Annotated in this window: 51 protein-coding genes (1 of these 51 running past the window's edge); 29 read left to right on the top strand and 22 right to left on the bottom strand. The window is 37.7% G+C overall.

The window, feature by feature from the left end:
* Window positions 1-434 precede the first annotated feature (434 nt).
* The gene (gene hetR / locus PN450_RS14630; RefSeq protein WP_148763494.1) at window positions 435-1334 is read left to right on the top strand and encodes a heterocyst differentiation master regulator HetR; all 900 of its coding nucleotides are present in this window, start codon (window positions 435-437) and stop codon (window positions 1332-1334) included.
* A 96-nt stretch (window positions 1335-1430) separates the two neighbouring features.
* Here hetR and PN450_RS14635 read toward each other — a convergent pair whose 3' ends face one another.
* Entirely contained in the window at window positions 1431-1982 is a 552-nt protein-coding gene (locus tag PN450_RS14635) for a hypothetical protein (RefSeq protein ID WP_271836762.1), read from the bottom strand.
* A 561-nt stretch (window positions 1983-2543) separates the two neighbouring features.
* On the opposite strand from PN450_RS14635, the gene rpsD reads away from it, so the two are divergent.
* Window positions 2544-3152 carry a 30S ribosomal protein S4 gene (rpsD, locus tag PN450_RS14640; protein ID WP_027401392.1) on the top strand — a complete coding sequence of 203 codons (609 nt, stop codon included), beginning with the start codon at window positions 2544-2546 and terminating at the stop codon, window positions 3150-3152.
* 60 nt (window positions 3153-3212) lie between these two features.
* Here rpsD and moaA read toward each other — a convergent pair whose 3' ends face one another.
* The 5 genes from moaA to rpe all read right to left on the bottom strand — a co-directional run bounded on the left by moaA (window position 3213) and on the right by rpe (window position 6863).
* Window positions 3213-4199, bottom strand: a complete 987-nt coding sequence (gene moaA, locus PN450_RS14645; protein WP_271836782.1) for a GTP 3',8-cyclase MoaA — start codon at window positions 4197-4199, stop codon at window positions 3213-3215.
* A gap of 78 nt (window positions 4200-4277) precedes the next feature.
* Window positions 4278-4754, bottom strand: a complete 477-nt coding sequence (locus PN450_RS14650; RefSeq protein WP_168695036.1) for a Uma2 family endonuclease — start codon at window positions 4752-4754, stop codon at window positions 4278-4280.
* 30 nt (window positions 4755-4784) lie between these two features.
* The gene (locus PN450_RS14655; RefSeq protein WP_210422194.1) at window positions 4785-5060 is read right to left on the bottom strand and encodes a hypothetical protein; all 276 of its coding nucleotides are present in this window, start codon (window positions 5058-5060) and stop codon (window positions 4785-4787) included.
* A gap of 176 nt (window positions 5061-5236) precedes the next feature.
* Entirely contained in the window at window positions 5237-5596 is a 360-nt protein-coding gene (locus PN450_RS14660; protein WP_148763500.1) for a hypothetical protein, read from the bottom strand.
* A 559-nt stretch (window positions 5597-6155) separates the two neighbouring features.
* The gene (rpe, locus tag PN450_RS14665) at window positions 6156-6863 is read right to left on the bottom strand and encodes a ribulose-phosphate 3-epimerase (RefSeq protein ID WP_015078151.1); all 708 of its coding nucleotides are present in this window, start codon (window positions 6861-6863) and stop codon (window positions 6156-6158) included.
* Between the two features lie 117 nt (window positions 6864-6980).
* Between rpe and PN450_RS14670 the strand changes: the two genes are divergently transcribed.
* Entirely contained in the window at window positions 6981-8573 is a 1593-nt protein-coding gene (locus tag PN450_RS14670; protein WP_271836763.1) for a S8 family serine peptidase, read from the top strand.
* A 251-nt stretch (window positions 8574-8824) separates the two neighbouring features.
* Here the strand turns inward: PN450_RS14670 and PN450_RS14675 are convergent, their stop codons facing one another.
* The 3 genes from PN450_RS14675 to PN450_RS14685 are packed head-to-tail and all read right to left on the bottom strand — an operon-like array spanning window position 8825 to window position 10739.
* The gene (locus PN450_RS14675) at window positions 8825-9097 is read right to left on the bottom strand and encodes a hypothetical protein (protein WP_015078149.1); all 273 of its coding nucleotides are present in this window, start codon (window positions 9095-9097) and stop codon (window positions 8825-8827) included.
* 46 nt (window positions 9098-9143) lie between these two features.
* Entirely contained in the window at window positions 9144-10190 is a 1047-nt protein-coding gene (locus PN450_RS14680) for an ABC transporter permease (protein ID WP_015078148.1), read from the bottom strand.
* A 30-nt stretch (window positions 10191-10220) separates the two neighbouring features.
* Window positions 10221-10739: an adenine phosphoribosyltransferase gene (locus PN450_RS14685; RefSeq protein ID WP_148763504.1), complete on the bottom strand. Its 519-nt coding sequence runs from the start codon at window positions 10737-10739 to the stop codon at window positions 10221-10223.
* Window positions 10740-10991: 252 nt separating this feature from the next.
* Here PN450_RS14685 and PN450_RS14690 point away from each other — a divergent pair, with 252 nt between their 5' ends.
* Window positions 10992-11618, top strand: a complete 627-nt coding sequence (locus PN450_RS14690; RefSeq protein WP_148763516.1) for a DUF3038 domain-containing protein — start codon at window positions 10992-10994, stop codon at window positions 11616-11618.
* A 6-nt stretch (window positions 11619-11624) separates the two neighbouring features.
* A complete protein-coding gene (locus PN450_RS14695; RefSeq protein WP_271836764.1) occupies window positions 11625-13031 on the top strand; it encodes a DUF4335 domain-containing protein in 1407 nt (468 codons plus the stop codon).
* 69 nt (window positions 13032-13100) lie between these two features.
* On the opposite strand, the gene PN450_RS14700 is transcribed toward PN450_RS14695, so the two are convergent.
* The 4 genes from PN450_RS14700 to PN450_RS14715 form a co-directional block, all read right to left on the bottom strand.
* Window positions 13101-15368, bottom strand: a complete 2268-nt coding sequence (locus PN450_RS14700) for a transglycosylase domain-containing protein (protein WP_271836765.1) — start codon at window positions 15366-15368, stop codon at window positions 13101-13103.
* A gap of 8 nt (window positions 15369-15376) precedes the next feature.
* Window positions 15377-15838 (bottom strand): signal peptidase II, encoded by a 462-nt coding sequence (gene lspA / locus PN450_RS14705; protein WP_015078141.1) that lies wholly within the window; start codon window positions 15836-15838, stop codon window positions 15377-15379.
* 160 nt (window positions 15839-15998) lie between these two features.
* Window positions 15999-16586, bottom strand: coding sequence for a biotin transporter BioY (locus tag PN450_RS14710; protein ID WP_015078140.1), 588 nt, complete (start codon window positions 16584-16586; stop codon window positions 15999-16001).
* Window positions 16587-16762: 176 nt separating this feature from the next.
* Window positions 16763-17959 carry a 1-deoxy-D-xylulose-5-phosphate reductoisomerase gene (locus PN450_RS14715; protein ID WP_015078139.1) on the bottom strand — a complete coding sequence of 399 codons (1197 nt, stop codon included), beginning with the start codon at window positions 17957-17959 and terminating at the stop codon, window positions 16763-16765.
* A 706-nt stretch (window positions 17960-18665) separates the two neighbouring features.
* Here PN450_RS14715 and PN450_RS14720 point away from each other — a divergent pair.
* The 4 genes from PN450_RS14720 (at window position 18666) to PN450_RS14735 (ending at window position 22022) form a co-directional block, all read left to right on the top strand.
* Window positions 18666-18971: a hypothetical protein gene (locus PN450_RS14720; protein WP_210422196.1), complete on the top strand. Its 306-nt coding sequence runs from the start codon at window positions 18666-18668 to the stop codon at window positions 18969-18971.
* Window positions 18972-19005: 34 nt separating this feature from the next.
* The gene (gene gntT, locus PN450_RS14725) at window positions 19006-20370 is read left to right on the top strand and encodes a guanitoxin biosynthesis MATE family efflux transporter GntT (protein ID WP_015078138.1); all 1365 of its coding nucleotides are present in this window, start codon (window positions 19006-19008) and stop codon (window positions 20368-20370) included.
* Between the two features lie 360 nt (window positions 20371-20730).
* Window positions 20731-21150: an NUDIX hydrolase gene (locus tag PN450_RS14730; RefSeq protein ID WP_015078137.1), complete on the top strand. Its 420-nt coding sequence runs from the start codon at window positions 20731-20733 to the stop codon at window positions 21148-21150.
* A gap of 5 nt (window positions 21151-21155) precedes the next feature.
* Window positions 21156-22022, top strand: a complete 867-nt coding sequence (locus PN450_RS14735) for a BUD32 family EKC/KEOPS complex subunit (RefSeq protein ID WP_148763528.1) — start codon at window positions 21156-21158, stop codon at window positions 22020-22022.
* A gap of 62 nt (window positions 22023-22084) precedes the next feature.
* On the opposite strand, the gene PN450_RS14740 is transcribed toward PN450_RS14735, so the two are convergent.
* The 3 genes from PN450_RS14740 to PN450_RS14750 all read right to left on the bottom strand — a co-directional run bounded on the left by PN450_RS14740 (window position 22085) and on the right by PN450_RS14750 (window position 25529).
* Entirely contained in the window at window positions 22085-23083 is a 999-nt protein-coding gene (locus PN450_RS14740) for an NAD-dependent epimerase/dehydratase family protein (protein WP_148763530.1), read from the bottom strand.
* 22 nt (window positions 23084-23105) lie between these two features.
* On the bottom strand, window positions 23106-24656 hold the full coding sequence (locus PN450_RS14745; protein ID WP_015078132.1) for a PfkB family carbohydrate kinase: 1551 nt from the start codon (window positions 24654-24656) through the stop codon (window positions 23106-23108).
* 225 nt (window positions 24657-24881) lie between these two features.
* Window positions 24882-25529 carry an SIS domain-containing protein gene (locus tag PN450_RS14750; RefSeq protein WP_168635299.1) on the bottom strand — a complete coding sequence of 216 codons (648 nt, stop codon included), beginning with the start codon at window positions 25527-25529 and terminating at the stop codon, window positions 24882-24884.
* A gap of 573 nt (window positions 25530-26102) precedes the next feature.
* Between PN450_RS14750 and PN450_RS14755 the strand changes: the two genes are divergently transcribed.
* From PN450_RS14755 to PN450_RS14815, 13 genes are all read left to right on the top strand, one after another.
* Window positions 26103-26858 carry a sucrose-phosphate phosphatase gene (locus tag PN450_RS14755; protein WP_271836766.1) on the top strand — a complete coding sequence of 252 codons (756 nt, stop codon included), beginning with the start codon at window positions 26103-26105 and terminating at the stop codon, window positions 26856-26858.
* Window positions 26859-26863: 5 nt separating this feature from the next.
* Window positions 26864-27655 carry a hypothetical protein gene (locus tag PN450_RS14760; protein ID WP_015078129.1) on the top strand — a complete coding sequence of 264 codons (792 nt, stop codon included), beginning with the start codon at window positions 26864-26866 and terminating at the stop codon, window positions 27653-27655.
* Between the two features lie 279 nt (window positions 27656-27934).
* The gene (locus PN450_RS14765) at window positions 27935-28654 is read left to right on the top strand and encodes a glycosyltransferase domain-containing protein (protein ID WP_027401732.1); all 720 of its coding nucleotides are present in this window, start codon (window positions 27935-27937) and stop codon (window positions 28652-28654) included.
* A 42-nt stretch (window positions 28655-28696) separates the two neighbouring features.
* Complete coding sequence (locus tag PN450_RS14770; protein WP_271836767.1) at window positions 28697-30160, top strand: glycoside hydrolase family 13 protein; 1464 nt, start codon at window positions 28697-28699, stop codon at window positions 30158-30160.
* Window positions 30161-30167: 7 nt separating this feature from the next.
* Window positions 30168-30911, top strand: coding sequence for an HAD-IIB family hydrolase (locus PN450_RS14775; RefSeq protein WP_015078126.1), 744 nt, complete (start codon window positions 30168-30170; stop codon window positions 30909-30911).
* Window positions 30912-31195: 284 nt separating this feature from the next.
* Window positions 31196-33100 (top strand): transketolase C-terminal domain-containing protein, encoded by a 1905-nt coding sequence (locus tag PN450_RS14780; RefSeq protein WP_271836768.1) that lies wholly within the window; start codon window positions 31196-31198, stop codon window positions 33098-33100.
* Window positions 33101-33194: 94 nt separating this feature from the next.
* A complete protein-coding gene (gene gmhB, locus PN450_RS14785) occupies window positions 33195-33731 on the top strand; it encodes a D-glycero-beta-D-manno-heptose 1,7-bisphosphate 7-phosphatase (RefSeq protein ID WP_015078124.1) in 537 nt (178 codons plus the stop codon).
* A 110-nt stretch (window positions 33732-33841) separates the two neighbouring features.
* Window positions 33842-35134, top strand: coding sequence for a glycosyltransferase family 61 protein (locus PN450_RS14790; RefSeq protein WP_271836769.1), 1293 nt, complete (start codon window positions 33842-33844; stop codon window positions 35132-35134).
* Window positions 35135-35203: 69 nt separating this feature from the next.
* Window positions 35204-36211, top strand: coding sequence for an SDR family oxidoreductase (locus PN450_RS14795; RefSeq protein ID WP_015078122.1), 1008 nt, complete (start codon window positions 35204-35206; stop codon window positions 36209-36211).
* 2 nt (window positions 36212-36213) lie between these two features.
* Complete coding sequence (locus tag PN450_RS14800) at window positions 36214-36636, top strand: secondary thiamine-phosphate synthase enzyme YjbQ (RefSeq protein WP_015078121.1); 423 nt, start codon at window positions 36214-36216, stop codon at window positions 36634-36636.
* A gap of 2 nt (window positions 36637-36638) precedes the next feature.
* A complete protein-coding gene (locus PN450_RS14805; RefSeq protein ID WP_148763543.1) occupies window positions 36639-37760 on the top strand; it encodes a DegT/DnrJ/EryC1/StrS family aminotransferase in 1122 nt (373 codons plus the stop codon).
* Between the two features lie 108 nt (window positions 37761-37868).
* Complete coding sequence (locus PN450_RS14810) at window positions 37869-38705, top strand: sugar phosphate isomerase/epimerase family protein (RefSeq protein ID WP_271836770.1); 837 nt, start codon at window positions 37869-37871, stop codon at window positions 38703-38705.
* A 37-nt stretch (window positions 38706-38742) separates the two neighbouring features.
* Window positions 38743-39498, top strand: a complete 756-nt coding sequence (locus PN450_RS14815; protein WP_015078118.1) for an SDR family NAD(P)-dependent oxidoreductase — start codon at window positions 38743-38745, stop codon at window positions 39496-39498.
* A 134-nt stretch (window positions 39499-39632) separates the two neighbouring features.
* Here the strand turns inward: PN450_RS14815 and PN450_RS14820 are convergent, their stop codons facing one another.
* The 3 genes from PN450_RS14820 to PN450_RS14830 form a co-directional block, all read right to left on the bottom strand.
* Window positions 39633-40475, bottom strand: coding sequence for an HAD-IIB family hydrolase (locus tag PN450_RS14820; RefSeq protein ID WP_148763545.1), 843 nt, complete (start codon window positions 40473-40475; stop codon window positions 39633-39635).
* 186 nt (window positions 40476-40661) lie between these two features.
* The gene (locus PN450_RS14825; protein ID WP_271836771.1) at window positions 40662-40892 is read right to left on the bottom strand and encodes a hypothetical protein; all 231 of its coding nucleotides are present in this window, start codon (window positions 40890-40892) and stop codon (window positions 40662-40664) included.
* A complete protein-coding gene (locus PN450_RS14830) occupies window positions 40893-41066 on the bottom strand; it encodes a hypothetical protein (RefSeq protein WP_271836772.1) in 174 nt (57 codons plus the stop codon).
* Window positions 41067-41376: 310 nt separating this feature from the next.
* On the opposite strand from PN450_RS14830, the gene PN450_RS14835 reads away from it, so the two are divergent.
* Window positions 41377-42699, top strand: coding sequence for a hypothetical protein (locus tag PN450_RS14835; protein WP_271836773.1), 1323 nt, complete (start codon window positions 41377-41379; stop codon window positions 42697-42699).
* A gap of 25 nt (window positions 42700-42724) precedes the next feature.
* Here PN450_RS14835 and PN450_RS14840 read toward each other — a convergent pair whose 3' ends face one another.
* Window positions 42725-43333, bottom strand: coding sequence for a Uma2 family endonuclease (locus tag PN450_RS14840; RefSeq protein WP_271836774.1), 609 nt, complete (start codon window positions 43331-43333; stop codon window positions 42725-42727).
* A gap of 176 nt (window positions 43334-43509) precedes the next feature.
* Between PN450_RS14840 and PN450_RS14845 the strand changes: the two genes are divergently transcribed.
* Both PN450_RS14845 and PN450_RS14850 read left to right on the top strand, forming a co-directional pair.
* Complete coding sequence (locus tag PN450_RS14845) at window positions 43510-45096, top strand: hypothetical protein (RefSeq protein ID WP_271836775.1); 1587 nt, start codon at window positions 43510-43512, stop codon at window positions 45094-45096.
* A gap of 5 nt (window positions 45097-45101) precedes the next feature.
* A complete protein-coding gene (locus PN450_RS14850) occupies window positions 45102-46346 on the top strand; it encodes a glycosyltransferase family 39 protein (RefSeq protein WP_271836776.1) in 1245 nt (414 codons plus the stop codon).
* Between the two features lie 88 nt (window positions 46347-46434).
* On the opposite strand, the gene PN450_RS14855 is transcribed toward PN450_RS14850, so the two are convergent.
* Window positions 46435-47967: an ArnT family glycosyltransferase gene (locus tag PN450_RS14855; protein ID WP_271836777.1), complete on the bottom strand. Its 1533-nt coding sequence runs from the start codon at window positions 47965-47967 to the stop codon at window positions 46435-46437.
* A gap of 41 nt (window positions 47968-48008) precedes the next feature.
* Here PN450_RS14855 and PN450_RS14860 point away from each other — a divergent pair, with 41 nt between their 5' ends.
* The 3 genes from PN450_RS14860 (at window position 48009) to PN450_RS14870 (ending at window position 50669) form a co-directional block, all read left to right on the top strand.
* A complete protein-coding gene (locus PN450_RS14860) occupies window positions 48009-48953 on the top strand; it encodes a glycosyltransferase family 2 protein (protein ID WP_041457486.1) in 945 nt (314 codons plus the stop codon).
* Between the two features lie 83 nt (window positions 48954-49036).
* A complete protein-coding gene (locus tag PN450_RS14865; RefSeq protein ID WP_015078111.1) occupies window positions 49037-49405 on the top strand; it encodes an EamA family transporter in 369 nt (122 codons plus the stop codon).
* 316 nt (window positions 49406-49721) lie between these two features.
* On the top strand, window positions 49722-50669 hold the full coding sequence (locus tag PN450_RS14870) for a polysaccharide deacetylase family protein (RefSeq protein ID WP_271836778.1): 948 nt from the start codon (window positions 49722-49724) through the stop codon (window positions 50667-50669).
* A 524-nt stretch (window positions 50670-51193) separates the two neighbouring features.
* Here PN450_RS14870 and gltB read toward each other — a convergent pair.
* A complete protein-coding gene (gltB, locus tag PN450_RS14875; RefSeq protein ID WP_271836779.1) occupies window positions 51194-55906 on the bottom strand; it encodes a glutamate synthase large subunit in 4713 nt (1570 codons plus the stop codon).
* A 1282-nt stretch (window positions 55907-57188) separates the two neighbouring features.
* On the opposite strand from gltB, the gene PN450_RS14880 reads away from it, so the two are divergent.
* On the top strand, window positions 57189-57671 hold the beginning of the coding sequence (locus tag PN450_RS14880) for a phosphodiester glycosidase family protein (protein WP_148763561.1). It continues 1368 nt past the right edge of the window; the window shows 483 of its 1851 coding nt (coding positions 1-483); it begins with the start codon at window positions 57189-57191; its stop codon lies off the right edge, out of view.

Genomic DNA, 57671 nt, shown 5'->3' on the forward strand with positions numbered 1-57671 from the left:
AGATTTTGATGACATTTTTGGTGATTTACTGTTTCTCAAATGCCTTTTTTCACTTTATCTGTTTGTTTTGATGCTCCCTTTGATTTTCATCTCCGTAATTTCCCTCTGTAACATTTTGGGGTGCGGAATGTGGGTTATAATGGTTTGATAGATACAAAATGCAAATCATCTGCCGTTCCTCCTGCTTACTCTATACCCCTGTATCCCAACACCCTGAGTATCTAAAGTCTTCGAGTCATACCAGGGGAGGGGGTTAGTTAGTCTGACGAGAGAAACTACCAATTTACACCCCCAACATTTATCACCTAAAAATTCCCGAGTCAAACAGTAATTTTAGGTTTAGATTTAAAATATTTGTATCCAACTGGGTGTATAATTCGTAGTTTGATTTGAATATCACACCTGTAAACAAGCCATTTATCCGTCTGTAGAATATGACCAACGACATCGATCTGATCAAGCGTCTTGGACCTAGTGCGATGGATCAGATCATGCTTTATCTTGCCTTTAGTGCCATGCGGACAAGTGGCCACAGGCATGGAGCATTTCTAGATGCAGCCGCAACAGCAGCCAAGTGTGCAATTTACATGACCTATCTAGAGCAGGGGCAAAACCTGAGAATGACTGGGCATTTGCACCACCTTGAGCCGAAACGAGTGAAAATCATTGTTGAAGAAGTAAGACTGGCTTTAACTGAAGGCAAACTTCTCAAAATGCTGGGTTCCCAAGAACCGCGCTATCTGATTCAACTTCCCTATGTCTGGATGGAAAAATATCCTTGGATACCGGGAAGATCCCGCGTCCCCGGTACGAATTTGACCAGTGAAGAGAAAAAACAAATTGAGCAAAAGCTGCCAGACAATCTTCCTGATGCCAAGTTAGTTACCTCATTTGAATTTATGGAGTTAATTGACTTTCTCCATAAGCGATCGCAGGAAGAATTACCTGCTAATCATCAGATGCCATTGAGTGAAGCATTAGCGGAACACATCAAGCGTCGGCTATTGTATTCAGGAACGGTAACACGCATTGATTGTCCCTGGGGAATGCCCTTTTATGCTCTCACTCGTCCGTTCTATGCTCCAGCCGATGATCAAGAGCGCACGTACACAATGGTAGAGGATACGGCTCGGTATTTCCGGATGATGAAATATTGGGCAGAGCGTAAACCAAACACGATGCGGGCTGTGGAAGAACTGGATATTCCGCCGGATTGGATTGAGCCAGCAATGGAGGAACTAGACGAAATCATTCGTTCTTGGGGAGATAAATATCACCAAGAAGGCGGAATACCGATGATCTTACAAATGGTTGTTGGTAATAAAGATGAATAGAAAACAAAATTTTTATGTTGGGTAGGGTGGCATACTTACCAGCCCTACCGTTATGAATCTATTTACTCATGGGAGTTGAGGGGCTAAAGCGAAAGTCTATTGCTGGGAGTTAGAACCCAATGGCTTTGTAGACACCGCGCCGAAACCGCTAGATCCTTCACTGGCATCAATACAAGTTTTTAATGCTTGAGTAGGACTTAAATCAATTTCTCGACGTAAACCAACTACACAATTAGCAAAGGTTACTGGTAACAAACTGCGACCACAGGATGTTAAAGTAGCTGAATTTTCTGAACCCTGATAACTTTTACTAATGCTAACTACACAGGTTGCTAGATCCTGTGGAATACGAGCCTGACGACAGGAAGAAAGGGCCTCCACAGGTGTGATTTGTGTAAGCTTATGAATTTTTGCTACACATGAGGATAACTCTCGTGGTTGGAGTGCAGCGGCACAACTTTGAGATGCCGGTTTAGCTGTGATACCCACGCTCAAAAGTTGAGCAGCACAAACCCGATAGTCATTTTCGTAGGAATCAGTAACAGCCATAGTAGGCAAACTACTGGATAGTAATCCACCTATAGTTATCAATGATGCTGTGAATCCTCTGAAGAAATAATTGGTTTGTTTGTTCCCAAAGTTACTCATTTTTTTTCGCTTTTTAAGATAACCGTTTTCGATTCCACCAAGGTTATGCTACCGTAGAACTTAGTCCCAATCTTCTACCATCCAGGAATGTCGGTGCTTTTCCCCAGAAATCCACCGAAAATTGGTGAATTCAAAGGATTGATTTCTGGTGAATATTAGCGGTAAATAAAAGGCAATTTAGCTTTGACACTCCCCGCTCTAAAGAGACGGGGATTCTTAAGAGATTACGCTCTTAATATCCTTATCACTAAGGTTCCCAGGCTCAACACGTTTGCCCTTTGGGCGTGCTGATATCTCCTCAAGATTTTCTGGGCGTAGACTTTCCCCCAGTCCGGGGGTAGGTTTTTAAATCTTGTACTGATAAGAGCATTCTAGCATTTTTAGCGCAGTATAAATGCTGCAATCAGCTTTCATCCCTTGCCTGAAGTCCGAAAAATGCAACTGCGTTGCTGTTTCTCAAGGGTTTTCAGCATTTTTCTTATAAAATGTCTATGCTTTTGGGAACTATGCCATAATGGTAGGTCTGAATAAAATTTTAGAAGGATTAAATTAAGGAAACTCATGTCCCGATATAGAGGACCCCGCCTCAGAATTGTCCGTCGTTTAGGCGAATTACCAGGCTTAACTCGGAAGAGTGCTAGACGTGCTTATCCCCCCGGACAACATGGTCAAAACCGTAAGAAGCGCTCTGAGTATGCTATCCGTTTAGAGGAAAAGCAAAAACTCCGCATGAACTACGGTTTAACTGAAAAACAAATGCTCCGTTATGTTCGTAAAGCCAGACGAGTTGCTGGTTCTACTGGACAGGTGTTGCTACAATTGTTAGAAATGCGCCTGGATAATACGGTTTTCCGCATGGGTATGGCTCCCACAATTCCAGCCGCCCGTCAATTGGTAAATCACGGTCATGTAACTGTTAATGGCAAACCAGTAAATATTGCCAGCTATCAATGCCGTCCTGGTGAAGAAGTCGCTGTGAGAAACAGAGAAGCTTCTAAGAAGTTGGTGGAAGCTAACTTGCAATATCCCGGTTTAGCTAACCTTCCTAGTCATCTAGAGTTTGATAAAACTAAGTTGTCTGGTAAGGTCAATAGTGTGATTGAACGGGAATGGGTAGCTCTACAAGTTAATGAACTACTTGTGGTGGAATACTACTCACGTCAAGCGTAGTAGTCAGTGGTCAGTGGTCAGTAGTTAGTGGTTATTAAACAACGAACAACTGACTAATGACTAACCGCCAATCTGCGACATGGTACGGGTGTAAGTGCCGACAGTACCAGGGTCGCGTTGCTTAAAGTTTATTTCTGATTTGATATTTAATATTTGTCTGACTTGTGATTGTAAATCGGTGGTGCTAATACCAGCACGTAAGGCGGTTTTTAAATCAATTTGACCTGTTTCGTTTAATAAGCAGGGACGTAGCCAACCATCGGCGCTCAGACGCATCCGGTTACAGCGATCGCAAAAACATTCTGACATTTGGCTAATAAATCCTATTGTGCCTTTAGCCCCAGGAATTTGAAATACATCAGCCGGTCCATTACCACGAATTTGGGATTCTGTCAAGCCCCAACGCTCACGGATGGATTGACGTAAATCTGCGGAAGATACCCAACCGCGATCGCTGAATAAGTCTCCGTTGCCAATGGGCATAAATTCAATAAATCGGACGTGCCATTGTTTATCAATGGTTAAAGCTGCTAAATCTAAAATTTCATGGTCATTAACGCCGGGAATGACGACTACATTTAATTTTAATGGGTCAAATCCCACATTATACGCGGTTTGAATACCTTGCCATACTTGTTGCCAGCGTCCACGTCCATGATTACCGATAATTTCTTCAAATATATGTGAATCTAAAGAATCTAAACTAATATTAATTCTTTTTAAACCTGCATTATAGAGATTTTGGGCAATGGGAGCGAGTAAAAACCCGTTTGTAGTCATTGATAAATCTTCGGTTTGGGGAAGATGAGCAATTTTGGCGACTAAATCAACTATATGGGGACGGAGTAAAGGTTCTCCACCGGTTAAGCGAAAGCGGGTAAATCCGACGGGGATAAATACTTCTTGAATGAGGGTAAGCAGTTCTTCATCAGTTAATAATTGCTGTTTGACAATATAGTCCAGTTCTGCGCCTTCTGGCATACAGTATTGACAACGAAAGTTGCAGCGATCAATTAAACTGATGCGGAGGTAGTCCACTTTGTTTATAGTTGCGCTGGTTGTCATATTTAAGGGTTATCTCTAACTATGTTTTTTTGGTAACTATGCCGATAACTTCTAGTGAAATTATCGTTTAATTTGCTTAGGAAAGTCAGGAACTAACAAAGATTGTGATAGTTCACCTTGTTCATTATAGAATTTTATTTGACCTTGTTCATTACATAACCATACTTCAATGGCTTGAGATTCTAAATATAATTTTTTCTTAAATTCCATTTCCTCAAAGGTATTACCAGTGGATTTAACTTCTATACAAATTTCTGGGGCTATAGAAGCTGATATTTCATCTTGAATTTGATCAAATCTTTGGTCTGAACACCAAACTACATCAGCAACTTTAACGCCATCTGATGTATTAATTGCACATTCTGGCATGACTTCACCAGTTTTCAATAAAGATTCTAATAGACGTTGGATTCTTCCTTGATAAAAAGAGTGTTTAATTTTTACAGGACTCATGATGATTTGCCCCCATTTATTCAATTCAATCTTGAAGGGTAAATCTTGTAATTGTTTATGTTCACAAACTTCTTCCCATCTCATAGTCATTTACCTAGAGTGATCAGAACAATATTATCTTAACGGATTTTTTAAAGGAATAAAACAATCAAAGTCATCATTGAATATACAAGAACCTAAACCGAGTCCTGGCTGTCGTAATCCTTTATTTGGCATAGACTGAGGTTCTTTATTAATCTTTACTTCTACCCATTGCAATAACTGTGTGGCCAGTTGAATTTGCTCCTTTTCATCCAGACTTTTGAGAAGATGTTCAGCAAGCATCGCTCTGTATAGAGGAGGTAAGGTTAATACTGCTCCAAAAATTTCATCGTAAGTAACGTTAGCCATACAGAAAACTCTTTACAGAGTACAGTAATGGCATTTTAGCATAAATGCGCTTAACCCACCCTACGGACTAGGGGTGATAATTAAGCGTGTGTCAATATATCCCCATTAGAGACTCACGCAAATGGTAAGTCTCATAAGGGAGAATATGAACTGAAATCAAGCTTCAAAAATATGCTTTAGACAGCTAACCTCAACTGTTGAGGTTGTTGTTGCAAGATTAAGTTGATGACTTCTGGACTCCATTTCAGGTCTCGACTACTGAAGTCTGCAAACTGCTGACCTTGAATAGTGGGTTCCCATTGCCAATAATGCCTTTGCTGGTACTTCATAACTTCCAGCATTTTATTAACACGCTGAGAAGTCCATTTACCTCTAGTGCTTCCTCCATTAAGATGGTAGGCTATCCCTGCAGGAATGAGATATTCCTTGGGAAGAGTTTGTTTAGTGAGTCTCAAGTCTACCTCGAGTATGAGTTTTAGATTTCCTGAAACTTTAAAATGAGGTAGTTGCGAATATTCGGTATTTTGTGGCATCATGAAATAGACTCCTATTTTTTCTAAGGAATTGGAGTACCTGATCTAAACAATCAGGAGATAAATTTTCGCTTGTAAAAGATGTCAGCAGAGTTTTTGCAAGATTGTGCTGACATTTTTATGTATGGACGTAGAATTTTAATTCTTTAGGAACCATGCTCTAATAATATCACAGGAGCATAGAATTTGCAACAATATCATTACCCAATTATATAATATCTTGTCCCCCTGGAAATGTCAATACCCAAACCTTAAATAGATTGTAGAATGTAAACAAAAGACTTAGAAAAATTCTTGAACGGAAGTAAGGTAAGGAAACTGTAATCTGAGATCCCCGACTTCTGACATCAATTGATAATTTATTAACAAGTTTAAAAAAGAAGCCGGGGATCTGATGTTGATCGTTTTGGTTGTGCGATTGGCGATCGCCACTACCTAACCTTCACTCTGATACCTGATTACCTGATCAGATAATCTAAAACTCTGTCAATTCGTTAAAAATAGATCCCCGACTTCTCAAAGAAGTCGGGGATCTGAGTCTTACTTAATCACAAGTATTAAATTAAACAGCAGCTAATTCTGGACTCGGACGCTTACTGTTACGGATATTGGTAATCGCCTCAGCATAATCAGGAGCATTAAACACAGCCGAACCTGCTACAATAGCATTAGCGCCTGCTTCCAAAACTTGCCAAGTATTATTAGCTTTTAGTCCCCCGTCAACTTCAATCCAAGGATCTAAACCGCGTTCATCGCACATTTGACGCAACTTGCGGATTTTAGGAACTACGCTAGGAATGAAGCTTTGACCACCGAAACCGGGGTTAACGCTCATAATTAGCACTAAATCGCACAATTCTAGGACATATTCAATTAACTCCAAAGGTGTACCCGGATTCAGTACAACTCCAGCTTTCTTACCGAGTTCTCTGATTTGTCCCAAGGTACGGTGCAAGTGCGGAGATGCGTTATGTTCTGCATGGACAGAAATAATATCAGCACCGGCTTTAGCAAAACCTTCTACATACTTTTCTGGTTCCACAATCATCAAGTGGACATCCAGCGGTTTGGTTGTAACTGGACGAATCGCCTCCACAATCAGAGGACCTATTGTAATATTAGGAACAAAACGTCCGTCCATTACATCAACGTGAATCCAATCTGCTCCCGCTTTGTCTACGGCGCGAATATCGTCACCCAGACGACTAAAATCTGCTGATAGGATAGATGGAGCGATAACTATAGGTTTTTGAGATGAATTTTGGGTCATGGCTAGTGGGTTTTAAGCGTCTTCGTCTGTAAGTATCGTAACAAAATATGGAGAAATTATTAAAAATTAATTCAAAACTCAAATTTTTCAGAAAACTTCCCCCTCTTCCCTCAAAATATGTACAAAAATTGGATACTTTTTTGGAGTTTAGGTTTTTCTGGCTTGACTTTACCAGTCTTTGCAGGTGTCAAGGTTGCCAATTTTTTAGGTGCTAACGGCATTGATGCGCTGAAACTACATCAAGCTCCTTATAATTTGACTGGGCGGAAAATTGCTATTGGTCAAGTCGAAATTGGTCGTCCGGGGATGTTTGGCTGGGATAAAGCCGTATCTAAAAATCGGGCTGTATCTCCATTTGCAGTGTTTTCACGCAATGTTCCCGCCAAGTCGAATGTTGGTGTTGATCCTCATGCCTATAATGTTTCTGGTGTCATGGTGAGTCAAGATAAGGCTTTTCCTGGTGTCGCACCAAATGCTCGATTATATTCTTCTGCTGTCGGATCTACAAAAAAAATCGGTCAACCAGAGGAGTGTTTATCAGCACAACATATTGCATTACAAAATGGTGGTGATGTGCGGGCGATTAATTTTAGTTTTGGTGAACCTCTAGAACGTGATCCCCGACCAGAAGCTATGTTAGATGGTAATGCTTTACTAACATTATGTATTGACTGGTCTAGCCGTGTTCATGATGTTGTGTATGCCATTGCTGGCAATCAAGGCAAAGGCGGGATTCCCATTCCTACAGATAATTTTAACGCAATTAATGTGGCTTTTTCCTCAGAACGCGAGGGAATTTTTAATAAAGTTCACGTTTCTAATTTGGCGAGTATTAATCAAGGTATAGAAAATCGTTTAGCTGGGAAAGAATTTAATATTGGGGGGAGAAGTGCAATTAATATAGTTGCTCCTGGGACTAATATTCCTGTAATTAATCCTGATGGTAAGTTAAATAAATCTACAGGTACGAGTTTTGCCGCCCCACAATTTACGGCTACGGTGGCATTATTACAGGAATTTGTGGATAGACAATTACGAACTAAACAACGAAATTGGACTATTGATGCTCGTCGTCATCAAGTCATGAAAGCAATATTACTCAATTCGGCGGACAAAATAAAGGACAGTGGTGATGGTTTACGGTTGGGAATGACGAGGACTTTAATTGATAAACAAAATCAAGATTGGTTAGCAACGGACGCTTATAAAAATCCTAAAATTCCCCTAGATGCTCAAATGGGAGCAGGTCATTTAAATGCCTTTCGAGCCTATCAACAATTGAATGGTGGTGAATGGAAACCTAATGCAACTGTTCCGCCTATTGGTTGGGATTATGGTATTGTTAATGCTAATTCTTCTAGGGAATATGCTTTGCAAAAAGGTTTGAAACAAAATAGTTTTGTGGCTATTACTTTAATTTGGGATCGTTTGGTGGAGTTAAATGATAAAAATAATAATCAGGAATATGATATAGGGGAAACATTTATAGATAAAGGATTAAATAATCTTGATGTTTATTTAGTTAAGGAAAATGGGAAAAATAATGAAGTTGTGGTTTGTGATTCTGTGAGTGAAGTTGATAGTGTGGAACATATTTTTTGTCCAGTTCCTACTAGTGGGAATTATAAAATTCGGGTGCAATTTAAGAAGCAGGTAAATGAATCTACTCAACCTTATGCTTTGGCCTGGTGGACTGTAGGTGAAAAGTGATATACAGCACTTCCCGGTGTTATGAGGTACATATCTAGCGGGCAAGATGCCCGCACTACAAGAGTTTCATGATTCAACTTTGTACCTCATAAGAGCGGAAACCGCTGTAAGTAGTCGGGCAAAATTAATTGAACATTTTAAAAATCCCTAAACCAATTAATTTTGTAGGGGGCCAACCCCCTGTGGTTGCCCCAAATACCGGGGTAGGCACGGGGGCGCTACCCCTACATTAAATCCAAATCTTTTATGCTTTAAATATGCTGTAAAAACTCAACTTCTGGTAATAAAGGATCATTAACAATGCCTACACCAGCAAAACTCCAACGTTTGATTAAACTACCTATTTGGGAACTAGCAAGAGATTCTACAGTCAACCGGCTGGCTAAATCAGCAGCATGAGTATTGAGATAACTCAAAGCCTCGAAATCTTCTTTAAATAATAATAAATATCCTGATGTAGCATCATCAACACGGGCTGTGAGATATTTACCATCTGTTCTTGAACGAATAATATAATAAACCATTTGACAACTAACAACTGACAACTGACAACTGACCACTGACAACTAACTAATTCAAATCTTCTAACTTAATTCGAGGATCTGCTGCTTTTAAAATTAAGTCAGCAATTAAATTACCAATAATCAATAATACTGCACTCATTACTAAACTCGCCATTACCAAATATTGGTCTTTAGCTAAAACAGCTTGTAAAGTTAACTTTCCTAAACCCGGCCAGTTAAAGAAATTCTCCGTAATAAATGCACCACCTAACAAACCTGCTAATTCAAAACCCAATAAAGTAATTAACGGATTAATAGCATTTCGCAAAGCATGAACATAAATCACCCGATTTTCTGGAAGTCCTTTAGCGCGAGCAGTTTGAATATAATCTTGGCGTAAAACATCCAATAATTGACCACGCATAATTCGTTGCAAACCCGCAAAACTGGTAATACTTAAAGCAATTAGTGGTAAAACTGAATGCCAAGCGATATCGAGAATTTTACCTAACCATGTCAGGTCTGCATGATTAATACTGGTCATATTACCCACCGGAAAAAGTGGAGTAGTCAGTTGAGCAAAGAATAGTAGAAATAAAACAGTAATAAAACTGGGAATACCTTGACCAGCATAACTGACTATCTGTAAAACTTGGTCAGTTCGGCGATTTTGTTTCACAGCAGCGAGAATACCTAAAGGAATGGCGATCGCCCATGTGATAATTAAAGAAGCGATCGCTAATAACAACGTGGCTGGAACTCGTTCCCATAGCAGCGATGATACAGAACGTTGATAAACAAAACTTGTACCAAAATCACCCCTTGTCAAAATTTGCTTTAACCAAAATCCAAACTGTTGTGGCCAAGATTTATCTAAACCAAATTGTCGTCTAATTTCTTCAATCCGTTCTGGTGAAATTTTCGGATTTTGCCGCAGGGTATCTACATAATCTCCCGGAGACAACTTCATAATAAAAAATGACAAAGCAGACGCTAAAAAAATTGTCAATAGCGCCTGTAAAAGCCGTTTTATCACATAAATAAAAGTTTCATCCGTAACTCGCCTAATTAGCCAGTCTCGACTTATATCCAAGGAAATTTTTGTATTTGTCATTAGTCATTAGTCAGTTGTCAATTATGTTTTCTAATATTGAACCAGCGAGATAATAGGGACATCAGGTAAATATTTCCGTCCTTGCAAATCCATTAGTTCGATGATAAACCCAAACCCTATCAGTTCACAGTCAATCTTTTGTACCAACTTAGCTGTTGCACTGGCAGTGCCACCAGTAGCAATCAAATCATCCACAATTAAAACTTTGCTACCTGGCACTAAAGCATCTTGATGTACTTCTAATGTATCTGTACCATACTCTAGTTGATATTCAATTGAGTGAACCGCTGCCGGTAATTTCCCTTTTTTCCGAACAGGAATAAAACCAGCACCTAATTTATAAGCAACAGGCGCACCAAAAATGAACCCTCTTGACTCCATACCAATAATATAATCTACTTGAAGTTCAATTTCAGAACATTTTTGTGCTAAAAAATCAATAGTATAACGCAATCCGTCCGGGTCGCTTAATAGAGTAGTGACATCTCGAAATAAAATTCCCGGCTTAGGAAAATCCGGTATATCACGAATCAGAGATTTTAAATCCATATTATTTACGTAAGTAGTTAGTGGTCAATGAAGAAACAAAGGGCAAGAAGCGAAAATTTTCCTAATCTCTGCCAAATCCTACCCTATAATGTCATTGACGATCACCAAGAATTTGAAAATTTAATGTATATGCAAATATTTGGGTAGAAAAACTAAGTAATGTATATAATTGAACTGCCATATCGCGCCAGCAATTAGCGGTGGACGGATAAGTAAATCAGTTTATTGGAAACGTATAAGGTATTTGATAGAATGAACGTCTCTGCTAGTGTCACATCTTTAAACATCCCAAAAGCTCAGGGAATGCCCATGATTTTGGATACTTTACCAGATCCAGCGATCGCTGGTCAGGTATGTCCAGCCAGAACTAGATTACAAATAGATTTGATGTTACTAGCCATTGAAGCCTTAGAAATAGGCGGTTCTGAAGCCATTTTGTCCTTTGCTGAAGAATTAGACCTCCAAGGGATCATCAAAAACCGGGTAAACTTATGGCGGATGCGAGCATCTAACCCCATGCGGAGAGCGCATAGTCGCCGGCCTTTAGATATTTTAGAAGCCAAAGCGTTAGTAGTTATTGCCTGCTACATTTCTCGACGCTTAACAGTTGTGATCCGCCAACTACTAACCATATATCAACAATTGGCTGAGAAGCAGATTCCCCCAGAACAAAATTTAAGATTAGCTAATTACCTAGAAAGGTTTAGAGCGCATTTTAAAAGTCGGATGAATTCCCGTCGTTCCAGTGTCCTAGCATTAACTTCTAATGAAAAATTAGATGAACTAGCTATAGACTTATTAGGAAAATTACTGTTTTGTACAGGTACAGCGGGAATGCAACGGTACTGGATTTCTCTTTTTGACGGTGAGGTAGAATAAATAGAAATGAATATCCAACGTAAATATAGTTTGCCTAATTGTACCCTGCTCCTAGAGGGGTTAAGTGACATGACACAGACTGCTAACTTTCAAGAACTGCGTCCCCAACTATCTATATTAGTGAATGCAGAATGCTATATATCTAGTTATACTCAACCCATTGTTGGTGGCAGGGAATTTTTTGAAAGCTTAGTTAGAGCAGTCAGCGCCTACGCCCAAGAAGTTTTAAGCAATATCCCCAACCCTCAAGTTCAGAATCATAATTCAGAGTTAGTTGAATTACAAAAAATTAACAGCAACAGCCACAGATTAACTGTTCACACCGAAATTGCAGGAGACAACCTGGAGGGAAACACCAGCGAAGGACAACCCATTCAAATTGTCCTGAACACAGTCCAATTATTTGATTTAGTTGAAGCCGTAGATCAGTTTTTTGCTGACAGCCAGACTTTACCAGAATTATCCCTAGAACTACACCCAGTTAATCGCAGTTATAGTGGTTCAAATCAAACCTTACTCAAACAGGCAATCCCGGCTACCATGGGCGTATCCAGTCTAGCTGTAGCTGCACTGGCTTTTAGCTTAATTCCTGCACCTCAAATCAGTCCACCTCAAGTCAACCCAGAGGTTGAGTCCAGCACTTCTATCCCCACGCCCACAGTAGCAGTAACCCCCACAACTACACCCACAACTACACCCACAACATCAGCAACCCCTACCGCAGTTCAAGATTTAGAAACACTTTTAAAGACAGTTCCAGAAATAAAAGATGCATCTCAATTACGGGCATTAAATCGCCAAGTTTATAACCAAATTCATCCAGCTTGGGTAAATCGCTCAGAATTGCCAGAGGATTTAGTCTATCGTTTAGGTGTCGCCGCCGATGGTAGTATCGTTGGTTATAAAGCAGTCAGTCAGAAAGCTAGTGACGCAATAGATAAAACACCACTACCCAAGCTGCTCCATAATCCTGCTAATCGCATCCCGAATGAACCTATTGCTCAATTCAAAGTCGTATTTACCCAAAAAAGGTTTTTAGAAATTAGTCCCTGGCTAGGATACGCCAAAACACCAGAAGTAACTGGCAAAAAAATTACTGACACCAGTAAAATCAAAGATCTAAATCAAAAGCTGTATAGTACAATTCGTCAAAATTGGAGTGTGACTCCCACCTTTGCCAGCAACTTGAAATATCGAGTAGCGGTGAATAAAGAAGGTGTGATTGCTGACTATGAACCACTCAACCAAGTTGCTTTTGACTACTTCCGGGAGACACCTTTACCCCAGATGTTCCAATCAGTTTATGGCTCAAATGTAGCTGCACCCGATAATAAAGAAGCACTAGCTCATTTTCGAGTAGTCTTTACCCCTAAAGGTGAATTAGAAGTCAAACCTTGGAAGGGATATAAGTAATTAAAAATGCAAAATTAAAAATTAAAAAAGAAGAATCCAATTTTTTAATTTTTAATTATTAATTTTTAATTATTTAGTAATTTTCCCCATATAATTACCCCAAAGTTGTGCCGCTTGGGCGCTGCTGCCAGATGTAGGGGAATTATTATCATTTCCTAGCCAAATGCCGGTAACAAGTTGACGACTGGGAATAAAACCAATGAACCAGAGATCAACATTATTATTCGTTGTCCCGGTTTTACCTGCTTCCCCTAAACCAATAGCGGCGCTACGACCTGTACCATTAGTAATTACTCCCCGCATCAAAGTAGTCATTTGATTGGCAACTTCTTTTTTGATAACTCGTTTGTTACCATTTGGATCGGTATCGAAAGAGTAAATTACCCGACAGGTTTGTAGATCTTTAAGATCCTTACAATCACTACTGTCTCGAATTTTACTAATAGCATGAGGAGGATTCCACACTCCACGATTGCTAATTGCTCCAAATGCCCCGGTCATTTCTAAAACATTAACGACACTTTGACCTAATATCAAGCCTGGAACTGCCTCCAGATCAGATTTCACACCCAACCGCTGCGCCATATCTACTACTTTATTCAAGCCAATTTCTTTTGCTACCCGCAAAGCAATGGGGTTTTCTGAAAGTGCCAAGCCAGTTGCTATATCTAAACTACCACCAGCGCCAGACCGGCAGGGTCTATAAGTAAAACCTTGCCAAGTTAAAGGACTACAAGAATAACTTCTATATGGGGAAATCCCTTTTTCCATGGCCGCAGTGTAAGCAAAAATTTTAAACGTAGAACCTGGCTGACGTTGGGCTTGCACAGAGCGATTGAACTGGCTTTTTCTGTAATCAGTCCCTCCTACCATTGCGACAATACCCCCAGTTTTCGAGTTGAGAGTCACCATTCCCCCTTGGGAAAAACCAAAATTCGAGCCGTCTTTGGTGATGGAATTTTTTAACTCTGTTTCCGCTTTGGCTTGGATAGCTGGATCAAGTTGGGTTTCAATGATATAGTTACCTTCTCTTGCTGCTGCCGGACCTAGTCTTAATGTCAGTTCTTGAAAGACGTAATCATAAAAATAGGGCGCAATGGTTTTGGCTTGTCTTTCACAAACTTTAGGGTTAATTTGGACGGTAGAACGACGGGCGCGGTTGGCTTCTTCTTGGGTGATTTTACCCATTTCCAGCAGTCGCTTAATGACTCGATTCCGATAATCGGCTGCTCCGAGTTTCCGCGGACCACTGCCACAAAAATCAAAGGCATTGGGAGCAGGTAAAATCCCTACTAAGGTTGCTGCTTCGGCCAGAGTTAATTCTTTGGCTGATTTGTTGAAATAATATTTAGCTGCATCTTCAAAACCGGAAGTATCTGCGCCTAAAAAGACTCGATTTAAGTAAGTTAGTAAAATATCATCTTTGCTGTAAAAAGTTTCTAACTTGAGGGAGACGACAGCTTCTTTTACTTTCCGTCCTAAAGAGTCTTGACTACCTACATATTCACGGAATAAACTCCGAGCTACTTGCTGGGTAACTGTACTTGCTCCCTGTTGGACATCGCCGCTACGACTGTTAATCAGTACGGCTCGCAACACACCCAAGGGATCTACCCCAAAGTGCCAATAATAACGACTGTCCTCGGAAGCTACAACAGCAGAGGCCAAATATGGTCCAAAGTCAGATATTTTTTTCAGGTCTGTGTGAGCGATATTTCGCGGCTCACGCAGTGGGGTTGAGCCATCACGGGCATAAACAACCACAGGGGCTTTAGTCGCTGTAGGTAAGGGTCTGACAGAAAATTTCATCCATTCTACACCTATGGACAAGGCAATCAAAACTGTAACACCACCGATCCCATAGGCTGTCCAAGTAGCAGCTTTCACATACCAATCTGGTGGGTCTATGTATTGCACACTCACAGAAGCAGCTAGTTGAGGGGGTCCCAAGGTAATAACATCACCATGACGCAGTTCTAGAGCATTTATCCGCCTTTTCCCCAGATAAATACCGTTGGTGGAGTTTTCATCCTTGATCGTGAAAGCGGGAGTGTTTTGGGTGGAATCCCGCGAGAGTGAGAGGTGAATTGCGCTGACAACTTGGTTACGGACGACGAAATCACAAGATTTAGAACTACGTCCGAGAATATGGCGATCGCCTAACAGATTATGTTCTTCCCTTGTATTTGCCCCGGCATCATGCACTAACAGTTTTGGTACTTTAGCGTTGGGTTTGAGCTTTATGGAAGAACTTACTCTAGCTTGAATGGTACTTACTGCTTGAGTCACTTGACCAAGTAGAGTTTTTGGTTTTTGAGGAGGTTGGGGGGAACTCATAAAAAATTTTAATTACTTGGTGTTTGTTGCCATGAAGCAATTAACAGACAGACAATGCCAATACTAATAAAAGAATCAGCCAAATTAAATACGGCAAAATTAATTAATCGAAAATCGAGAAAATCAACGACGTACCCTAAGGCAAATCTATCAATACCATTGCCCATTGCTCCTCCTAAAATCAAACCATAACCCAATTGCTCCCAAAAACTTAACAATGGTCCTGATAATGCAATGGTCATTAATACTAAACTTACACCTAAAGATAGCCACCGTAACCACTCTACCTTGCCACTTAATAGACTAAAAGCTGCACCTGTATTAGTAACATAGGTGAAATGAAATATCCCCCGGAGTAAGGGCAGTGTTTGTCCTGGGTTAAAGGTTTGCACTACCCAGTATTTTGTCAATTGGTCTAATAAAAATGCGATCAAAGCAGCAATCCAAAAAAAGCGATTTTTTATCCGCATAATAAATTTGTCAGTTGTTCTTTGTTAGTTGTCAGTTGTCAGTTGTCAGTTGTTAGTTGTTCTTCTTTGCTACTGACCAATGACCAATAACCAATGACCAATGACCAATGACCAATAACCAATGACCAATGACCAATAACCAATGACCAATGACCAATGACTAATAAAACATTATATGTCGTAGCAGATAAGCTACTATGGTGACAGCACAAACAACTACTAGTTGCCCTGGTAGTGCAAAGCAGGAGTATTTGAGGATAGCTTGAATTAGGGATAAATTTTCTGTTCCTTTCCAAGGCAGAATATAACTAATAATTAAATAAGCAATACCGCAGATGTGAACAGTGAATAAGCCACAAAAACAACTAAAAGCCAGAGTTTCTAGCCGAGGTCTAGCTTTAAAGGCTAAATAACCACAAATCCAAGCTCCGGGAATAAAACCCAACAAATAGCCAAACTGAGATAGCTTAACATAACCGATACCGCCGCCTTCGGCAAATACTGGCAGTAAGGTTAATCCCATGACTAAATAGGCAATTTGCGAGAGCGCACCAGCATTTTGACCTCCTAAACAGCCTACTAACAGCACTGCACCAATTTGATAGCTGACACCTAATGAAAAGGTCCCAATTCCGTGCTGACTCCAGTTCCAAGGTGCGGTAATACCATAGGCTTCTAGAAAAGTACCACCCATTGTGAGGAGCAAGCCTATCATAGACCATAGCAGTTGATTTGACGCAGCAAACATTTATTAGGTGCAAGGGTTAATTAACGGTAGACGAAAAGCTAAAAATTACAACTACAAAACTATATTGGCATTTTTTTGATAAACAATAAGGTGTATCTCTAGAGTAACCCAAGAAAATAGATAAAATATAATCCTACACTAATCCTATTCGGTACAGTGTAGGATTATGCTAACTTTTAACCAACAGAAATTATCTGTGGTTGAGTTGCTACCTTTTTCATAGCTGTGAAAACTTCTTGTCTAGCCCATTTATCAGCATTTAAAATGTCATCTAAAGAGGGATTTTGTGTGTTATCATTTTGATGGCGATCGCAGACAAATTCAATACAGCGAGCAATATCCAAATAGTGAATTTTCTCTTCTAAAAATAACGCCACAGCTTGTTCATTAGCCGCATTCAACACCGCCGGCATAGAACCACCAGCCTTACCCGCAGCATAAGCCAAACCCATACAAGGATATTTGTGATGATCTGGTTCACGGAAAGTTAAATCACCAGATTTAACTAAATTCAATCTTTCCCAATTAGTGTAAATTCGCTCCGGCCAAGATAAAGCATAAAGCAAAGGTAAACGCATATCTGGCCAACCAAGTTGAGCTAAAACAGACGTATCTTGTAATTCTATTAACGAGTGAATAATACTTTGAGGATGAATGACAATTTCGATGTTATCGTAATCTACTCCAAATAAATAATGAGCTTCAATTACTTCTAAACCCTTATTCATCAAAGTTGCCGAATCTACCGTGATTTTTCGCCCCATTGACCAGTTAGGATGTTTAATAGCATCAGCAACCTTTACCTCTGGTAACTTTTCCACAGGCCAATCTCGAAAAGCACCACCGGAAGCAGTAAGTAATATTTTCCGTAAACCATCTTTAGGAACACCTTGCAAACATTGAAAAATAGCAGAATGTTCGGAATCTGCTGGTAATAGTTTCACCCCGTGTTTTTTCACCAAAGGTAACACCACAGGAGCGCCCGCAATGATAGTTTCTTTATTTGCTAAAGCAATATCTTTCCCCGCTTCAATAGCTGCAATGGTCGGTAATAAGCCAGCACAACCAACAATACCAGTAACTACTGTTTGAGAATCGCCATAACGAGCAACTTCTATGACTCCCGCTTCCCCAGCCAGTAAAATAGGTTGAGGATTTAAGTCTTTAATGGCTTCTTTGAGTTCCGGTAACTTTTCAGCAGCAGAAATGGCAGCAATTTGGGGACGAAACTGGCGAATTTGCGCCGCGAATAGCTCCACATTCCGTCCAGCGGACAATCCAACGATGCGGAATTTATCGGGGTGTTCAGAGACGATATCTAAGGTTTGCGTCCCAATTGAGCCAGTAGAACCCAGTAAAGTAATAGCTTTCACAATTTTTTAAGCATTAACAGATAATTTCAACTATAAATGGCTTGGGACTCGTTGATAAGAGCAATTCCGACAATCAATTAACTCCAATCAAAACTTTTGCTATTTTGGCCATAAATGCGTAACATTACATAAACTACCCCATCTTACTTCGTTGAAGATGGGGTTTCTACATCCCCATCAGTAAGTTGAGATTTTTGACGTGGGGTACATCAAATGTTCCAAAAAAGTATAGAAGAACTAATGCGATTTAGCCGCTATCGTTTGAAGGATTACATCAAAGGGCAAAGAGCTATGGAGCTTGCCTTATCTACCTTCTAGCTATCTTGTCCTCCTGTCAGGGAAATTGTAGAGGCTATCAAATTGGTGGATCTTACAGTTCCTCAACAGTCTATTTAGTTTGAATGCTCAAAAAGTTAGTTTGAATGGGAACTAGCTTTATACCAAATAGATTTTCCTACACCAATTTCCAGTATGCTAGATATGAAACCAGAAACCCAACTAACCAGATTTATGGAAAACCAGATTTATGGGGAAAAAGATTGTTACTAGGACTTACGCACTGTACAAATTAACCATGATGTGCATGAACGAAAATCCGTCGTTTCAGGCTTTTGGCGATTAACAATCCCCTGTTTTACCAGAAACATCAACCCCAAATGGCAATAACGGGGGGCAAATAGATTCTGTTGAGGATGGCACACCAGCTATGGTAACACCAGAACCAGCAGAGGAAGTTGTTAACAACGCGTTACAGAGCGCGTTTGTTGGGAATGGCACACAGCTAGATCCAGTTTCAGGAGAACCACTGCTTCAAGGTAGTAATAATGGGTGGGTAAGTGGCTCTGTTGATAATTTAATACCGGATACTGAAATACCAGAACCTGCACTCCGAAGTGTTAATTATGGGCAAGAAAATACCTTTGTTGACAATTCTACTGCTGATGAGGACTTAAGAATCGAGGAACTCAAGCGGGTAACAAATTCGTCTATATCTCGACTCAACTCGGTCTAAAATCCAACCAGTAAGCTAAATACTGAATTAACTCATGAACTTAACACGAACAGAACAGTATGACTTTCTCCCTCGTTTCTACCGTCTTGCGATCGCTAATATTCTTTCAAACCTGATGATTCCTCTAGCGGGTTTAATCAGTGTAGCTTTTTTGGGTCATCTGCAAGAAATTGATGCCTTAGCAGGGGTTTGCATAGCTAATATCTTGTTTAACCTCGTCTATTTGATTCTTGAGTTCTTACGTATGGGAACCACTGGGTTAACCGCTCAAGCTGTGGGAGCAGATGATCAAGAGGCTGCACTGCTAGTGGGACTACGCAATGGCTTAATCGCCTTGGGATTAGGTATCGTACTGTTAATTTTGCAGTATCCTTTGCGAGAGGTAGGTTTTTCGCTCTTGAGTGCTGATATTGATGTTAAAGCTGCCGGCATTGACTATTTCAATGCTCGCATTTGGGGAGCGCCTGCTGTTTTACTGAACTTCGTTCTCATTGGTTGGTTACTGGGACGAGAGGAAAATAGTAAGGTTGTGGTACTTTCAGTTATTGGCAATGCAGCCAATATAATTTTAAACTACTTATTTATTATTCAATGGGGTTGGAATAGTGTAGGGGCTGGAGTATCTCAAGCATCTAGCCAATACTTAATGTTGTTTATCGGCATCCTCTTAGCTAGTCGGAAAGTTCAGTGGCAAGAAATCCGCGCAGTTAGCCCACAAATCATGGATTTTTCAGAGTTGAAAACTATGTTGGCTCTCAATAGAGATATCTTGATTAGAACTATAAGTGAGATGTCTGTCTTTACTATTTTTAGTAATCTGAGTGCCATGATGGGAACGATACTCTTTACCCAAAATTCTTTATTAGGACAGATAACACATCTAAATGTTTACTTAACTAACGGAATGGGATTTGCTACCGAAACCTTAAGCGGAAACTTGAAAGGTAAAGATTCAAAAGAGAAATTGTTACCCTTGCTGAAAGTTTCAGTTGCCAGCAGCTTATTGATAGGACTCACTGTAGCTACAATTTGTGTTTTCTTTCCCCAGGCTGTCTTTGGCATATTAACCAACCATACGGAAATTACTGAACATATTGATACCTATATTTGGTGTTTATGCTTCATACTTATATTCAATTCTGTTGCCTCAATGCTGGAAGGATATTTCTTAGGATTAGCAGAAGGGAAAATTGTTCGTAATGTCAGTTTGATCTCTGCTACTTTGGGATTTATCCCATCAGCTATAGCAGCTTGGTATTTTCACAACAACTATCTTTTGTGGCTATCCATTATATTATTTATGTTTGCCAAAATGGTGACAATGCTAGTGTATTTACCAAAATCTTTGAGTAGTGATACTGAAGTTAATGCAGTTTCTCTGACAACTGTTGAAAATTAAATCGGCTTAAAGAGGGAAGTGAGTTATACCAATTTTATGTAAGGCTGCACAGAATCATGAAATCCATTAATTCATCCGTATTTATCTGCATACCCTATGGCTGATGCCTCCGGCACGCTACCGCGAACGCCACGCAAGCTACGGGAAGCCGCTAACGCGGTTACATCTGCGTTTATCTGCGGTCAATTATTCTTGAAATCTTATTCTATGCAGTTTCATCTTAATTTGGTATTAGTGAGTTAATTACCACTTGCTGTCCTTCTTTTTGACCTTTGATGAAAACATTAAAGAATAAAGATTATTTTTCTAATTTTAGTTCTTGATCATATAATAATTAAAGTTTATTAAATTAGAGTTAAAATGAGAGAAGCGCCAGGGGCTGACATAATTATTCTCAACAGTCAGCAGCAAGTTTTACTTGTACTTCGAGATAATAAAAGCTCTATTCCTTTTCCTAACACTTGGGCATTCCTGGGAGGATATATAGAGAAAAATGAATCTGCAGAAGCAGCTATTCGCCGAGAATTAGTTGAAGAAATGGAACTGGAATTAGGCGAAATTAAATTCTTTAAGTCTTATTTTTGGCAAGAATGTGATGAACACATTTTTTGGACTCGGCTGGATTTAGATATTTCTCAAATAACCCTACACGAAGGACAAAAATTAGCCTATTTTAGTCGAGAGGAAATTAATCAGCTTGAATTTGCCTCTCACTATGATCAAATTCTGGCTGAGTTTTTTGATTTCTTAGCAATTAGTTTAAAATTAAGTATTGGTTAAAGCTAATGAAAAATTCAATTGCAGAAAATTTAAAGAATACACTACCAACAAATATCGCTCAGGGATTGGAAAGTGCTTTAGCTTATTTACCTGGAGGTAAAACAGCAACAATAGAAAAACCCCAATCAGAAGGATTATTTAATCATATCTTATTGATTACAACAGCCACAGATCGCTGCGTTTTTCGTGCCAGACGGGATATTTCCACTGAAGCTGGTGATGCTTATATGCAGTATATGTATGAAGCCACTGGCTTTATCCAAAATGGCGGTTCTTTTAAACTCAGAAATATTGGAGATGAAGTTGATTTTATCAAACGGGCATTAGCTGTCGGCTTACCAGTTCCTAAATTAATCCATGCAGATCAAGATTGGATGCTGATTGAATATGTAACAGGGAAAACTTTGTTGGAATTTCTAGAAACTGGAGAAGTCAAGTTTTTGCCGAAGGTTCTACAAGAAATGAATTTAGCTCACAGACAGGGAATTATTTATGCTGATCGCTGGACTGGGAATGAAATGATTGATACCCAGGGAAATGTGCGAATGATTGATTTTGATATTGAATGGTTTTATCAAGGAGGTAATGATGGTACTCTGGAAGCATTAGAAATGGCATGGACTATTTTTAATGCCATGAGAGTAACTAGTAAACGAGATGAATTATTAACAATAGTAGAAACGGAAGTTTTACCATCATTAAAAGCATGGGATTATGACATATCTAAGATGAAACAGTTTGTCGAAGGTTTATGTAACTTTTATCTAAACCCCAATAAGCCTAGTAATAATTGGTCTTTTCCCACAACTTTGTATGTGGCGATGGCTGAACCGGCGAATCGCTTAGTTGCGATGTTTACTGAAGCTGATTAGGGGTTGCTTTGAGTGAGATAATTTAAACCCCGCCAAATCATCAATGATGGCGGGGGTAGATATTACTTGAAGTTAATTTCCTTCATCACTTTCACGTTATAGTAACGACTATCTGTGAGAGAATTGGGAATTTGATTAGCTTTAAATGCTGAAGCTAAATCTTCGATCGCTTCCTTTATAGTATGTGCAGGGACAAATCCCAGTTCTTGCTTAATTTTTTCTGAAGAAATATGGTATGAACGCAGATCGTCGGTGGGTGTAGTCATAATTTCTACAGATTCTCCCACTACTTGACGGGTCATCTCGGCAATTTCCATCAAGGTATGATTTTCATAGCCAGCGTTAAATATTTTACCGTCAATCGCTTCATCTGACCATTGTAGAGATTTTAGATACAGATCGGTCATATCTTCAATATGGATATTGGGACGTTTTTGCTGACCACCAAAAACTGTAATTCTACCATTATTAATTGCGTGGTTAGTGAGAATATTCACCACTAAATCTAGTCGCTGACGGGGGGAATAACCGCAGACTGTAGCAGGACGCAAAACTAAGGTAACAAAACCTGGTTCTCGTTTACTCAATAAGACTTCTTCGCATAAAGCCTTATAACGAGAATAGTCTGTTAAAGGCATTAAGGGTAAGTCTTCTGTGACATTTTCTATTTCTTTGATGCCGTAAACACTGGAGGAAGAAGCATAAATAAACCGCTTCACTCCGGCATCTTTGGCAACGTCTACTAAGTCAAAAAAGGCATCATAATTAATCGAACGGCCTAAGTCTGGATCTAATTCAAAGCTGGGATCGTTGGAAATACAAGCTAAATGAATGACAGCATCACATCCTGGCATGATTTTTTCTAGAAGTTGGCGATCGCGGATATCGCCTTCAATCTCTTCTAAATGAGGATGATCTTTAACGGCATTTAATACATCTTTGCCATAAAGATACAAGTCTATTACCTTAACTCCATATCCAGCTTGCAGAAGTTTAGGAACTAAAATAGCTCCTACATAACCAGCACCACCGGTCACTAAAACTTGTTGAATTGGATTCATTGATTTACTCCTTAATTATCTTTTAAAATGTGGAAATTGTTTTAGCAAACTTTAATAAGCGTCCCTTGTCTACAGGCTTTTCATTTCCTAAAACATTGGCAGCGATCGCTCCGGCCAAATTTCCTAAAAATGATCCTAACTGCACAGGCAAATCTAACTTAGCACTCAAACTGGCTAGGGCAAAAAAGGCATCTCCAGCCCCGGTGGTATCTTTGACTTGTTGTGTCATGGCCGGAGTAATTTCCATCTCTCCATGAGTATTAATTCCCAAAGAACCAGCAGATCCTAAAGTTAACCAACCTTGTTGCGCTCCTAAATGATATTGCAACCGTTTTAGTAACTCTTCTCGATTACCATAACGATTAGAAAATGCCAGACGAATTTCCTGTTCATCTACACAAAATGTATCGGCTCGCTTATATTTACTAATTAGGTTATAACCGTAATTAGCACTATTAGTTTGACAGTTTAAGGCTAAAAATGGTGCTTGTGATTGAATTAATTCAATTGCTTCAGCATCAATTAATCCATGACCATAATCCGCCAAAACCACTAAATCGCAGTTTTTTAACAGTTTTTCCCAAGCATCTAAAAGTTTTTCTCGTTCTTGGGGTGCTAGTCCTTCTTCGTCTATCGAATTAATCGCAAATAATTGGGTATAACCCTTGGTTTTCCCTTGTTGTTCAATATAACGACACTTTGTTACTGTAGAATATTTTTCTACACAATGTAAATTAAGATGCAGCGTACCATCAACATGATTAGCAATCAAATGATGTACATCTGGTTCATCACCAATGGTACTAGCTAGGGTGACAGATTTGGCAAAACTACTGAGATGGTTAGCGATCGCAAAAACTCCCCCCAAATGTTGTTCTTTTTTCACAAAGCGGGTTGATGGCGCTCTTCCTTTTGAGGTTAATCCCTGAACTGTACAGTGAACAAACTCATCAATAATAATATCCCCCAACACCAAAACATTGAGATCCTGCATTGCTTCTATCGCATTTCTAATATCCTCAAAAGCATATTGTTGACTAAAATCATTGGCATAACGTTTTAATTCTGGAGGGATAACATCAAGATAATTATTAATCAGTCGTGTAGAGCTAAAAGTAATTTCTTGAGTATAGCGAATGTCACCTCCGTAAGCTCTTACTTGAGCGATTTCTTTATCAATATTGTGGGTTACATCTTTCTCTGTTTCCGCATATTCATCTCCCTTGCAGTAAATATGAGGACGCACTTTCTCAATTACTTCCAAAGCTGTGACGGCGGGAGTTAAAATTACATAATCAACACAAGCTAAAGCAGCTATAGAATTAACACGCAACTCATCAGAAAATATTGGTCTTCCTGGTCCTCGGTTAATATAAGGAGTAGCAGTTAGGGAAATTACTAATAAGTCTCCCATTGCTTTAGCCGCTTGTAAATGAGCAATGTGTCCGGGATGTAGTAAGTCAAATACCCCATTACAGAGAACGATTTTCCGTCCTTTTTGATGGTAGACAGTGAATACTTCTGCACAAGTTTCAAAGTCAATAATTTTTTCTCTATATATTTCTAATTGCATCTTTATTTCATTGCTAATCTTGGTACAAAAGTTCACAGAAAAATCGAACAATTCAGAACTAGAACATCATTATTTACTTGATGATTCTAGGTTTAGATATCTGACAATTTTTGAAGAAAGAGGTCTACAATTCTAGTTCTTGTCACATATATTTAATATGCAATCATTAAATCTTGTTGTTTACCACAGATAGAATTTCTTCTATATATAAATGGGATGAATATTTTAGGATACTTTTAGTTCATTTAAACTGAGATAGTTATCCACATTTGCACTAGGTAAAGCACCTTCTACCAAGCCATCAATAATGCAGTGACAAATACATAAGTGCATGATTTCTGCAAAACCATAGGACATCGTGGGAACATAAAAATTTAGATGTCCAAGTTGACGTAAGGGGTTGTTAGGTTGAAAGGCTGAAAGTGTAATCACATGACAATTCATTTTTAGTGCTTGGTAAACACCAGCAAGAATATTTTGTGATTGTCCAGAACTACTAATTGCAAACAAAACATCTCCAGACTGAGCAAATGTAGAAATGGGTTTGCTAAAAACTTGTTCGTAGCCAAAGTCATTACTAATACAGGTCACCAAAGCACCATCGTTAAAGCAAATCGCCGGAATATTACCATTACGCCAGTAGTCAATAGCCTGATGACTAGCTACGGCTGCACTTCCTCCATTACCGATAAATATCACTTTTCGACACTGCTGATTTTGCTTTTCTACTAAAGCCGCAGCCATATCAATTCCTTCTGAATTAGCAAAAGATTTACCTTGATGATCTGTGACTTGAAATTTCTCACCCAGGGTAGATAGTTGCTGGAAGTAATCATTAGAAAATGGATGAAGTCGCTGCTGTACTTTATTCATAAACACTATCAAGTAATTAATGTCATTGTTTTATGTATACCTAAGCCTTGCTACAAAGCGGTCTTTTCTGACCCAGGTTGGGACGGTCTACCACTTCTTCTCACATACCTCTAAGATACAAGGTTGGGTTAAGCGACAGCGCAACCGATTTGTTGGGTTTCATTCTATTGCTTCGCAATGCTAACGTTCCACAACCCAACCTACGAATCAAGACTTTTTCTAATTTGGAAAAGGTATTGTTCATGTATACTATTTTTTCTATTTTTGAAATCTAAAGAAAATATAAAGAATATCTAAAGAATAAATTTTTATGACTTACTCAATTAATGCCAATTAACATTATTTTCAGAAAATCTTTAAAGAATATTAAGAAAACAATAAAGTAGTAATATTTTTGTACAATCAACGAGTAAATTTTAAATAAGTAGGTTGGCGTTGAAAATTGTCGTTATAGCAAGGCAAAAGGCAAGAGTAAAGAGGTTTTGGGTGATTTTACGTTTCTTTACACAGTTTGGTTTTATTGTCTTCACCTACTTAAATGTACAGTTTAAAATATTAATAACAATAATAAAGGTGGCAAAATTTTTATTTGTGACTGATTTAGATCAGACTTTAGTTGGTGATGATCTAGCTTTAGAGAAATTAAATCAGTGGTTAAGTAAACAGCGCCGCATTGACGGTACAGTTATCTGTTACACCACAGGGCGATCTCTCCCGCTCTATCAACAACTGATCGCTCAAAAAGAACTCTTAGAACCTGATATACTCGTCCTGGCAACGGGTACAGAAATTTACTACCCAGGCAGTGAAACCCCCGATTCTGAGTGGACAAACAAAATCTCCCTGGGTTGGGATAGAGAACAAGTAATAGAAATAACCAGCCGATTTCCTTGCCTAGTCCCCCAATCTCCCTTAGAACAAACGGACTTTAAGGTTAGTTATTATACTAATACTAAAGGATTATTAGTAACACTTCCGCGATTAAAAGCTATTTGGCAAAATCATGGTTTAGCAGTACAAATGATAGATAACTTTGGGGGTGCATTTTTAGATATCTTACCAGCATTAGCAAATAAAGCTGCATCTGCTCTTTTTCTGCAACAACGGTTAGGTTTTACTAATGAACAAACTCTTATTTGCGGAGATTCAGGTAATGATCTATCTATGTTTGAAAATATGCTTTGTCCCGCTATTATCGTTGGTAATGCCGAACCAAAAATATTAGATTGGCATGAAAATTCCCCACCAGGGAATCGCTATCTGGCAAAAAGTCACTTTGCAAATGGCATTTTAGAAGGATTAAAATATTTTGAATTTTACAGAGAATAATTGATATGAAAACCATTGTTTATCAATCCTATCGGGGAAATGAAACACCAAATTGGCTGGAAACTTGTATGCAAACAGTCAAAGATTGGGCAGAATTAAAAGGCTTTGACTACCGAAGAGTAGACAACTTTTTTGACTATGTTCCCGATTGGTATATAGATAAATCTCAAGGTAAAATTAACGTTATTGCTGATTTAGCTAGATTAGAAATAGCGAAAAAATTTTTAGAACAGGGATATGAGCAAACTATTTGGATGGATGCTGATGTAGTAGTTTTTGATCCCGATAATTTAAACATTGAAACGACAGAAGAATATTTAGTTTGTCGTGAAGTTTGGTTGGATACAGAAGATGATCAAAATTTGGGTGAGGGAACTTTATTTTGTACTGAAAAAGTCACTAATTCCTTAGTTTATTTTACTCAAAAGAATAGTTTTTTGGACTTTTATATATATGCGACTAAATCAATCTTGAAAAATCAGACCGGAAGGTTATCCAGATTAGCAGTTAGTACGAAATTTTTAAGCAGACTTTATGAGATTATGGAATTACCTCTTTTTCCAAATATGGGGCTTTTTAGTCCTATTCTAATGCACGCAATTGTAGAAGATAAAACTGAGATTATCGAGTTATATACAAAAGCCTTGAAATCTCCTATTTATGCGGCTAACTTGTGTTTATCTTTTAGAAATCAATCTCATAAAGGCATCATGGTGACAGATAAACTATTTGAACAATTGATTGATAAATTGTTACAAAATAAAGGAGAAATGATTAACCGATATTCTTCTCCATAATTAAATTCTCATTCCTCATTGGTAAAACACGAGGAATGTAAGAGGATGTTTGAAAAGTTTTGGGCGAATATAATTCACTACTACACAAGCAAAGTCCACCTGCGTGGACTAATGAAAAATCGAGGGTTTCAAACCCACCTCCGTGGGTTTTGTCTGTGTGCAAGATGAACCGCGACTTCTAGTCGCCAGGATTAGTATGAATTAAGACTTTTCAAACACCCTCTAAGCTATAATCAGCAAACCACAATATTTTTTTGTAAGAGGTAAGGTTGTCACAAAATGAAGAAAAGCCCAAATATCGCATTTTATACTTGTTGTAACTCTGTGTCTTTTTCTAAGGTACAACTCTTTTTGAGATCTGCTAAAAAACAAAATATAGACGTTAAGGTGCTAGGTGAAGGTCTCGAATGGTCAGCCAATTCTCTAAGACTTCCTTTGATTTTGAAGGAACTAAAGGATGTGAAAGATGACACAATAGTTCTTGTTACTGATGCTTTTGATGTTCTGTATGTACAGAATGCTAACAGTATATATGAAAAATTTATTCAAGGTGGTTATAAGATATTATTTGCAGCAGAGAAATGGTACTCTCATCAGTACGAAGAATACAAAGATTTTTACGATAGCATTAAAGTTCCCTATGATTATAAATATCTGAACGCAGGGACTTTCATGGGATACAAAAAATATGTCTGTGAGATGATTGATAATATTCTTTCTTATCCGAATTTTCATGAAAACGGTAGTGATCAAAGATTGTATGGAAAATACTGTTTTGAAAATCCTGAAACAGTAACCTTAGATTATTGCTGTGATATTTTTTGGTGTACAGCAGGGGAATGGGAAATTTTACCAGAACTGTATGAGATACACAATGGATTTGTCTTAAACAAATTAACTGGCACATATCCTGCAATAATTCACATACCATACTCTAAAAAGTATTATAATGTTCTGCTCAGGTTGGCAGAAGATCTGGGTGATGTTGTATCGCGGTAAAGAATAATCAACAACAATGATGAGGTTAATGTTTCAGAGATCATGACAAGTTTCTATACGAAGATTAATACACCTGATTGGGTTAAAAACGCCGTTTTTTATCAAATATTTCCTGATCGCTTTTCTCGAAGTATTCCCACTGAACAAAAGTGGTTACTTAATATACCCTTAGAAGACTGGAATACTACTCCTACATTTCATGGTTATAAAGGCGGAAATCTTTGGGGAATAATTGAAAAACTAGATTATTTACAAGATTTAGGTATTAATGCAATTTACCTTAATCCTATTTTTACATCTGCCAGTAATCATCGTTATCATACTCTTGATTATTATCAAATTGATCCCTTATTAGGCGGTGAAGAAGCATTTACCAATCTCCTTAAAGAAGCTCATCATCGTAAGATTAAACTTATCTTAGATGGAACTTTTAATCATGCTAGTAGAGGCTTTTATTTTTTCAATGATATTCTCGAAAATGGACAAAATTCTCCTTGGTTAGATTGGTTTAAAATTACAGGTTGGCCTATCTCACCTTATGATAATTCTCGTCCTGCTAATTATGCTTCATGGTGTGATCTTCGTGCTTTACCCGAATTTAACACTAATAATTTAGGAGTGCGCGAATATATTATGCGTATAGGTGAATATTGGATTAAACGTGGTGCAGATGGTTGGCGTTTAGATTCGGCAGATTACATCAAAACTCCTGGATTTTGGCAAGAATTTCGGGAAAGAATCAAAGCAATTAATCCTGAAGCCTATATTGTGGGAGAAATTCCTATGAATGCAACTGAGTGGTTAGATGGCACACAATTTGATGGCGTGTCAAGTTTACCCTTTCTTAATGCTACCACTGCCTTTATTGTCGGCGATCGCCAGGTAAAAGGTCATTTTGCTGAATATGCACCACCACCACCAGCAGATGCGGCTAAATATGGGGAGGAAATTAATCAATTACTGCAACTTTATCCTTGGGAAATTCAACTAACTCAACTTAATGGTATTAATAATCATGATACAGCTAGGTTAATTGATGTAGCTGGAGGCGATCGCCCCAGTTTATATTTATCAACATTACTATTATTGACTTTTCCCGGCGCACCTTGCATATATTACGGCGATGAAGTCGGTTTAAACGGTGGTTATGATCCAGAATGTCGTAAAGGATTTCCTGATAAAAAACAGTGGGATCAAGATATTCTTGAATATCATCGTCAATTAATTAAACTCCGTCTTTCTCATCCAGCATTAAGAATAGGTGAATATCATACCTTGTACGCTCAAGGACAAGTTTATATTTTCGCTAGAAGGTTAGAAACAGAAATTTTATTAATTGCGGTAAATGCTGGTAATGAAATAGCAATGGCGAGTATTCAACCATCATGGCAAAATCAACTCAAACAAACATTATTTACATATCATTCCAGTCAAGAAAACTGGACTAAAGAAGCCGAATTTATTAACTTTAAACTTCCACCCCGTAGCGGATTAATTATTGGTTAATTAAGTCATGAAATATCAACAATCACTACTTTTAGCAACTGATTTAGACGGCACTTTTTTAGGTGGTTCTCAACAACAACAATCTGAATTTTATCAATATATTGAAAAACAACGCGATCGCCTACTTTTAGTATATGTCACCGGCAGAGAACTGGACTGGATCAGCAACTTATTAATAGAAAATCCTCATATTCCTAAACCTGACTATATCATTGGTGATGTGGGAACAACTATTGTACATGGTGAAACATTTGAGCCAATTTATCCTGTACAATATTGGATAATTAAACAATGGAATAATGCTAACGAAAAAATTAAAACCCTATTAGCAAATGAACCAGGATTAAAACTACAGGCAGTCAATCCTAAGTATCGTGTATCTTACTATTATGATTCTGAAAAATTGCAACCTAACACCATCCAAAAAGTAATCAATGCCGGATTTGATTGCATTATCTCATCTTATAATAATATCTATTTTTATTTTGATGTCATGCCCAAAGGAGTTTCTAAAGGACCAACTCTCTTGAAATTTTTGGAGGAAATAAAGTTTAATGCAGATGAAACCATAGCTTGTGGAGATACTCTCAATGATTTATCCCTATTTGAAACAGGATTAAAGGGAATTGCTGTGGGAAATTCTCATCCCAACTTAGTTGATAAAATTCAGACAATGGATAATGTTTACCATAGTCCTTATCCTGGTGTGATGGGTATTTGGGATGGTTTGAAATTTTACGGCAAGGATTAAATGTCAAATATATAGGACTCCTATTTGATTTTTGATGGCTTGCGTGGCGTAGCCATACAAAACTCGGTACACCTTAATATTCTGGAATCCTCTTGCCCTCCTACGCAGGAAAATTCAAGAATCAAACCGGATTCCTATATCAATACCTTAGCCATTTTATCCTTTGTTGGCTTAAACGACAGCGCAACCCATCTACGAATCAAGGCTTTTTTCAATGTAGACAAGGTATTGTTTGTACAATGCCTACCCTAGATATAATTTCAACAATCAAAAGGAACAAAAAAATGACTTTAACAACTCTTCGCTTTCCTATTGATTTGGATGTTTACAAGTCTTTGAAGTTAGACCCGACTAATTCAACTTTGACTAATGAACAAAGAGAAATTCTGAAAGCTAATATTCAACTTTGTCGAGATACTATTGTTTTTTTTACCGCTGTAGCAGCAGCCAAAGGTGTGGGCGGTCATACAGGAGGAGCTTATGATACAGTTCCCGAAGTGATGATTTTAGATGCTTTCTTTCGGGGAGTAGCAGATAAATTTGTGCCAATTTTCTTTGATGAAGCAGGACACCGCGTTGCTACACAATATTTAATGGCAACTTTACAGGGTGATCTTGATGCAGAAAATCTGCTGCATTATCGAGAAGCCTATTCATTACTACTTGCACATCCAGAACGAGGACGCACTCCTGGTGTAAAATTTAGTTCGGGAAGATTAGGACACCTCTGGGCTTATGTGAATGGAGTAGCGATCGCACATCCTCATCAAGTAGTATTCTGTTTAGGTTCAGATGGTTCACAGCAAGAAGGAAATAATGCCGAAGCCGCCCGTTTAGCTGTGGCTAAAAATCTCAATATCAAATTAATTATTGATGATAACAATTCCACCTGTAGCGGATATCCAACAGATTATCTCAAGGGTTATAACGTCGGTCAAACTTTAGCTGGACATGGATTAACTGTATTAACTGGAGCAGGGGAAGATTTAGATGATTTATATACTCGTCTCTGTCAAGCTGTCACTATTAATGGACCAGTAGCAGTAATTAATAAACGTCCTATGACTCCCGGTATTGTTGGAGTAGAAGGCACACCTTTAGGACATGATGCCCTATCACCAGAGTTAGCGATCGCCTATTTAGAAACTCGCGGACATACATCAGCCGTCAATTACCTCAAAAAAGTTATTCCCCTCACACATACCTACTCTTTTACGGGTTCTAGCAGCAAAACACGCCATATTTTTGATGCTACCGTTGTCTCTCTTCTCAGTCAAATGACACCCACAGAACGGCGAGAAAAGGTAATGTGTATTGACAGTGATTTAGGAGAATCCTGTGGTATCAATAAAATTAGTCAAGCCTATCCAGAGATTTTCTATCATGGCGGCATCATGGAAAGAGGAAACTTCTCTGCGGCGGCAGGATTTGGCATGGAAGCAGGAAAACAAGGCATTTTCAGCACTTATAGTGCCTTTTTGGAAATGTGTATTTCTGAAATTACAATGGCACGGCTTAATAAATCCAACGTTCTTTGTCAATTTTCCCATAGTGGGATAGATGAATTAGGAGATAACACCTGCCATTTTGGGTTAAATAATATGTTTGCCGATAACGGTTTAGAAGACGCTTATCAAACCCGTCTCTATTATCCCGCCGACGGACATCAAATGAAAGCTTGTGTGGAAACTGTATTTGATCAACCAGGGTTAAGATTTCTCTTTTCTAGCCGTTCCCCAGTACCCGATATTCTGGATACAAATAGTAAACCTTTATTTGCAGATGGTTATACATTTATTCCTGGAAAAGATGACGTAATACGAGAAGGAACAGCCGGCTATATCGTTAGCTTTGGAGAGGTACTTTACCGCGCCTTAGAAGTAGTAGAAAGCCTGAAAAAACAGGGAATTAATGTCGGTTTAATCAATAAATCCACATTGAATCTAGTAGATGAAGAAATCATGGCAAAAATTGGTTCAACACCCTTTATTTTAGTAGTTGAATCCTTAAATCGGCGTACAGGTTTAGGTATCCGTTTTGGTTCATGGTTACTAGAAAGAGGGTTTTCTCCCAAATATGCCTATATGGGAACTCATCAAGAAGGTTGTAGCGGAATTTGGGAACAACTCCCCCATCAAGGTATTGATACTATTGGCATCATGAACAAAGTTGAGGAAATGTTAAAATAAGAAAAAAATCCCCGAATTCTTCTGTGATCATCACCATAAATTATCAGATGATATCAGAAGTCGGGGATCTGAATCTAAAGGAGAATAATTACCAGTGATTAAAGTGGCTTTTCTTGATCGAGATGGAGTAATTAATATTGATCATCACTATGTTTTTAGATGTGAGCAGTTTGAATTTAATGATGGCATTTTTGCTACTTGTCGTCTACTACAAGATTTAGGTTATAAGCTAATTGTGATCACAAATCAATCAGGTATTGCTCGTGGTTACTATTCTGAACAAGATTTTTTAAGTCTTACTGTCTGGATGTATGAGCAATTTAATAACCAAGATATAACAATACTGGATGTGTTTTACTGCCCACATCATCCCCAATCAACTATATCTAATTACCGTCAAAACTGCCGATGTCGTAAACCGTTACCAGGAATGATTGAACAAGCTTGTCAGAAATATCCTATAGACTTGCAAAGCTCAATCCTAATTGGTGATAGAATATCGGATATGCAAGCTGCTAAAGCCGCAGGAATCGGTAAATTTTATTTACTCAGTCCAGAAATTTTTATTCCTAAAGAATTACAAGTTTCTGCTCGGTTGGATAATCTGGAAGCACTAAAGTTTTTTATTTAATGAATTTGAGAATATGTTTATTAAATATTCATTAAATCTTACTAAACTTTTACTAAAAAACCAGCAAATTATTTTGCTGTCCCATACAAAACAAAGAGATTTACAAGCAGATGAATAAAGTTTGGCGTTATGTTCAAGAATTGCTAATATTTAAACTCATATATCCCATTCTATTGAGATACATTGACGAAAATCTCATCACGATGACTGAGGAGATGGAGAAAGATAAAATGGAGAATAATATTCCTAAATTAGAAGTGGAATATGAACAATTACCTATTCTCAAATTGATTTATTCAATTTTATTTAACTATCTACACAGCAATTTAATTACTAGAGTAGATTTACTCCAGCAATGTCAAGCAGAGAATAATCTTTATCAGTTAAAATATGATGAAATTATTCAAATTGAACCAGCTATAAGTTATCAAGAAATTCCCGCAGCATTTAGAGAAAAAGAAGGTAGCTTTGAATTTACCAATCCTTTTGCTGTGGTTGTTAAAAACGTGGAGTTATTGGGAATTTATGGGATTGGTTTTACTGAGGATAAGAATATTATTTTAGAAACAGTTTTAGATAGAGTAGATGTTTTAGAACACACTGCTATTTCTACAATGAAGGCTGGTTTCAATTCTCAATATATTGCCCCCATAGATAAAATAGAATATTTTGATTTAGCTTGTTCATTTGTTAATTATTGGAGTCATTTATACGCTCATTGGATTTATGAGGCTTTAACTAGATTAGAAGTCCTTGAATATTATTCTCAAAAAACAGGTAAAAACCCAGTCTTAATAATTGATAGAGATATTCCTAGTTGGAAAATTCGCTCTTTAGAATTGATGGGTTATGGTCTAGAAAATTATATCCAATGGAATGGATATAGAGCTAAAGTTAATGAATTAGTTATTTGCTCTAAAAGACGTGAAGGAGGACGTATTTCTATCAAAGCTTGTCATTGGGTAAGAGAACGTATTCTTAGTAACGTAGATACTTATGCAAATCCAAATCTGGTTTTGAGTCCCAATATTTTTATTTCTCGTAAAAAAGCAAATGCTCGCCGCATTTTGAATGAAGAAGAAGTAAGCAATACTCTCGATAAAATGGATTTTGTATCTTATATTCTAGAAGATTTAGATTTTGCTGACCAAGTAAAATTGTTTGCTCAAGCTAAATTTATTATTGCTCCTCATGGTGGTGGAGTAACAAATATTATTTTCTCCCAAAATTTAACTTTAATTGAACTTTTTGGTCAGAAAATTAGCCATTTCTATTATACAGTTGCTAAAGGATTAGGATTCGATTATGCTTGTATGTTTTGTGAGGTAAAGAATGAAGATATCATTGTCAATTGTGAAGAATTAAGTAGAATGGTTGATAAAATGACAAAAAATAGAATTTGATAATGTAAATTAGATGATCATAAAGCTTGATGAAAATTTAAATTTTGACTAACAGATTATTAATTTTGTATGAACAGTAAATTAAATTCTCCTAAACATTGCTTAGTCACTGGTGCTGCTGGTTTTATTGGTAGCCACTTGTGTGATCTCCTCCTCAAATCAGGTCATAGTGTCGTTGGTTTAGATAATCTGGTGACAGGAAGAACGGCTAATTTAAAAGTGGCTCAAACCTATTCCACATTTACATTTATTGAGCAAGATGTTGCTGATATTTCCCCATCCATATTAACAGATATTGACTGGGTATTTCATTTAGCAGGATTAGCTGATTTAGTTCCCTCAATCCAAAATCCAGGAGCATATTATCATGCCAATTTACATAGTACATTCGTCCTTTTAGAAGCTTGTCGTACTGCTAAAATCCAAAAATTTATCTACACAGCTTCTTCCACTTGCTATGGTATTCCTAATCAATATCCCACATCAGAAACCTATCCTTGTCATCCTAAACATCCATACGGCTTAACAAAATATTTAGGTGAACAATTAGTCATGCACTGGGCGCAAGTTTATCAACTTCCAGCCCTTTCTTTACGATTGTTTAATGTGTATGGACCAAGATCCAGAACCACAGGAGCTTATGGTGCAGTATTTGGCGTATTTTTAGCTCAAAAACTAGCGAAAACCCCTTTTACTGTTGTAGGAGATGGAATGCAAACGAGAGATTTTACCTTCGTTAGTGATGTAGTAGCAGCCTTTATCAAAGCTGCTGAATCGGATATTACCGGGGAAATTATTAATATTGGTTCTGGTAAATCTGAAAGCGTTTTAACACTGGTGAAATTATTAGCAGGAGAAATTACTCACATTCCCAAACGCCCAGGAGAACCGGATTGTACTTGGGCTGATATTACTAAAGCTACGACTCTTTTAAAATGGCAACCTCAAGTACCTTTAAGTCAAGGTGTAAGTGAAATGTTAGCCAATATTGAACTTTGGCGAGATGCTCCAGTTTGGACACCAGAAACAATTCAGCAAGAGACAAAATCGTGGTTTGAGCATTTAGGAAAGGAATAAAAATGACCAACTCATCTATAAGACTTGACCAACAATCAATCAAGGTACAAACTACTGGTAAATCTCTATGTCAAATTACGCCCCAAGTCCAAGCAGTCATTACAGAATCAGGAATTACAGCAGGAATTTGTAACCTTTTTATCCGTCATACTTCCGCCAGTTTATTGATTCAAGAAGAGGATGCCAAACCCGACGTGGAAACCTTTTTTGCGAAGTTAGTTCCCGAAAATGGTCAATATCTTTTAGCCGGACAAGGTTTAGATGATATGCCGGCACATATTCGCTCTGCCCTTACCCATACCTCTGAACAAGTTCCGATTGCTCAAGGTCTTTTGCAGCTAGGACGTTTACAAGATATTTATATCTGGGAACATCGTCAGTCTGGTTACATCCGTGAAGTCGTTATCAATATATTGGGATATTAAAAATGTCACAACTATTAACCATTAATCAAATACCCTTCGTTAATCTTAAAAGTCAACACGCTGCCATAAAGTCTGAGTTACTAGCAGCAATGGGTGAAGTCCTTGATGATGGCAACTTTATTTTAGGCGAGCAAGTTGCAGAGTTTGAGCGTCAGTTTGCTCAATTGTGTGGCGTTCGTTATGCAGTTGGTGTTAATTCTGGGACAGATGCCTTAATTTTTGCACTCAAAGCACTTGGTATTCGTTCTGGTGATGAAGTTATTACTGTCCCTAATTCTTTCGTGGCTTCAGCTACCTGTATTCGCATACTTGGTGCTAAACCTGTATTCGTTGATGTGGGCGATGATTACAATATTGATCCAACTAAAATCGCCACAGCTATTACTCCCAAAACAAAGGCAATTATCCCTGTACATCTGACGGGAAGACCTTGTAACATGAAACCAATTTTAGATATTGCCCAGGAAAATGGAATAGCTGTAGTGGAGGATGCCGCCCAATCTGTACTGGCTGAGTATCAAGGTCAACGAGTAGGTTCTTTGGGAATAGTGGGTTGTTTCAGTTTACACCCCCTGAAAAACTTAAATGCTTGTGGAGATGGAGGAGTAATAGTAACGGATGATTCCGAACTGTATGACCAGTTAAAAATTATGCGGAATATTGGTTTACGAACTCGTGATGACTGTGTGATGTGGTCTCATAATTCTCGCTTAGATACTCTACAGGCAGCTATTCTGTTAGTTAAATTGCGTTACCTCCAGGAATGGACACAGCAACGTCAAGAAAATGCTCACTATTACCAAAGTCAACTTGCGGGTATTCCCCAAATCATAATGCCATGGGAACGAGAGTGGGAAAAATGCGTTTACCACACCTTTGTTATTCAAGCTGAACGGCGTGATCAATTGCGTCAATTTTTGAGCGATCGCGGTATCGGTACAGCAATTCATTATCCAGTGCCAATTCATCTATCTACAGCAGGTAAAGAATTAAGCTATCCAGCAGGGAGTTTTCCTATCGCAGAAATGCAAGCAAGCCGCATCCTGAGTTTACCTATTTATCCAGGACTAACCGTTCAGGAACTTGAGCAAGTTTGTGAAAACATTAAGTTATTCTATCAATAAATAAGCCTCAAATTTTCTTCACTTTTGACTTGCTGTTGTGCATTTTGAATGCACGACAGCTTACCCTCTAAGCTATACACATCATTTCTAAAATCCAAAATCTAAAATATGCTAAAGTCTAACATTAATTCACTAAATATTGGCTGTGCTGCTTGGGGCTGGAGAGAAGTGGAACTACCTGAATATTTCCACTGGATAGCTAACCAAGGCATTCGTTCAGTAGAAGTGAATGCTCATCCCCAAGCACCCAAACATCTTTTACATGATGGTGATGATCAAGCAGTATCTAAAATTGCTGATTGGGCTAAAGAAGCAGGAGTAGATATTATTTGTATAGCAGGAAGAAATAATTTTACACTCTCAGATGCAAATGAGTTAGAAACAGAAACTAAAAGAGTAGAGCGTTTTGTTGATAGTGCTGAAAAATTAGGGGCAAAATTTGTCAGATTATTGTCTGGTGATCACAGAAATGATTATATTCTCCCAGATGTTTTTCCTCTGTTGCATTATGCTTTTAATAAAATCGGTGACTACGCCGAAGAACGAGGAATTCAAATAACGATTGAAAATCATGGTGGACCAACTGCAACCGGACAAAGAGTGGCCAGAATGATGGAAGGTATTAAAAGTCCTGCTGTTGGTATTAACTATGATCCCGCTAATTTTTTGAATCAGGGAACTGATCCTTTGATGGCACTCCGCTATATTCTTCCTTGGGTAAATTATAGTCATTGGAAAGATGTGCAATGGGTTAATGGTAGTCCTCAATTCTGTGCTTTTGGAGAGGGAGAAATTGTCTGGGAACCGATTATTAAAGAACTATTAAATGCAGGTTATCAGGGATATTGGGTGGTTGAATATGAAGAAACATCAGATGTTGAGCAGGGAACGAAAGAGAGTTTAAATAACTTGTCTCAAGTATTACAAAAATTTGCCGTTGTCTAAGTTTATTTCATTATTTTCATCAGGGGTTAGCAATTAAATGTCATTTTCTTTAGATGGTCATGTGGCCTTAGTTACAGGAAGTTCTGCTGGTTTAGGGAAAGCGATCGCTCTCAAATTGGGACAAGCAGGTGCTAAGGTAGCAATCAATTACAGCAATAACGAATCACGGGCTAAACAGGCTTTAGCTGAACTTGAACAACAAGGTTGCCAAGCTATTTTGGTTCGTGGGGATGTTACCCAAGAAGAAGATGTAGCAGCAATTTATGAAGCGATCGCCTCTCAACTGGGTGCAGTAGATATTTTGGTGTTAAATGCCACAGGAAACCAACCCCAGATCCCCTTTGAGGAATACACCTGGCAAGATTTCCAAACCATGCTGGATTTTTTTATCAAAAGTCCCTACTTATTAACTCGTATTTGTTTACCCTCCATGAAACAAAAACAATGGGGACGAATTATTAATATTAGTAGTGACGTTTGTTTCCGCTCAGTTAATAACTTCAGTGCTTACGTTACTGCCAAAAATGGACAACTGGGATTTACACGCAGCATGGCCACCGAATTAGCGCCTTTTGGTATTACAGTTAATGCAGTTGCTCCCGGTTGGATACCCGTAGAACGCCATGAAAACGTTCCTCAAGAAAAAAAAGACGCTTACCAAGTCAGAATTCCCATGCAGCAATGGGGTACTCCACAGGATATTACTGAAGCAGTGCTTTATTTCGCCAGTCATGAGTCCAGATTTGTTACAGGGCAATATTTATGTATTAACGGTGGCTTTACTCTTATGTAAATATGATTAAGACTGATTGAGTTATAAACAATTCAGCTTTTTCAGGATTACACAAAAAATACCAAAAATATGGCGTTTCATAATTGCGGAATGTGGGATGTAATATATCAAACATTCTGACCCATGACTCTTGATTATTTAATAAGTGTTTTTAATACAGATAATATTCCTTTAGCATATTCATTTTCTGCTATTTGAAAATGTAATTTCCTAGCTTCGCTGGTTGCATTTCCAACTAAATAACCATGTCTAACAGTTTGCAGCATTTCAATATCATTACCACTTTCCCCAAAAGCTATGGAGTTTTGATAGCTTACATTTGTCTGCTGTAAAATAAAATTAACTATATGTTTTTTACCTGTCCCTGATGGGATAAAATCAACATCATAGCAATTGTTTGGATCTCCAGATAAAGGATTTGCTTGACTAATATTTACTTGAATACCAGCTTTTTTCACTAACTCTTTTATCTTCAAAATTGCCTGATTATCAATTAGATCATTTTGTTGATGGTAATAGTAATTTTTTAAAAAAGGACAATCTGCTATTTGAGGTTGTGGTGTCAAATGTATATTATCTAATTTTAAAAAACTAACTAAGTTATTAACTAAATTCTCAGAGAATCCAGTTTTCATGAGATTGTTTTCCCATATTTTATCTTTTTCAGCGTATTGGTTTTGATTGAAGTAGATTAGTTCAGTCCCTAAACTACTAGCAATAAAATGAGGTAATAATGTCAAACCACATTTATTTATTTTATCAAAAACTGAAGTTAAACTACTACCAGTAACCCAACCAAAAAAGATTTGTTTCTGATATGTTTCATTTAATAAATACTCCTCAAGTTCTTTGAGATCATTTTTATAATCCTCTCTATTTTGATGAGCAAGATAAGTTTCATCAAAATCTGTAAAAACAACGTATTTTGGTTCTGGGACAAAAGGTAACAGTTTTATATTATGTTTGCAATATTTCATATAATGCTTATATAGGACTCATATTTGATTTTTGAAAAACACCCGGTACACCTGAATCGCCTAGAATCCTTTTACCTCATGCCTTTTGCATCTTACCTACCTACGCAAATAATTTCAGGACTCAAATATTATTCCTATACATATTATTTTATTTTTTGTGAGATTCGGGCGAAAAGACTTTATATTTTACATCCTATTATAGCCCACATTCACTATAAACTTTCCTTTAGTCGTCTTGAGACGACTTTTGCTATTAAACATGGCTTCGCCACGCAAGCTATCAGAATTCATTCGGAGGCGGGTTAAATAAGAATGAAATAGTCCTGGGCAAACATGGGTTCTTGCGGCTAAACTCTTCTTTTCTTGATGCCCACATTTTGGACAAGTTTGAGATGGTTTTACCTGTTTCTGACCCATTTAGTTCTGTTGCTCAAAGTAAGAAACAGATTTACCAAACTTTTTAGATGAAGTAATGCAGTTGGATACAGCAGCGTTGTCCAAATCTTTGTGAAGTTGGCGGTGGTAGTGCAACATTTCACTGACTTGTTTATTTGGATATAGTCGGAAAGTTGCTCTCCGTAATGCCATCATCAATCACCCCCTTGGTTTATCTATAGTATACTGCTATTATCTAATTCCATCACTGATATTCTCAATACAGACAAATAGTTGCTGACTTTGTCGAGAAATACATTGATAATTTGGCATAAATAAAATATAGTTGTCAAAAACTCAACTGTCCAAATAATTTCTTTCAACGTGTTGAAAATTAATTATCCAGACGTTTCGTTTTTGACTTGCTTACATCCCCACGATATCAGTACATTGAGGGTGGGGATGTAAGCAAAACAGTTAAAACTAACATTGTCATTATCTCAAAGTCAGAAAAAAGCATAAGCCTATGGTTAAAGCGCAAATGGCGATATCTACGCTCGTCGCAGCCATCACCAAATTTATCTGGACAGATGATTTCTTATTTCCTGCGTCTATGTGGCTTGTGAGTCGCATATTTATTGGGACTGCTATGTTATTGATTGCCCCCAATTTACCAGCATTACAAGATGGGATTACGCCTCATTTTGGCTGGGAAATTTTTGATGCTTGGGATAGTGTCCATTATCGAGCAATTTCCACTGAAGGGTACGAATTTATTGATGATGGCAAGCAACATAATTTGGCATTTTTCCCCCTATTTCCTGTCAGCATTTTTATCTTCATGAAATTCGGGTTTCCTTTTGAATTAGCTGGATTAATTATCAATAATTTAGCATTTCTAGGAACACTTTATTTTTTATATTCTTGGGTGAAAAAACAATGTGGTATCAGCGCAGCCCATTGGACAATTTCTGTCATGGCTTACTGTCCTATGTCTCTATTTACAGGGGTAATTTATACAGAAGGATTGTATTTGTTATTGAGTACAATTGCTTTACGTGCCTTTGATAAAAAACAATATGTTTGGACAGCAATTTGTGGGGCAATGGCCACAGCAACACGTCCCACAGGTATGGCATTAATTCCCACATTTTTAATTACTGCTTGGAAACAAAATAAACCATTAACTGCCTATATTGCAGGTTTATTATCTGCCACAGGGTTGTTAATATTTAGTGTCTATTGTAAATTGAATTTTAATGATTTTTTAGCCTTTATTGCTGCACAAAAAGGATGGCGGCCTTCCTTAGGTTTTGATTGGGAAGGTTGGTTAAATATGTTTATGCAAATTCCCTTTGGCAACAATTGGTATTTTGGTTGGGTTGAGAATGATGAAGGCGGGATTAAAGACTTTTGGTATCCGCTATTTTTTGGTTTAATTGTAATTAGTTCTTCTTGTTTATTCTATTGGCGAAAATATTTTAATCCATTGATATTCTATGCTGGTTATGCGATAATCATATTATCATTAATAATTGCCGATCAGGGATTAATAAATAATTTACTGAATGTATCTATGATATTAGGTAGTACCTACCTTTTATGGTATTTCCGTCAGCAACTAACTCCAGTTATGGTAGTTTATGGTTTTTGTGGTATTGGTTTACTTTTAGCCTCTGGTGGCACAATTTCTTTAAGTCGTCTTGGTTATGGAATCGTTCCTCTGAGTGCAGCTATTGGTATCTGCTTATCTCGTTATCCGCGTCAAGCTTATTTAGTTATGGGTTTGTTTATCACCTTACTTGGTAAATTGGCAATAGGTTTTGCTCAAGAAATTTGGGTAGGATAGGAGGAAATATTTAAAGTGGAGAATATCAGGATGTAGAATTTTCGACTGCGGATTTTATATGAGGAAATTTAACTTTATTATATAAATCTTGTAAGGAAATCTCAAAAGATACCGTTTCCAAAGATATGTTTTCATCTTCTTCATCATACTCACGCAAATTCCATCTTTTTTTCCCAGTTTTGGAAAATTGTTCTCCATGAATTCGGTTTTGATCAATTAACAGATATTCTTGAAAAGTGGGAATTGTCCTGTAAGCTGCAAATTTATCTTCTCTGTCATAACTTTTGGTAGATTTAGATAATACTTCTATAATTACCTGGGGATTTGTAATTGTATCTGTGCGATTATTGAAAAATTCTGGCTCATCTGCAATAATAATCACATCTGGATAAATGTATATTAATCTTTGGGGTATCCATAGACGCATATCACTGTTGAAAACCTCATATTTGCCTTGTTGTTTAAAGGCAAAATTTAGTGCAGCAGAAAAATTACCTGTAATCCGGTTATGATTTATAGATGCACCAGCCATAGCAGTGATTTGTCCGTCAATGTATTCGCTTTTGTAGTCAGCAGTTGCTTCTAGTTCCAGATATTCTTCTGGGGTGTAATATTGCTTTGCTATTAATTGCATATTTTTGATCAGAAAGCGATGTTTGTTAGTTTAACATATCAGTAATAATTATTGATTAAGTTTTTATCTATTAAGTTTCTAATACTTTTCATCTGTTGCATGAGAGATTCAACCAAAGTATGGTAAATTTTACTAGGTTAGTAAGATAATACGTAAAAATTAAATTATCAAGTTATATGGAAAGAAAAATAATGACTATAGGTTTATTCAGAAATATAAATTTTTATTGGGAAAAACTCACTCAAAACAGCATTTTTTTTAGTAATATTTTCACTACTTTATTTTTTCTAATTGGCTTACCTGCTATTCTTAATCATGCTATGTGGCGTGATGAATTAAATGTTTGGCTTATTGTTAGAGATAGTCAATCATTATCTGAATTATTTCATAACATTCATTATGAAGGACATCCTTTTGTTTGGTATATTTGTTTAAGTATTTTAAAACAAATCACAAGTAACCCTGTGATTATGCAAATATTTCATCTATGTTTAGCTACAGCATCTGTTTATTTATTTACCCGATATTCACCATTTAATTATTCACAAAAGTTGTTATTTTGTTTGGGATATATTCCTTTTTATGAATATTTATTAATTAGTAGAAATTATGCAATTGGGTTATTATTATGTTTTTTATTCTGTACTATCTATCCTACCCGAAAACAGAGTTATCTTAAACTTGCAATAATTTTATTTTTAATGGCTAATTCAAACGCTTATTGTTTATTATTAGCTTTTGCATTCAGCATAACTCTCGCATTAGAGTACATTTTACAAACACCTTTAAATCAAAACCTTTTAGCTAAGAAATATGATATTATTTTAAGTAGTTTAATTGTTTTAGCTGGAATTACTATCTCCTTGATTCAACTGATTCCTCCTCAAGATAGTAACTTAGCTGGAGGTTTATCAGGAGTTACATTAAACTTTGATTTTAACCACTTGACTAAAACTTTAGCCAGAATCTGGAATAGTTATATTATGATTCTAGTTCCAGGTGAATCTCAACAATTAAGCCTATTTTTCTTTTCCATTATTTCATTAGCATTTTTCGGATTTTTTACAATATCATTTATCAAAAAACCGATTATTCTTTTTCTATACTGCTTTGGAACAATTGAAATTCTTGTTTTCACATACATTAAATTTATAGGCGCTCCACGTCATTATGGACATTTATACATTTTACTGATTGTATGCCTTTGGCTTTCTAGTTATTATTCTAAAACATCTTTATTTTTACAATTATTTCACCGCAGTTTGAAAACTCATATTATCCAAGCTATTAAATGGACAAAACCTTATTATTTACCTGTGATTATGTTCATTTTATATGTGCAAATGGCAGGAGGAATATTTGCTTTTAGTAGAGACATGATTATTCCTTTTTCATCTAGTAAGGAAACATCTGTATATATTAAAGAGCAATATAAAGATAATTTAAATGATATTTCTATTGTCGGTAGTAGAGATTATACAATGTCCCCCATTTCTGGTTATATTAATCGCAAGATTTATTATCCAGAAATACAAAAGATAAGTAGTTTTGTCTTATTTACTACTCAACGTCAAGAAGTTGATCATGGGGAAATTTTAAGCCAACTTAGCCAAATTATTAAAAAACAATCAAAACCTATCCTTTTGATTTTAAACAGCCCATTAAAAATTAATCATCCTGAATTAAAGATTTCTCCTATTAAGGAATTTAAAAAAGGCTTTAATTATGATGAGCAATATTATTTATATTCTGTTTCCAAATAATCATTATGAGAAAAAATTATAAGTTTCCCATTGCAATGTGGCTATCTAGCAGACTTCTAATATTAGTTGCTATGTTAATAATTGCCCCTTTAATTCCAGTCCCAGAAAATGGTATAGCTGTCACATTTAGTTGGGATGTTTTACACGCATGGGATAGTTATTGGTATGAGAAAATTGTGACTTCTGGTTATGATTTTTCTAGTGATGTCAAGCAAATTCATACAGTAGCATTTTTTCCTTTATTTCCATTATTAACTCGTGCGGTAATGACTATTGGTTTACCTTTTAAAGTTGCCAGCACTTTGGTGAACAACATAGCATTTTTATCAGCCTTAATTGTACTTTATTTTTGGGTAGAGGAACTTTATGGTCAAAAACCAGCCAGATGGGCAACAGCGACCTTAGCATGGTGTCCTTATTCCCTCTATGGAACCGTAATTTACACTGAAGGGCTATTTTTATTGTGTACCATAGCCGCATTAAGAGCTTTTGAAAAAAAACAATATATTTGGGCAGCTTTTTGGGGTGTATTATCTACTGCCACACGAGTACCAGGAGTGGCACTAATACCAGCTTTTCTGTTTGTTTCTTGGAAAGAGAATAGAGACATAAAAGCCTATATTGCCAGTTTAACTACTGGTTTAGGTATTATTCTTTATAGTCTTTATTGTCAACTTAAATTTGGTGATGCTTTAGCTTTCATTCATGCACAAAAAGCATGGCGTGGTGATGCAACAGGTTTTGCTTTGCAGGGTTGGTGGAAAATGCTAATGCAAATTACGGTAGGTTTTACTAATTGGGAGTTTGGCTATATTAAAGAGCCTTTACATCCATTGTTATTCTTAATAATTATTATTTGTGGCTGTTTGTTATGGCACTTTCGCCTGAAACTAGGTAATAGGAAATTCCGTTATGGATTATATTTTTTATGGCTATTGCTTTGGTTATTAACTGGTGATGAAATATTTAAAATAATACTGGTTTTTGGTGGGATTTATTTACTATGGTTATCACGGAATAAAATTCCCCTGGTTACGGTTGTTTATGGGTTTTCTTCCTTGGCATTAATTTTAAATACGGGGATTACAGCATCTGCGGAACGCTACGCTTATGGTATTATATCGCTGTCAATAGCATTTGGTTTATTACTTGAGCGTTATCCTCGTTGGGGATACCCAATTATGTACTTTTTTGCCATCTTGTTAGGACACTTCTCCGTGCGTTTTGCGCGGGATCTTTGGGTGGCTTAGAGTATCAACTAAAAACTTATTTTAATTAATGGTGAAACCAAAGTTTATTTATTTACAAAGCAGTAAAAAATATGGCTGCTTGGTAAAATTAATTCGTAGCAATCAAGTTAAAACCATTGGCTTCTCCTATGATTTTACTCTGCTTTAAATTCATTTTCTGCAAATTCTCATTATCCACCAACAAATAAGATTTATGAACAAACTTATCTTGTAAATCGGCAATAGATGCAGGAATAACCTTACAATCACTATAAAAATCTAAACTAGGACGACTATCAGGAAAAGAAGTATAAATCTGTGTTCCTGGTGGCACATTATCCTTAATTAATGTTGCCACTGGGACAACAGGAAATTTTTCATTTAACTCCCAAATCCATGATTGAGAACTCATCAATAGTGCTAAAACTAAATACATTCCCGTCAATAAAACAGAAATAAATTGCCGATTATGCTGATTAATTAACCATGATGTTATTACCATGGTTATTGCTAAAATAATACTCATAACAATTAACAATGGCTGCTTATCAAACATAATAAAATAAACACAACCCGCTAAACCAACAATAATTAAAAATCCGAAAAATCCCGTCAAAAACTTACTTCTAAACTTCCCACCCTGCCAAATATAACTTAAATTAGCCCCAATTGCTAAAGCTAAAAATGGATAAACTGGCATAATATACCAAGGTAATTTCGTCCCCATTAAAGAAACTATGGCAAAATAAACAATTGTGCCAATCAGAGTTAAACAACCCCAAGCAGTATCACGGTTTTTCCAACTTAAATATAAACCTCCTGGCAAAAACAATAACCAGGGAAAACCATATTTTATGACTTCAAGTAAATAATACCAAACCGGACCAGTATTCCCTTCCACAGCTTTTCCCAGTCTATCAAAAGCTTGAGATTGAAAATGCACTTCTAAGAAAATATTGCCATAATGTTGCCATTGGGCAAAATACCAAGCAATAGCAGGGAAATTCCCTAACAGCATTCCTATCCATAGAAATGGATTTTTTAATAATGCTAATTGTTTATTAGCAAGAATAAATAAACCTGCTATTCCTGCCAAAACTACCACCAACATTCCCTTTGTGAGAGTAATTAAACCCAAACAAAACCCGATACCAAGAGCATATTTTTTATCATGACGCGCTTTGAGAACACAAAATAATAATAATAAGAAAAAGGAAATAGTCATCCCATCTAACATTGCCAGTCTCCCATGACGGACCACAGGCAATAATGTTAAATAAACCAAAGCCGAAAATAAAGCTGGTAAATTTTCTCTAAAAGCTAAACGTCCAATTAAGTAAAGTAAAGGAACTCCTAAAGCTGTTAAAAATGCTCCCGGAAATCTAGTAGTAAATTCTTGCACTCCTCCTATGTGATAGCAAATAGCAATTAACCATTGCATTAAAGGTGGTTTTAATAAAAAAGGATCTCCTTGTATAGTAGGATAAAGCCAGTTACCCGTGCGGTAAATTTCTCTAGCGACTATAGCATAAGTGCCTTCATCCCAATCTCGTAAAGGTAAATTACCCAAACCTATCAACCATAAAATTAAAGATGCCAAAAGTAAGCCGAAAAAGTATTCTTTTTGTGAGAATGAACGCATTATTATTAAATGTTAAATAAACTTAATTATTAATTATGATGATGAATCAGCCTATCTACTCCCTAGTTATCCCCATTTATAACGAAGAAGAAAATATCACTGAGATGTATCGTAGGTTACATCATGTCATGGAACAGTTAGACGGTGATGTAGAATTAATTTTAATTGATGATGGTAGCCGCGATCGCTCTTTAAAGATGATGCGCGAATTACATCATCGTGATAATCGAGTCCATTACCTCAGTCTAGCCCGAAATTTTGGGCATCAAATCGCCGTTACCGCTGGTTTGAACTTTGTCCAAGGCAAATGTATCATTGTTATGGATGCCGATCTCCAAGATCCACCAGAACTAATTTTAACAATGATCGAAAAATGGCATCAAGAATACCAAGTAGTATATGCTCAAAGAATATCTCGTCAACAAGAAAGCCGACTAAAACGCTTGACAGCATATCTTTTTTATCGCATTCTTCGACGCTTGGCTAAAGTTGATATTCCTGTGGATACAGGAGATTTTTGCTTAATGGATAGACAAGTAGTAGATATATTGAATTCTATGCCTGAACGCAATCGCTACATTCGCGGTTTACGTGCTTGGGTAGGTTTTCGACAAACCTCTGTACTTTTTGAAAGAAACCCTCGCTTTGCAGGAGATGTAAAATATACTTTTGGTAAATCTTTATCTTTAGCAATTGATGGTATTATCTCTTTTTCCACAGTTCCTTTACGACTAGCAACCTACTTAGGGATTATCTCCGCTGCGATCGCTATGATTATGATAATATTAGTGCTTTATTGGCGAATCTTTGCCCCAGTATCTCACTTAATTGGTTACACATTAATTACAATTTCCATGTTTTTCTTAGGTTCAGTTCAATTAATTTGTATTGGGATTTTAGGTGAATACATTGGCCGAATATACGAAGAAGTAAAAGGTCGTCCTCTTTATACATTAAAAGAAACTGGAGGGTTTACAAAAACCTGAAATATAAAAATCTGGTTTGATTTTGAGGCAAAGGTATTGCACCAAAGCATAATATTCAATCAATAAAGTTAAGGTAATATTCAGTGTCAATACCAGAATTTATTTTACTGTTAATCTCCGTCCTCATCAGTGTAGCAGGACAATTTTCTTTAAAAATGGGAGCAATCAAATTAGGTAAAGTGCATGGAGGGAATATTATTAGTCTCATTCTCAACATGATCACCATCCCGGAACTTTTATTAGGATTAACCTGTTATGGTATTGGTGCAGTAGCCTATATCTTACTACTAACCAGAGTCAATCTGAGTGTTGCTGCACCAGCCGTATCAGTTGGTTATATATTTTCTGTATTCCTGGGTTACTTTATTTTAAAAGAACCTATTTCTTTAACCCGTGTTTTTGGATTAGGTTTGATTGTCACTGGGGTGATATTAGTAGTTTGGAAAAAATAAACTCAAGACAAAATAAACTAACATTGAAAAGTCATCAATCGGTGATAGAATATATCTGTTCAAGGCTAGAATAGTAGCTAACGTAACTACCAAATATCATTCACAAGTGAGAAACTATATTCAGTTAATTATCATCTAACTACTCATGGCATTGAGGAAAAAATAACTTTTTCTTTAATAGTAAATCATGAGTCCAAGCGACACAATATACGTGAATACCTAAATACATCCTCAATTTTTAGAAAAATGTGTTATAACCTACCGTCAGAGCCATCACTACCATCATTGGTTGCTCACCCCTTGAAGGAGTTACACTGTGGAAAATAATAAGTCATTTTTGGGAACGCAGGGAATATTAATTGGATTAATTGGACTAACTGGTACTTTAAGCATTGCTTTGATGATTCTATTCAAAGCGAAAATCTCTGATGCTCAAAACCAAAACGTCATTGTTAAAAATAAAGATATTGCTGCTAATGTCAAAACTCAGCAGCGGTTAGAGGAATTTAAAACAGAAATGCTCACCAGTTGGCAACAAGAAGCACAAGCCAAAGGGTTTGCTACTGATGTACCATCTAACTTCCAAGGGATTGTGATTAGCGAAGCTAAACTTCCTCCAGGAAAAAAAGTTATTGCCTTAACGTTTGATGATGGACCTTGGCCTAATAGTACGGCAAAAGTATTAGATATTCTCAAAAAAAATAAGATCAAAGGCACATTCTTTGTTGTTGGCCAAAATGTCAAAACTTATCCTGACTTAACAAAACGGGTAGTTGCAGAAGGTCATATTATCGCTAACCATACCTGGCATCATTGGTATCATCACATGAATGCCCAGGCAGCGGCTTACGAAGTTGCTAATACAGGAGACATCATTTATCAAACTACAGGGGTGAAAACCAGCCTGTTCCGGCCACCAGGAGGGATTATGAGTAATGGGGTGGCAGCTTACGCCAAAAGTAATAAATATGCCATTATTATGTGGTCTGCTGATTCCATGGACTATGCTCGTCCTGGTATACCAAGATTAATTAACAATATATTTAGGGAAGCTAAACCTGGTGGAATTGTGTTAATGCACGATGGTGGTGGTGATCGTTCTCATACTGTCACAGCCTTACCTGAAATCATTAGCAAGTTCCGTAAACAGGGTTATGAATTTGTCACTGTTCCCGAACTGTTAGAAATGCAAGATCAATATCCACAGTTAGTTGCCCAGAATAAAACAAAATCTCAAAAACCTCAAAAACCCAAGAAACCTTAAATAAATAATGTCTGAATCAGGATAACCACCGATTAAAGGATGAACAGGATAAATACAAACAAGAAAAATGTCTGATAGCGTAGCGTGGCGCAAGCCATATCAGGATAACCAGGATTAAAGGATTAACAGGATAAATACAGAAAAGAAAAATGTCTGAATCAGGATAACCAGGATTAAAGGATTAACAGGATAAATACAAACAAAGTATTTAATTAAATCCTGTAAATCCTTAAATCCTGTAAATCCTGATTCAGACAAAAAAGATTAAAGGATAAACAGAATGAATACAAACAAAGTATTTCATTAAATCCTGTAAATCCTTAAATCCTGTAAATCCTGATTCAGACAAAAAAGATTAAAGGATGAACAGGATAAATACAAACAAAGTATTTAATTAAATCCTGTAAATCCTTAAATCCTGTAAATCCTGATTCAGACAAAAAAGATTAAAGAATAAACAGAATGAATACAAACAAAGTATTTCATTAAATCCTGTAAATCCTGTAAATCCTGATTCAGACAAATTACACAGAACTTAACTGTTTTTCCTCAGTTTTTGCTTCGGGACTATCAGCTTCAGAAGGTGGTACTAATTGCCAGAACTTAGGTAAATATTCTGCCCAATTGGCGATAATTTCCTGGGCTTTAGGTGAACCAGTGCGACGCTCGTGAGTTTTAATGAGATCATACAATTGTTGTCTGCCCACATCGCTCACAACTCGTTGCACCTTGACAATGGCATGATTAACTAAATCAGGGAAATTACCAGTTTCATCCAAGAAATAAGCTAATCCGCCGGTCATTCCTGCACCCACGTTGCGGCCAACCTTACCCAGAACAACAATCACACCACCAGTCATATACTCGCAGCAATGATCACCAGCCCCTTCAATCACGGCTGTACCTTTAGAGTTCCGCACCGCAAACCGTTCTCCAGCTAAACCATTGGCAAATAACACCCCACCAGTCGCCCCATAAAGGCAGGTATTCCCCACAATCACGTTTTCTGCTGGGTCATAAGTGGCATTTGCTGGGGGCTGAATAATAATTTCCCCACCGTTCATTCCCTTCCCTACATAGTCGTTAGCTTCCCCTACCAGGTTGAGAATCACACCATCGAGGTTAAATGCGCCGAAGCTTTGCCCCACACTACCGTGGAAATTCAGGTTTATTTGCCCTGTAAAGCCGTTGTCACCATGTCGAGATGCGATCGCTCCAGTTAACCTTGTACCGACGGTTCTATCGGTATTGACGACGGTAACGGTTTTACTAACTGTGCCATTTCTCTTAATTGCCGTTTGAATATCTGCATCTGCTAGTAACTGATCATCCAACACTGGTCCATTACTGTGAACTTCTTCATGTACTAACCAACTACGATTAGTTTTTGTGTCTGGTAGTTTAGTTAAACAATCCAAATTCAAAGCTTGGGTTTTATTCAGTTTGACTTCAGAACGCACCGTTAACAAATCAGCGCGGCCAATTACTTCTGATAAAGAACGATATCCCAATTTAGCCAACAGACTCCGCACCTCTTCCGCAATGAAGTAGAAGAAGTTGACAACGTGTTCAGGAATGCCGGTAAACCGTTTCCGCAATTCTTCCTTCTGAGAAGCTATCCCCACAGGACAATTATTAGTATGGCAAATCCGCGCCATAATGCAGCCTTCCGCAATCATGGCTATCGAACCAAACCCAAACTCCTCCGCCCCCATTAACGCCCCAATCAGGACATCCCAGCCGCTTTTCAGACCACCATCTACACGCAAGATGACGCGATCGCGCAACCTATTTTCCATCAAGACCCGATGTACTTCTGTTAAACCCAGTTCCCAGGGACTACCTGCGTGTTTAATCGAAGAAAGCGGTGATGCACCAGTACCACCATCATGACCCGAAATTTGGATAATATCGGCGTTAGCTTTAGCCACACCTGCCGCAATTGTGCCAATTCCAATTTCTGCGACCAATTTCACCGAAACTTGGGCTTTCGGGTTAATTTGGTGCAAGTCAAAAATCAACTGGGCTAAGTCTTCAATGGAATAAATATCATGGTGTGGTGGTGGAGAAATCAAAGTTACACCGGGCTTAGAACGGCGCAACATGGCAATATAGGGGCTTACCTTGGGTCCTGGTAACTGTCCACCTTCTCCTGGTTTTGCACCTTGGGCAATTTTGATTTCTAATTGTTGGGCTGTAGCTAAGTATTGGGGAGTAACGCCGAACCGTCCCGATGCAATTTGTCTAATGGCACTTGCAGCCGTGTCACCATTTTTTAATCCATTGAGATGAGGAAGCGTCGCAGATTTACCAGCCCTATCCACATCATTTAAAACATTGTAACGAACCGGATCTTCTCCACCTTCACCAGAATTAGATTTACCACCAATGCGATTCATAGCGATCGCTAAAGTTTCATGTGCCTCTCGTGATAACGCCCCTAAAGACATTCCCCCGGTACAGAAACGTTTAACAATATTACTAACTGACTCTACCTCTTCTATTGGAATTGATGAGCGCTCGCTGTGGAAGTCTAGCAAATCACGCAACGCCGTCACCGGACGATTTTGCAGATGTTGTTTATAAACCTCATAATGGTCATACTGCTTACCATTGACAGCCTTATGCAGCGACTTCGCTAATTCTGGGCTATTCATGTGGTATTCACCACCGGGACGGTATTGCACAAAACCTAAGTTTTCCAACTTCTTCGCCGTCAATTCTGGGAAAGCCTTACTGTGGAAAGATAGCACCTCTTGTGCCAACTCACTCACACTTAAACCACCAATGCGGGAAGTTGTTCCTCGGAAACCCAAAGCCAACAAATCACCACCAATCCCAATAGCTTCAAATATTTGCGCTGCTTGATAACTGGAAAGTAGGGAAATTCCCATCTTAGAAAGGATTTTCAGCAAACCCGATTCTATAGCTTTGCGATAATTTTCAATGGCTTGGTTTAAAGTCAAAGTGGCAATTTTGCCCCTCTGCATAAACTGTTGGGTTTTGGGTTCAGCCCACCAAGCAGTTACAGTATCTAAAGCCATATAGGGACAAACCGCACCAGCACCATAACCCAACAAACAAGCAAAATGATGGGTACTCCAACATTGGGCTGTATCTACAATTAAGGATGTTTTCATCCGTAACCCTTCACGGATTAAGTGGTGATGAACCGCACCAATGGCTAATAGAGGGGGAATATAGGTATATTCAGCAGCCAAGCCTGTACCTATGCGTTGGCTCTGCCCGCCGAAGGCATCGCTTAATATCAGAATCTTCGCACCAGCCCGCACCGATTCCGCAGCTTGTTTTTGCAAAGATTCCACAGCCGTTTTTAAACCATTTGGGCCTGTGGCTATGGGGAATAAAGTTGACAATTCAGCCGTTGCAAATCCTGACAACTTAATAGCTTCCAACTCTGTTTGAGTCAGTACAGGAGACTCCAACTTGAGTCTGCGGGCGTATTCTGGCTTGGGTTCTAATAAATTCCCCTTTTCACCCAATTCCACCGTCAGAGACATCACCAACTTTTCCCGTAAAGGGTCAATTGCTGGATTGGTAACTTGAGCAAATCGCTGTTTAAAATAGTCATACAGCAAATGGGATTTTTCTGACAATACCGCTAAAGGAATATCATCTCCCATACAGAAAGTTGCTTCCGCACCAGTGCTGGCCATGGGGTGAATCACCATTTCCACATCTTCTATGGTGTAGCCAAAGGCAATTTGCTGTTGTAATAAGACTTGGGGATCAATTTTGTCAGTGGTCAGTTGTTCGTTGTTCGTTGACAAATGCCCATTACCATTACCGTTACCATTGCCATTAACTACAGACTGACCCTTCACTAATTTACTCAATTCTTGGCGATGCTGTTGCAACCATTCCCCATAGGGATGCTGTTTAGCAATGCGTTGTTTAATTTCCCAGTTCTTGAGAATTTCCTGGGTATTTAAATCCACCGCAATCATTTGTCCAGGTCCAAGTCTACCTTTTTCGAGAATATTCTCTTCCGGGAAATCTACAACTCCAGCTTCGGAGGCAACAACGATATAATCATCTTTGGTAATGACATAACGTGCAGGTCTTAAACCATTGCGGTCTAATGTCGCCCCAACTTTTTTACCATCGCTAAATACTAACAGTGCAGGTCCATCCCATGATTCTTGCAACCCGCTATAATATTCATAAAAATCCACAATTTCGGGATATTCAGCCAAGGAAGGTTGATTTTTATAAGCTTCAGGAACCATCATCATTAACCCTTCTAAGGGGCTGCGTCCCGAACGCACCAATAACTCTAGTACATTGTCTAAAGTAGCGGAATCGCTATTATTAACGTTTACCAATGGCTTGAGTTCGTCAAACCTATCTTCCCAAATCGGATGACTAAGGGTAGCTTCCCGTGCCATCATCCAATTAATATTCCCCAATAGGGTATTAATTTCTCCATTGTGACCTAATAGCCGCATGGGTTGGGCTAAAGGCCATTTAGGCATGGTATTGGTACTAAATCGGCGATGATATACCGCAAATGCCACTTTAAAAGCCGGATTTTTGAGATCTTCGTAAAAATCCCCCAAGACAGCGGAACGCACCATGCCTTTATAAACAATTGTCCGGCTAGACAAGGAACAGATGTAGAAATCCTCAGAAATTCTTCTTCCCGCTTGCATAATGCGTTTACTGGCAATATACAATTCTCTTTCTAGTTCATCACCGCTTTTATCAGCACAATAAATGATCACCTGTTCTATTTGGGGTTGATTTTCTTTAGCTTGCACCCCTAATACTTCTGGACACACTGGAACTACTCGCCAGCCCAGTATATTTAATTTTTCTTCTGCTGCGATTTGCTCAAATGCAGTTTTAGCAGCTTTGGCGGCTGTTGCGTCTTGGGGAAAAAATATCATCCCCACAGCCATATTACTCAGATGAGAAAAATCAATTGCATTACTATTTTCCTGTGCTAATAATTCCCAAGGAATCGCTGTTAATATCCCCGCACCATCACCAGAATCTTGGTCAGCACTACAACCACCTCTATGTTCTAAGCAAGTTAAAGCAGTTAAGGCTTTAGCCAGAATTTCATGACTGGCAATATTTTGACGATGGGTAATAAACCCGACTCCACAAGCATCCCTTTCTTCTACTAGCCACTTTTGTCCTGGATATGTATCTGGAAAATTAGTATCTGACACTGTAATTTGCTGACCCTGATTTGATGGTTGATGATTCATACTCTATTCCTGAAATGTTGAGGTACAGATGTTGTTATTACTGCTTAGAGGGAAATTTTCTCAGTTTTGGCACTGGATAAAAAATACATAATTACCAAAGTTTAGGGATAACAATTTTAGCTTGACATTTAGTCAAAGCTGTGCTACCAATGCCTATTTATTTTTTATTTGTTTATGCACTGTTAAAAAACTACCTTAATCCAGAAGAACCTGTAAATTCAATCGTTTTGAAGTTTGCAGTTTTTTTGCTGATGGCTTACACCATACTTGCTTATTCCTATTCTTGGCTGATACTGATAGTTCACCAAAATTAGTCTATTTTCACTATATGCCCATTTGACAATTCCTAAAATATATCTGTTTTTTCCTGTATTTTGGCTGTTTATTCCTTGGCAACCACAGGAACTTTAGATTTTAGATTCAAACCCCAAAATCCAAAATTTTAGAGATGAGGATAGGGTGTGCGAATTTCACCTTTAACCCCTAACAGTATCATGGCAGTCTCTAAGTGATTTGTATTATTTAAAACAATTTTAGCTAGTATTTTTAGCACGATAATTGTTTGCTACTCTGAACAAGAGACAAAGACCCAAAATAAATATTATCACGGTTATTTCTAAAAAAGATAATTATTTTTTAAATTTTCTGATAAATTTTCGTTAGAGGATGTTTGAAAAGTTTATGGCGAATATAATTCGCTACTACACAAACGAAGTCCACCTATTCCTGCGGTCTCCTAAGGGATACGTGGACTAATGAAAAATCAAGGTTTTTAACCCACGAAGGTGGGTTTTGCCTGCGTAGCCGCGATTTCTAATCGCTGGGTTTTGCATAATCACGTTCCCAAATACCGAGTCATTGACACTCTCAGAGGCTTTAGCTGCTGAGATTCTGCTGACAGATTGAGATTAGGGAGTACCCAAAGTCTAATTCTCGCTGCGTTCGTCAAACAACGCCTACTTAGTTACTCTAAGTCCAGCTTAGGTTTCTAGCTACTTTTATCATTTTGGTGCTTTCAGAGGCCATCACTCAGCCAAGATCCGGTACGCTCCACAACCTGCCATTAATCGCTCTTTCTCGTCCTACTGCCGTTAGGACTTAAACCTAACCGTTGTTTCACGGGAGCCGGGATTTCTCCGATACTAGGATGTTTCAACACGTAGATAGTTATTCCTACTCACAATCTCATTTTAGCATAAAATACCACTGCGGTTAAAACCGCTCGTGTCCCTTCCCTCTCAGGGAGCCAAGCCACTGAGTTTCCCGCTTACCGCGAGGTTTTATGATTCTGAAAATACTCAATTCTGTGTTACCGCTACTGTCAACAGCGCTGTGTTTGACTGCTACTTATAGGGTATTTGCTGAAAATACTCCTAGTTTACCAACTCCCGTTCCCAGTGCCGTTAGTGCTGGTAATCAAATTATTCTCAATGGACGCACCTTACCAGGAGCATGGTTACAACCAACAGCAACCACCGTTAAAGGACAAACTTATCTGAGTGATGGCGCAGTTAAGCAATTAATGGGGATAGATTTACTCAATAGTAGTAATCCTGGCAAACAACCAGTACAGTGGTTTTCTGGCTTGACAAATCCCCCCATTCTCAATACTAATCTCAGCGAAGGATATCGCTATTTAGATATTACTCAATTAGCCCAAACAGCTAAATGGCAAATTCAAGCTAATGGTAGCACTTTAGTAATTTCTACTCCCCCTTCTCAACTGAAAAATATCCGTCTCGGTAAACAACCAAAAGGAGATAGA

The organism is Dolichospermum lemmermannii CS-548 (genome assembly GCF_028330815.1).
GTDB lineage: Bacteria > Cyanobacteriota > Cyanobacteriia > Cyanobacteriales > Nostocaceae > Dolichospermum > Dolichospermum lemmermannii.

Coding starts and splice junctions, on each gene's coding strand:
- hetR (WP_148763494.1), top strand. CDS start 435: ATGACCAACGACATCGATCTGATCAAGCGTCTTGGACCTAGTGCGATG.
- PN450_RS14635 (WP_271836762.1), bottom strand. CDS start 1,982: ATGAGTAACTTTGGGAACAAACAAACCAATTATTTCTTCAGAGGATTC.
- rpsD (WP_027401392.1), top strand. CDS start 2,544: ATGTCCCGATATAGAGGACCCCGCCTCAGAATTGTCCGTCGTTTAGGC.
- PN450_RS14650 (WP_168695036.1), bottom strand. CDS start 4,754: ATGAGATGGGAAGAAGTTTGTGAACATAAACAATTACAAGATTTACCC.
- PN450_RS14655 (WP_210422194.1), bottom strand. CDS start 5,060: ATGGCTAACGTTACTTACGATGAAATTTTTGGAGCAGTATTAACCTTA.
- PN450_RS14660 (WP_148763500.1), bottom strand. CDS start 5,596: ATGATGCCACAAAATACCGAATATTCGCAACTACCTCATTTTAAAGTT.
- rpe (WP_015078151.1), bottom strand. CDS start 6,863: ATGACCCAAAATTCATCTCAAAAACCTATAGTTATCGCTCCATCTATC.
- PN450_RS14670 (WP_271836763.1), top strand. CDS start 6,981: ATGTACAAAAATTGGATACTTTTTTGGAGTTTAGGTTTTTCTGGCTTG.
- PN450_RS14675 (WP_015078149.1), bottom strand. CDS start 9,097: ATGGTTTATTATATTATTCGTTCAAGAACAGATGGTAAATATCTCACA.
- PN450_RS14680 (WP_015078148.1), bottom strand. CDS start 10,190: ATGACAAATACAAAAATTTCCTTGGATATAAGTCGAGACTGGCTAATT.
- PN450_RS14685 (WP_148763504.1), bottom strand. CDS start 10,739: ATGGATTTAAAATCTCTGATTCGTGATATACCGGATTTTCCTAAGCCG.
- PN450_RS14690 (WP_148763516.1), top strand. CDS start 10,992: ATGAACGTCTCTGCTAGTGTCACATCTTTAAACATCCCAAAAGCTCAG.
- PN450_RS14695 (WP_271836764.1), top strand. CDS start 11,625: ATGAATATCCAACGTAAATATAGTTTGCCTAATTGTACCCTGCTCCTA.
- PN450_RS14700 (WP_271836765.1), bottom strand. CDS start 15,368: ATGAGTTCCCCCCAACCTCCTCAAAAACCAAAAACTCTACTTGGTCAA.
- lspA (WP_015078141.1), bottom strand. CDS start 15,838: ATGCGGATAAAAAATCGCTTTTTTTGGATTGCTGCTTTGATCGCATTT.
- PN450_RS14710 (WP_015078140.1), bottom strand. CDS start 16,586: ATGTTTGCTGCGTCAAATCAACTGCTATGGTCTATGATAGGCTTGCTC.
- PN450_RS14720 (WP_210422196.1), top strand. CDS start 18,666: ATGGTAACACCAGAACCAGCAGAGGAAGTTGTTAACAACGCGTTACAG.
- gntT (WP_015078138.1), top strand. CDS start 19,006: ATGAACTTAACACGAACAGAACAGTATGACTTTCTCCCTCGTTTCTAC.
- PN450_RS14730 (WP_015078137.1), top strand. CDS start 20,731: ATGAGAGAAGCGCCAGGGGCTGACATAATTATTCTCAACAGTCAGCAG.
- PN450_RS14735 (WP_148763528.1), top strand. CDS start 21,156: ATGAAAAATTCAATTGCAGAAAATTTAAAGAATACACTACCAACAAAT.
- PN450_RS14740 (WP_148763530.1), bottom strand. CDS start 23,083: ATGAATCCAATTCAACAAGTTTTAGTGACCGGTGGTGCTGGTTATGTA.
- PN450_RS14745 (WP_015078132.1), bottom strand. CDS start 24,656: ATGCAATTAGAAATATATAGAGAAAAAATTATTGACTTTGAAACTTGT.
- PN450_RS14750 (WP_168635299.1), bottom strand. CDS start 25,529: ATGAATAAAGTACAGCAGCGACTTCATCCATTTTCTAATGATTACTTC.
- PN450_RS14760 (WP_015078129.1), top strand. CDS start 26,864: ATGAAAACCATTGTTTATCAATCCTATCGGGGAAATGAAACACCAAAT.
- PN450_RS14765 (WP_027401732.1), top strand. CDS start 27,935: ATGAAGAAAAGCCCAAATATCGCATTTTATACTTGTTGTAACTCTGTG.
- PN450_RS14770 (WP_271836767.1), top strand. CDS start 28,697: ATGACAAGTTTCTATACGAAGATTAATACACCTGATTGGGTTAAAAAC.
- PN450_RS14775 (WP_015078126.1), top strand. CDS start 30,168: ATGAAATATCAACAATCACTACTTTTAGCAACTGATTTAGACGGCACT.
- PN450_RS14780 (WP_271836768.1), top strand. CDS start 31,196: ATGACTTTAACAACTCTTCGCTTTCCTATTGATTTGGATGTTTACAAG.
- PN450_RS14790 (WP_271836769.1), top strand. CDS start 33,842: ATGAATAAAGTTTGGCGTTATGTTCAAGAATTGCTAATATTTAAACTC.
- PN450_RS14795 (WP_015078122.1), top strand. CDS start 35,204: ATGAACAGTAAATTAAATTCTCCTAAACATTGCTTAGTCACTGGTGCT.
- PN450_RS14800 (WP_015078121.1), top strand. CDS start 36,214: ATGACCAACTCATCTATAAGACTTGACCAACAATCAATCAAGGTACAA.
- PN450_RS14805 (WP_148763543.1), top strand. CDS start 36,639: ATGTCACAACTATTAACCATTAATCAAATACCCTTCGTTAATCTTAAA.
- PN450_RS14810 (WP_271836770.1), top strand. CDS start 37,869: ATGCTAAAGTCTAACATTAATTCACTAAATATTGGCTGTGCTGCTTGG.
- PN450_RS14815 (WP_015078118.1), top strand. CDS start 38,743: ATGTCATTTTCTTTAGATGGTCATGTGGCCTTAGTTACAGGAAGTTCT.
- PN450_RS14820 (WP_148763545.1), bottom strand. CDS start 40,475: ATGAAATATTGCAAACATAATATAAAACTGTTACCTTTTGTCCCAGAA.
- PN450_RS14825 (WP_271836771.1), bottom strand. CDS start 40,892: ATGGGTCAGAAACAGGTAAAACCATCTCAAACTTGTCCAAAATGTGGG.
- PN450_RS14830 (WP_271836772.1), bottom strand. CDS start 41,066: ATGATGGCATTACGGAGAGCAACTTTCCGACTATATCCAAATAAACAA.
- PN450_RS14835 (WP_271836773.1), top strand. CDS start 41,377: ATGGTTAAAGCGCAAATGGCGATATCTACGCTCGTCGCAGCCATCACC.
- PN450_RS14840 (WP_271836774.1), bottom strand. CDS start 43,333: ATGCAATTAATAGCAAAGCAATATTACACCCCAGAAGAATATCTGGAA.
- PN450_RS14845 (WP_271836775.1), top strand. CDS start 43,510: ATGGAAAGAAAAATAATGACTATAGGTTTATTCAGAAATATAAATTTT.
- PN450_RS14850 (WP_271836776.1), top strand. CDS start 45,102: ATGAGAAAAAATTATAAGTTTCCCATTGCAATGTGGCTATCTAGCAGA.
- PN450_RS14855 (WP_271836777.1), bottom strand. CDS start 47,967: ATGCGTTCATTCTCACAAAAAGAATACTTTTTCGGCTTACTTTTGGCA.
- PN450_RS14860 (WP_041457486.1), top strand. CDS start 48,009: ATGAATCAGCCTATCTACTCCCTAGTTATCCCCATTTATAACGAAGAA.
- gltB (WP_271836779.1), bottom strand. CDS start 55,906: ATGAATCATCAACCATCAAATCAGGGTCAGCAAATTACAGTGTCAGAT.